This window comes from Sphingomonas sp. Leaf21 (genome assembly GCF_916858675.1).
Lineage (GTDB): Bacteria > Pseudomonadota > Alphaproteobacteria > Sphingomonadales > Sphingomonadaceae > Sphingomonas.
In genome coordinates this window covers 1-55,004 of sequence record NZ_CAKASM010000003.1, presented here as the reverse complement: position 1 = coordinate 55,004, position 55,004 = coordinate 1, and the positions used below count along the sequence as shown (strand labels likewise).

Below are 55,004 nucleotides of genomic sequence, written 5' to 3'. Positions count from 1 at the left end.
CGCCGCCAGAACGGCCGGATGCTGCCCGATTGCAGCACCCCACGCCGGAACCACCGGGCACCCAGCGTCACGAAGATCGCCACCCACAGCGCCTGCCACGCCAGGGCCACCGCATGCGGCCAGAGCGAATCGCTCGCCGCCGCGACCCCCGCCATCGCGAAGGGGGACGACAGCGGAAACACCTCGGCGATCACCGCCAGCCAGCTATCGGGCTTGGACAGGCCGCTCAGCGTCAGGGTGAACATCCCGACCTGGACGATGGTGATGGGCAGCGACAGCATCTGGATTTCGCGCATCGTCGTGGCCTGCGCACCGATCGTCAGGAAGACCGATCCGAGCAACAGATAGGCCATGGTGAAATAGGTCACGAACAATAGGGTGAACATCGGCATACCGATGGCAGGCGACAGCTCCCCGACCATGCCGCTGAATGACGGCGGCAGCACGCTCGTCACCTGGCCGAGTACCGTGCCCCAGAAGCCGATGAACAGCACCGCCACGCCGAACATGCCGAGCAGCTTGCCGAGGAACACCGCCTCCAGCGGAACCGCGGCCGCCAGCACCTCGATCACCTTGTTGGATCGTTCCTCCGCCATGGTGCCGACAACCTGCCCCGCGAGGAACAGGGTCAGGAAGAACACCCCGAACACCGCCAGGAACGCGGTCTGGTTCTGCCCGCCCAGGCTGGCACGCTGGCGACTGAACGCGATTCTTTTCACATCGACCTTGGGCAGGGTGCCGCCCAGCCGCTCGGCCGACAGCGCGCTGGCGGCCAGTACGGTGAGATAGTCCGCCGCGCGCGCGCCACGCGGGCCATAGAGGATGGTCGGCCGGTCGAGCGGACCGTAAAGCACCGCCATCGCGTCATAATCCTTGGCCTCGAACGTCTTGCGCGCCTGAACGGCACTCTCCGCCGCCGGGGTGAGCAGGATGAGGGCGGGCGGTTCCTCGTCCCGACGGAAGACGGTACGCGCGCGCCGATCGGCGTCGACGACCGCGCTTGCCAGCGCGTCGGGAACGATCGCGACGATCCTGGCCCGGTCGGAGCCGTGATCGGCCGCCTGTTGCGCGCCCATCGCACCGATGGTGCTGAACGCGACCATGATCAGCGGCGCGAAGAGGAAGAGCAGGAAGATCGGGGTGAAGACGGTCGCGACGAAATCGCGGCGCGCGATCGTCATCGTCTGGCGGATCAGTCGACGCGACGGGCTCATGCCGCCTTCTCCTCTACCGGCTCGCCGACGATGCGGACAAAGGCCTCATGCAGGCTGGGGCGTTCGATCGACAGATTCACGATCCCCGCCCCACCGGCGAGCAGCCGCTCCAGCACCGGCTCTATCCCATCCTCCGGCAGCACGAAGCGCCAATCGGCGCCCTCCCGCGTCGCGTCGGACGGCAGCAATTCGGGGGACACCCGGTCGGGGTCGCGCGGACGGTAGCGGACACGCGCGCTCAACATGCCGCGCGCCTCGTCGACCGTCCCTTCGAACCGCCGCCGCCCGCCCGCGATGATCGCGAGGCGGTCACACAGCCGCTCGGCATGGGCCATGACGTGGGTGGAGAACAATATGGTCGCCCCCCGGTCCCGCTCCCCGAGGATCAACCCTTCGAGCCGTTCCTGGTTGACCGGATCGAGCCCCGAAAAGGGTTCGTCCAGCACCAGCAGCCGGGGCCGGTGCACCACCGAGCCGAGCAGCTGGACCAACTGCGCCATGCCCTTCGACAATTTACGGATCTTGGTATCGGCGGCGTGGCCCAGCCCGGCCTGGTCGAGCAGTTCGATCGCCCGCGCCCGCCCGGTCGCCCAGTCGAGACCACGCAGCGCGCCCATGAACGCGATCGCCTCGCGCGCCTTCATCGCGGGATAGAGGCCGCGCTCCTCGGGCAGATAGCCGACCAGGTCGCTGGCGTCGCGCGGGTGTTCGTGGCCCAGCAGCGTGCGGTGCCCGGCATCGGGCTCGATGATGCCCAGCAGCATCCGCAGCGTCGTCGTCTTGCCCGCGCCATTGGGGCCGAGCACGCCGTACACCGCACCGGTCGGAACCGCGATGTCGACGCCATCGACGACATTGCGCTCACCGAATCGCTTGGCGAGGCCCGAGGCGGTGACCGCCCACTGATTATCCACGCAACTGTTCCTCCCTGAGCCATTGTGGTAGCGGGCGGGCGTGGCGGAAGACAAGCTGGAAACCCGGATCAAGGCGAAGGCGGCCGAACTGGGCTTCGCGGCGGTCGGCATCACCCATGCCGATGCCGCGCCCAGGACCGTCGCGCGGCTGCACCAATGGCTGGCCGAGGGGCGGCACGGCTCGATGATCTGGATGGCCGACCGCGCGCATCAGCGCCAGAGCCCCGCCAGCCTGTGGCCCGAGGTGAAGAGCATCATCTCGCTCGGCGTCAGCTATGCCCCCGCCGAAGACCCGATGCGCCTCGCCGGGCAAAAGCGGATCGGCCGCATCTCGGTCTATGCGCAGGGGGCGGATTATCACGATGTGGTCAAGCGCCAGCTCAAGGCGCTGGGTCGCTGGCTGGCGCAGGAGGCGGCGTGCGACCTGAAGGTGTTCGTCGACACCGCGCCGGTGATGGAAAAGCCGCTGGCCGAGGCGGCGGGGTTGGGGTGGCAGGGCAAACACACCAATCTGGTCAGCCGCGACCATGGGAGCTGGCTGTTCCTCGGCGCGATCTACACGACCCTGGCACTGGAGTCCGATCCCGTCGCAAGGGACACGTGCGGACGCTGCGACGCCTGTCAACGCGCCTGCCCGACCGATGCGTTTCCGGCGCCCTATCAACTGGATGCGCGGCGCTGCATCTCTTATCTGACGATCGAACATGCCGGGCCGATCCCGGAGGAATTCCGAGCCGCGATCGGCAACCGCATCTATGGCTGCGACGATTGCCTGGCGGTGTGCCCGTGGAACAAGTTCGCGGCGGCGGCACAGGCGAACATGGCCTTCCATCCCCGCGCCGAGCTGACCGCGCCGGAGCTGGGAGATATCCTGTCGCTCGACGATGCGGAGTTCCGGCAGGTGTTCGCGGGGTCTCCGATCAAGCGGATCGGGCGCAATCGCATGGTGCGCAACGCCGCGATCGCGGCGGGCAACAGCGGGTCTGCGGCGCTGGTGCCGGTGTTGCGGGGGTTGCTCGGGGATGCCGATCCGGTGGTGGTCGAGGCAGCGGGCTGGGCCTTGGCGCGTCTTGGCGAGGGGATCGCCTAGCCCCTGCCCTCCCCCATCCCCTCCCGCTTGCGGGAGGGGCGTGCCAAGCCCGAAGGGTAAGCGCTTCCGCAGGCGATGATCGTGTTGCGTGTGCCGGATACCAGCCAAGCAACGCACCCCCGCCACTTGCGGGAGGAGCGTGCCAAGCCCGAAGGGTAAGCGCTTCCGCAGGCGATGATCGTGTCGCATGTGCCGGATACCAGCCAAGCAACGCACCCCTCCCGCAGGCGGGAGGGGATGGGGGAGGGCCCGGTGTCTCACCGAGCCCCCCCCCAAAAAAACGATCAATCCACCCAGTCCAACCCGATATCCCGGTAGACCGACCGATCCTCGTCCCAGCCCGGCTTGACCTTGACGTGCAGATACAGATGCACCTTGTGCCCCAGGATCCGCGCCAGCTCCTCGCGCGCTTTCGCCCCGATCTCCTTGATACGGATACCGTTCTTGCCCAGCACGATGGCGCGTTGGGTCGGGCGTTCGACCAGGATCTGCTGGTGGATCTCGACCGATCCGTCCTCGCGCTCCTTATAGGCCTCGGTTTCGACCGCGCTGGCATAGGGGAGTTCAGCGTGGAGCTGGAGATAGATCTGCTCGCGCGTCACCTCGGCGGCGAGCGCGCGCTCGGTGGCGTCGGACACCTGGTCCTCGGGATAATGCCACGGCCCCTCGGGCATCAGCCTGGCGAAATGCGCCTTCAGCTCGGGCAGGCCGTCGCCGGTCTGCGCGGAGACGAACCAGATCTCGTCGAACGTCGCCACCGCGTTGAGCTTCTCGGCATGGTTCAGCAGCCGCGCCTTGTCGGCGATGTCGACCTTGTTGAGGATCAGGTGCTTGGGCTCGGGACGGTGCGCGATCGACTCGGCGATCGCGGTCACCTTGGGGCCGATCCCGCCCTTGCCGTCGACGACCAGCGCCAGGATGTCGGCGCCCTCCGCGCCTTCCCAGGCGGCGGCGACCATCGCGCGGTCGAGGCGGCGCTTGGGCTCGAAGATGCCGGGGGTATCGACCAGCAGGATCTGCGCATCGCCCTCCATCGCGACGCCGAGCAGCTTGGCACGGGTCGTCTGCGCCTTGGGGCTGACGATCGCGACCTTCTGGCCGACCAGCGCATTGACGAGGGTGGATTTGCCGGCATTGGGCGCGCCGACGACGGCAACGAGGCCGCAACGTTGTTCAGTCATGCTCCAGCGGTACAGGTCATGCCCCCTCCCCGGCAAGGGAAAGCCAGCATGGACAGAATGTAATGGGGCCATCACGGAACGGCCACCGCGGTGCGCGCATTTTTCGCCCCACGATTTCAGTGCAAGGAGAGATGCCATGAAGACCCTTCTCACCGCCCTGTCGGCCGCCGCGCTGCTCACCGTCGCCGGTCCCGCTTCGGCCAAGGGCTGCCTCAAGGGCGCTGCCGTGGGCGGCGTCGGCGGACATTTCGTCGGCAAGGGCCATGCGGTTCTGGGTGCGGCGGCGGGCTGCGCGGTCGGTCACCACCACGCCAAGGTCCAGGCGCGGAAGGCGGCTGCGGCGGCCAAGCGTTAAGCCGGGACGGTCGGCCTGGGCGGATGTCGGGGGATTACTCCCCCGCATCCGTCCCCGGCTAGACATCACCGCTTATCCAAACCCCGTTCAGGCTTAGCCAAGTCGGGGCCCACGTCCCCCTCTCACCCGTTCAACTTCGCCAACAACGCCTTCGCGGCCGCCGTCTCCGCCTCTTGCTTGTTGGCCCCCATCGCGCTGGCCTCACCCGAGCGGTTGATCCGCACCGTCACCGTAAAGCGCGGCGCGTGATGCGGGCCCGAGCGGTCCGTCACCACATATTCGGGCGCCTTGCGGTTATGCGCCGCGGCCCATTCCTGCAGCGCCGACTTGGGATGCTGCGGCGCCTTGCCCTGCGCGTGCACCCGGTCCCCCCAGGCCGAACGGACGAAGGCGCGCGCCGCCTCCAGCCCCGCCTCGCGATACCAGGCACCGATCAGCGCCTCCATCACATCGCCCAGCACATTGTCGCTGTCCGAGGCGCCATCGTCGCGCGCCTGCTTGCCAAGCCGCAAATGGTCGCGCACGCCCAGGTCGCGCGCCACGTCCGCGCACACAGCACCCGTCACCAGCGTGTTGAGCCGCCGCGACAATTGCCCCTCGGGCTCGTTCGGGAACTGCTCCCACAGCCATTCGGCCATGATCAGGCCCAAGACCCGGTCGCCCAGAAACTCGAGCCGCTCGTAATTCTCGGCGGCCTGGCTGCCATGGGTCAGTGCGCGCTGGAAAGGACCGGTATCCGTGGGGGCGCGGCCAAGGATCTTCGTCAGCCACTCATCGAAGCCGCTCAAAATCCGCCTCCGACACGGTTCCAGCGTGCGGCCGACACCCAGGTCCAGGGCTTGATCCATTCGGCCGAGCCATCGGTCGAGAAGAACACGATCGCCGCGCGCCCCTCCAGCCGCTCCATCGGGATATAGCCCATGCCCATCGGCGGCGCGAAGCGGCTGTCCGCCGAGTCGTCGCGATTGTCGCCCATCAGGAAGACGCTGCCCGCAGGGACCTTATAGACGACGGTGTCGTCGCGATCGGGGAAATTCCCCTGGTCGAGCACCTCATAGCTCTTGCCGTTGGGCAGCGTTTCGCGGAACCGCGCATAGCGGCAGACCGGCTTGCCCGCGACCGTGTCGAGGAACGGCCCGCATTTGTCGGCATTGAAATTGGGAGTCAGCGGCAGGACGAAATCGGCCAGGCGCTGCTTCGGAATCGGGCGACCGTTCAGGATCACCTGGCCGTTCGTCACCTGGATCGTATCACCGGGCAGCCCGATCACCCGCTTGATGACGTCGTGATCGTCGGGCCCCGGCGAACGGAACACCACCACATCGCCCCGCGCGGGATCGCGGCCCAGGATCCGGCCGGGCAGCAACGGCACGCCGAAGGGCAGCGACCAGCGCGAATAGCCGTAATTCCATTTCGTCACGAAAAGATAGTCGCCGACCAGCAGACGCGGCAGCATCGACTCCGATGGGATGACGAACGACGTCACGATGAAGCTGCGCAGGATGAAGACGAACAGCGCCAGCTTCAGCAGGAAGCGCAGCGTGTCCTTCGTCTCCGATGTCTTGGATGTGTCGGCCATGGTTTGGGGTTCGCGCAACCGCCGCGCGCCGTCAAGCGGCTTCCCCCTTCCGTCACCTGGCGGCACGCGATAGGGGAACCGCCCCTCCCCTCATCGGTACATCCCTGTACGCATGACCGATTTCATCCTGAACCTGATCGCCTGGGGCGGCTATTTCGGCATCTTCCTGCTGATGGCGCTGGAAAATATCGTGCCCCCCATTCCGTCGGAGGTCATCATGGGCCTGGGCGGCATGGCGGTGGCGCGCGGGCGGATGGAGATGATTCCACTGATCCTGTGGGGGACCGCCGGTACGACGGCCGGCAATTATGCCTGGTATGCGGTCGGCCGCCACATCGGCTATGAACGGTTCCGCCCGTTCATCGACAAGCATGGCCGCTGGCTGACGATGGAATGGCGCGATGTCGAGCGGCTGCACCTGTTCTTCGTCCGCCATGGCGGCTGGGTCGTGTTCGTCTTCCGGTTCATGCCCGCCTTCCGCACGCTGATCTCGCTCCCCGCCGGAATCACGAAGATGCCGCTGGGCAAGTTCCTGCTGTGGACCTTTGCGGGTAGTACGATCTGGAACGCGATCCTCGCTTATGCCGGGCTGTGGCTGGGAGCGAATTTCGAGGCGATCAACCGCTATGTCGGCCCCGCCGCGATCGTCATGACGGCCGCCATCGTCATCGGCTATCTCTGGCGGGTCGCCACCTGGAAGCCGCACCGCGATCGCTGACGTCAGGCGCGCGGGTGAGCCGTCCGGTACACGTCGAGCAGATGGGCGGCGTCGACCGCCGTATAGACCTGCGTCGAACTGAGGCTCGCATGGCCGAGCAGTTCCTGAAGCTGGCGCAGATCGGCCCCGCGCCCCAGCAGGTGCGTCGCGAAGCTGTGGCGCAGGGCGTGCGGCGTCGCTCGCGCACCCAGCCCCAACCGGTCTCGCGCCCCCTGCACCGACCGCCGGATGATCGCAGGTGACAGGGGCCCCCCCTTGGCGCCGCGAAACAGCGGCTCGCCCGGCTCGATCACGAATGGCACCATCGCGGCATAGCGCTCGATCGCCTCGCGCAGCTCGGGCAACAGCGGCACGATCCGCGTCTTGCCGCGCTTGCCGGTGACCCGCATCGTCTCGCCGAGCGGGAGGACGCTGGCCGGGAGCATCATCGCCTCCCCGATCCGCAGCCCGGCGCCGTAGAGCAGCAGCAATACCGCCCAATCCCGCGCCGCGATCCAGGGTTGGGCGGCACTTTCGGCCACCTCCTCCGACAGGGCCATGATGTCGGCGGGGGCTTGCGGGCGAGGGATGCTTCGCTTGCGGCGGGGGCCTTTCAGCGCGGGTGGCTCGACGCCCGCCCAGTGCAGGAAGGTGCGGACCGCCGACAATTCCCGCGCGGTCGAGGCAGGGGTCAGTCCCTTTCCCCGGCGATGCGCGAGATAGGCGCGCAGGTCGGCGGCAGTGATGTGCGCAAGCGCCGCACCATCGACCGCCGCGCCCCAATGCTCCGCGAGGAATCCGCATAGCCGCTCAGCGGTCGCGACATAGGCGCGGACCGTGTGGTCGGATCGGCGAAGGTCGACCGTCAGGTGGCGATAATAGTCGGCGATCAGCGCGGTCATGGTTCAAGGTCTAGTGGCGTGGACGGCCCAGCACGAGGGGGTTTCGCGTGCCATCACCAGGTCGGCAGCCCGTGGCCCGCCCCCCACCCCAAACCCCTCCCCCCTGCCGGGAGGAGGGGCTTCAGCGCAGCGCCCGGTTTCGCAGGACCGCCCTCCCCTCCCCCCGCCCCTCCCGCAGGCGGGAGGGGCGGGGGGAGGGCACGGTGTCTCACCGAGACCAACGCCAGCCTAAACAAAAAAAGGGCGCTCCCTCGCGGGAACGCCCCCTTCGCATCGCCAGGCAGGATCAGCGATCCAGCACCGCATCGATCGCCGCACCGACCGCATCCATCGCGCCCATGCCGTCGACCCGCGTCACGATCCCGCGCGCCTCGTAGATGGGCAGGATCGGCGCCGTCTTGGCACGATACTCGGCCATCCGCGTGCGGACCGTCTCGGCATTGTCGTCGGGCCGCCGCTTGAACTCGGTCGCGCCGCAGACATCGCACACGCCCTCGACCCGGGTCGGCTTGAAGCTGTCGTGATAGCCCGTACCGCACGATGCGCAGGTGAAGCGTCCCGTGATCCGCTCGACCAGCGCATCCTCGTCCACCGCCAGCTCGATGACATGATCCAGCGCCTTGCCGCGCTCGGCCAGCAGCACGTCCAGCGCCTCGGCCTGCGCGGCGGTGCGGGGATAGCCGTCGAAGATCGCGCCGCTCTCGGCTTCGGCCTGATCCAGCCGCTCGCCGATCAGCGCCGAGACGATCGCGTCCGACACCAGTTCGCCCGCGTCCATCACCGCCTTGGCCTGAAGCCCGACGGGCGTGCCCGCCTTGACCGCCGCGCGCAGCATGTCGCCGGTCGACAGCTGCACCATGCCGCGATTGGCCACCAGCCGCTGCGCCTGGGTTCCCTTGCCCGCGCCCGGCGGACCCAGCAGGATGATGTTCACGCCCACGTCACTCTCCCCTTTTTCTCGTCAAGCTGCCGCGCGATCAACGCAGGCGGCCGCCCTTCAGCTTCGCCTTCTTGATCAGGTCGCCATATTGATGCGCGAGCAGATGGCTCTGGATCTGCGTCACCGTGTCCATCGTCACGTTCACGACGATCAGCAGGCTGGTGCCGCCCAGATAGAAGGGGATCTGCAATGCCGAGACCAGATATTCGGGCAGCAGACAGATAATCGTCAGATAGGCCGCGCCGATGACCGTGATGCGGGTCAGGACATAGTCCAGATAGGTCTCGGTGTTCTTGCCCGGACGGATGCCGGGGATGAAGCCGCCATAGCGCTTCAGATTGTCCGCCGTCTCTTCCGGGTTGAACACGACCGCGGTGTAGAAGAACGAGAAGAACACGATGCCCGCACCGTAGAGCAGCATATAGACCGGCGAGCCATGCTGCAGATACTGGTTCAGGCTGATGATGAAGTCGCCCCAGCGGCTCTCGCCCGCGACGCGCTGCCCCGCGAACTGCGAGATGGTCAACGGCATCAGCAGCAGCGACGACGCGAAGATCGGAGGGATCACGCCCGCCGTGTTGATCTTCAGCGGCAGGTGGCTGCGATCGGCCTGCATCCCGCGCTGCGTCGCGCGCTTGGGATACTGGATCAGGATGCGGCGCTGCGCACGCTCCATGAAGCAGATGAACAGGACGAGCACGACGACCGCGACGACGATGCCGATCAGACGGACCGGATCGATGCTGCCGGTGCGGCCGCCTTCGAGCAGGTTGACCAGCGTCGTCGGCAGGTGCGCGACGATGCCCGCCATGATGATGAGCGAGACGCCGTTGCCGATGCCCCGGCTGGTGATCTGCTCGCCCAGCCACATCAGGAACATCGTACCGCCGATCAGCGAGATGACCGCCGCGATGCGGAAGGTCATGCCCGGCTCGATCACCGCCTGGATGCCCTGGCTGGCGCCCAGCGTCTCGAGGCCCACGGCGATGAAATAGCCCTGGATCGCCGTCAGTAGCACGGTGCCGTAGCGGGTATATTGGTTCAGCTTCTTGCGGCCGCTCTCGCCTTCCTTCTTGATGGCGGCGAGCTGCGGGCTCAGCGAGGTCGCGAGCTGCACGACGATCGAGGCCGTGATGTACGGCATCACGCCCAGCGCGATCAGCGACATGCGGCTGAGCGAACCGCCAGAGAAGGTGTTGAAGAAGTCGAGCACGCCGCCCGTGGTCTTCTGGCTCAGCAGGCCCAGCGCGGTCGGGTCGACGCCCGGCAGCGGAACATAGCTGAGCAGGCGGAAGACGATCAGCGCACCGATCGTGAACCACAGCCGCTTCTTGAGGTCGGTGGCCTTGGCGAATTTCGCCAGGCTGATGCTTTGCGCCATCTGGTCGGCTGCGGATGCCATAGCTGTTGCGTTATCCTGGAAACGAAAAACGGCGGGATGCGTTTTGAACCGCCCCGCCGCTCATATAGGCGCGATGACGCGCTTGTCTAATCCGGATGGAAAAATCCGCCGCTGTCATGGTGGCGTTGGCCAGCCGACAGCGGCGGATCCTGTCCGGCTCAGGCCTTGGCGGCGAGCTTCGCGGCGCGGGTCTTGCCCTTCTTCGCGGCGGCCTTCTCGGCGGCGGGCACGACATGCGGCACGTCGACCGAACCACCGGCCTTCTCGACCGCTTCGCGCGCCGACGCCGACACGCCCTGCACGACGAACGACAGCTTGGTGGTCAGTTCGCCCTTGCCGAGCAGACGGACGCCGTCCTTGCCGCCACGCGCCAGGCCAGCGGCCTTCAGCGCGGCATGGTCGATCGTGCCGTCGGTCTTCAGCTTGCCCGAGTCGACCGCCTTCTGGATCGCGCCCAGGTTCACCTCGGCATAGTCCTTGCCGAAGATGTTGTTGAAGCCACGCTTCGGCAGACGCATGTGGAGCGGCATCTGACCGCCCTCGAAGCCCGCGATGGACACGCCCTCACGGCTCTTCTGGCCCTTGACGCCGCGACCACCGGTCTTGCCCTTGCCCGAACCGATACCGCGACCGACGCGGATCTTGGACTTGCGGGCACCCTGGTTGTCGAAAAGTTCGTTCAGCTTCATGATTTGCACTCGCTTTCGCTTGTTTCGCGCATGGCCGTCACTCGTCGAGAATCACGGCCGCTGGATAAAAGGAAGGGGGCCGCATAGCCCCCTTCCCCGTGTTTGTCACTGTTCAATGTGACGGATGTGAGACCGGGACTGCCCCCGACCGCCGTTCAGCCTCAGCGAAGTCGAAGGCCAGGGGCCTCCATCTCTACTTCGCTCGATGCGAACGGGGCGGGAGCGATCCCGAAGTGCCTCAGTCCACCACCTGAACCATGTGCTGCACCTTGCGGATCATGCCGCGGACTTCAGGGCTGTCCTGAAGCTCGGAGACCTTGTGCATCTTGTTCAGGCCCAGGCCGACGAGGGTCGCGCGCTGGTCCTTGGTGCGGCGGATCGGCGAACCGGTCTGCTTGATCTTGATGGTTGCCATGGTCGCTTACTCCACGACGGCCGCGGCTTCCGCCTCGGCAGTCTGCTGGGTGGCACCGTGACCGCGACCCAGCAGGTCGGCGATCTTCTTGCCACGACGCTGCGCCACCGACTTGGGCGAGGTCTGCTCGCCAAGCGCTTCGAAGGTGGCGCGGATCATGTTGTACGGGTTCGACGTACCGACCGACTTCGTCACCACGTCGGCAACGCCGAGCGATTCGAAGATCGCGCGCATCGGACCACCGGCGATGATGCCGGTGCCCTGCGGCGCCGAACGCACCGTCACGCGGCCCGCACCGAAATGGCCGTTGCCATCATGATGCAGCGTGCGACCGTCCTTCAGCGGAACGCGGACCATCGCCTTCTTGGCGGCGGCCGTCGCCTTCGAGATGGCTTCCGGCACTTCGCGCGCCTTGCCATGACCGAAGCCCGCACGTCCCTTGCCATCGCCGACCACGACGAGCGCGGCGAAGCCGAAACGCTTACCGCCCTTCACGGTCTTCGAGACGCGGTTGATGTGGACGAGCTTTTCGATCAGCTCTTCGCCCTGGTCTTCGGTGCCACCGCGACGATCGTCGCGACGACCACGGTTGCCGTCACGGCCACCACGGCCGCGGTCACCGCCGCCCGGCCCACGGCCACGGCCGCCCCGGGGACCACGACCCTGGGTCGCGTCCTGCGCGGCGCCTTCGGCACCGGCAACGGCCACGTTGTTCTCGTCAGCCATATTAGAACTCCAATCCCGCTTCGCGTGCCGCCTCGGCCAGCGCCTTGACGCGACCGTGGAACAGGAAGCCGCCACGGTCGAAAACGACCTGCGTGACGCCGGCGGCCTTGGCCAGTTCGGCCACGCGCTTGCCGACTTCGGTCGCCGCTGCGACGTTCGCGCCCGACTGGCCGCGTGCGTCCTTCTCCAGCGTCGAGGCCGAAGCCACGGTACGACCTGCCTCGTCGTCGATCACCTGGGCATAGATATGCTTGCCCGAGCGATGCACCGACAGGCGCGGACGGGTGCCCGCACGCGCACGCAGCGCGGTACGGTTGCGCCGACGGCGCTTCTCGAAAAGAGAGAGACCCTTGGTCATTACTTCTTCTTCCCTTCCTTGCGGAAGATGAACTCGCCGTCGTACTTGATGCCCTTGCCCTTATACGGCTCGGGCTTGCGCCAGCGGCGGATCTCGGCGGCCAGCTGGCCGACCTTCTGCTTGTCCGCACCGCTGATTTCGACGGTGGTGGCGTCCGGCGTCTTCACCTCGATGCCCTCGGGCACCTCGATGTTGACGTCGTGGCTGTAGCCGAGCTGCAGCTTCAGGTTCTTGCCCTGCGCGGCGGCGCGGTAGCCGACGCCGGTGATGACCAGCTTCTTCGAGAAGCCTGCGGTCACGCCGGTCACGAGATTCTGCACCATGGTGCGCTGCATGCCCCAGAACGCGCGGGCGCGCTTCGTGGCGTTGGCAGGCTGCACCGCGATGGCGTCCGACTGGACGTCATAGGTGATCTCGTCGGCGAGCGGCATGGACAGGGTGCCCTTGGGACCCTTCACGCTCAGCACCTTGTCGGCGATGGTCGCGGTGACACCGGCCGGAACCGGGACCGCCTTCTTACCGATGCGGCTCATCAGAACACCTCCGCCAGGACTTCGCCACCGACATTCTGCTCGCGCGCCTCGGCGTCCGACAGAACGCCACGCGGCGTCGACACGATGGTGATGCCCAGGCCGTTGCGAACGCGCGGAAGCTCCTGCGCGCCCGAATAGATACGGCGGCCGGGCTTGGACACGCGCGCGACATGCTTGATCGCGGGCTGGCCTTCGAAATACTTCAGCTCGATGCGGATGCCGGCCGCGGGGCCCATCTGCTCTTCGCTGTAGCCACGGATATAGCCCTCGCGCTGAAGCACGTCGAGCACGCGGGCGCGCAGCTTCGACGCGGGCGTCAGGACGGAGTCCTTGCGCGCGCGCTGGCCGTTGCGGATGCGGGTGAGCAAGTCACCCAGGGGATCGGTCACTGCCATCTCAAATGGTCCTTACCAGCTCGACTTGGTGACGCCGGGGATCTGGCCCTTGTTGGCCAGTTCACGCAGCATGACGCGAGCGAGACGGAACTTGCGGTAATACGCACGCGGACGACCGGTGATCTCGCAACGGTTGCGGATACGGGTCGGGTTGCCGTTGCGGGGGATCTCGGCCATCTTCAGGCGCGCGATCAGACGCTCGGTCTCATCGAGGCTCTGGTCGTTCGCGATCGCCTTGAGCTTCGCGTACTTGCCCGCATACTTCTTGACGAGAGCACGACGCTTCTCGTTCTTATTGATTGAACTCAGTTTCGCCATGGACTTAAGCTCTTTCTGTAAGGACCCCCTCCCCGGCGTGGAGAGGGGGCAGTCCGGTTACGCCGCCTTCTTCTCGTCGGCAGCGTCTTCCTTGGGGAACGGGAAGCCGAAGAGACGCAGCAGCTCGCGCGCTTCGTCGTCGGTCTTCGCCGAGGTGGTCACGATCACATCCATACCGCGCACCTTGTCGATGCGGTCATAGTTGATTTCGGGGAAGATGATCTGTTCCTTGATGCCGCAGGCATAGTTGCCGCGACCGTCGAAGGACTTGGGGTTCAGGCCGCGGAAGTCGCGAACGCGCGGCAGCGCGATCGTGATGAAGCGGTCCAGGAACTCGTACATGCGCTCGCGACGCAGCGTGACCTTCACACCGATCGGCATGCCTTCACGCAGCTTGAACTGCGCGATCGACTTCTTCGCCTTGGTGATGACGGGCTTCTGACCCGCGATCAGCTCCATCTCGGACGCGGCCTGGTCGACGCGCTTCTTGTCCTGCGTCGCTTCGCCCACGCCCATGTTGAGCACGATCTTCTCGATCCGGGGGATCTCGTTGACGTTCTTGTAACCGAACTTGTCGGTCATCGCCTTGACGATGCTATCATCATAGATAGCCTTCATGCGGGGCTTGTAATCAGCCATCGATCTTCTCCCCGGTCTTGACGGCCACGCGGACCTTCTTGCCATCCTGCGTCTCGAAACGGACGCGGGTCGGCTTGCCATCGGCGGTCACGTGCGCAACCTTCGAGATGTGCAGCGGAGCGGCGGTGCGCTCCAGGCCACCCTGCGGGTTCGCCTGGGTCGGCTTGCGGTGACGGGTGGCGATGTTGACGCCGTCCACGACGACCTTGCCGTCCTTCGGCATGGCGAGCGACACGGTGCCGGTCTTGCCCTTGTCCTTGCCGGACAGGACGATGACCTTGTCACCCTTCTTGATGCGTGCAGCGGCCATTACAGAACCTCCGGCGCCAGCGAGATGATCTTCATGTGCTTCTTGCCGCGAAGCTCACGCACGACCGGGCCAAAGATACGGGTGCCGATCGGCTCCTCGTTCTTGTTGACCAGCACGGCGGCGTTACCGTCGAAACGGATCACCGAACCGTCGGCGCGACGGATGTCCTTGGCGGTACGCACGATCACCGCGCGGTGAACGTCGCCCTTCTTCACGCGGCCACGCGGCTGCGCTTCCTTGACGCTGACGACGATGATGTCGCCGACCGATGCGGTACGGCGCTTCGAGCCGCCCAGCACCTTGATGCACTGCACCCGCTTCGCGCCGCTGTTGTCCGCGACGTCGAGATTGGACTGCATCTGGATCATGGATCCGCTTCCTTCTCTCTTCTGGGGAGGATACCGACCCTACCCCGCCTTAAAAAACGACCCCCGGCGCGGGCTACCGCGCCAGGGGGAGAGGCACCTTAGCCACTCCTGGTCCGAAAGGCAAGCACAAGGCCGCCCTCTGGCCAATCCGCTCGTCACCCCCGAAAGGGCGTTTCCTCAGTCCGAACCCCGCTCCTCCCTAACGGAGACGCGGGGCCCGAAATCAGAGAGGTCAGCCCTCGGCCGAAGCCCGCTCGGGCGTCGAGTGGGTGTTGACCCGCTCGATTACCTTCCAGGTCTTCAGCTTGGAGATCGGGGCGGTCTCTTCGATCCGCACCGTCTCACCGGCCTTGTATTCGTTGCCCTCGTCATGGGCATGATACTTCTTCGACCGACGGATGATCTTGCCGTAGAGGGGGTGCTTAACCTTCCGCTCCACATTGACGACGACCGTCTTGTCGGTCTTGTCCGAGACAATCACCCCGGTCAGCACGCGCTTCGGCATGAGTCTCGGTCCTTACTTGGCAGCCGCAGCGGTGCGCTGCGCCTGGATGGTCTTGATCCGCGCGATGTCGCGACGGACTTCCTTGACCCGGCTGGGCTTTTCGAGCTGGCTCGTGGCCGCCTGGAAGCGCAGGTTGAACTGCTCGCGCTTCAGGTTGCCCAGCGCCTCGACGAGCTGGTCGTCGCTCTGGCCGGTATATTCAGTCTTGGCCATTACTCGCCTCCGAGGTGCGAGGTGTCGCCCAGGCGGGCAACGACCTTGGTCTTGATGGGGAGCTTCATCGCGGCGCGCTCGAACGCTTCGGCGGCGATCTTGCCTTCGACGCCGTCGAGTTCGAACAGGATGCGACCCGGCTTCACGCGGGCGGCCCAGAATTCCGGCGAACCCTTGCCCGAGCCCATGCGGACTTCGGCAGGCTTCGACGAGACGGGCACGTCCGGGAAGATGCGGATCCAGAGACGACCCTGGCGCTTGATGTGACGCGTGATCGCGCGGCGAGCCGCCTCGATCTGGCGAGCGGTGATCCGCTCCGGCTCCATGGCCTTCAGGCCATAGGAACCGAAGTTCAGGCTCGTGCCGCCCTTCGCATCGCCGTGGATGCGGCCCTTGAAGGCCTTGCGGAACTTGGTGCGCTTTGGTTGCAGCATGTTCTTTGGTCCTTAGCGGCGATCGTCGCGCGCCGGGCGCACGCCGGAGGTCTGAGCCTCCATCATCAGCCGGTCCTGCGCCATCGGATCATGGCCCAGGATCTCGCCCTTGAAGATCCACACCTTGACGCCGCACACACCGTAAGCGGTGTGGGCCTGTGCCTCGGCATAGTCGACGTTCGCGCGCAGCGTGTGCAGCGGCACGCGACCCTCGCGATACCATTCGGTCCGCGCGATTTCCGCGCCGCCCAGACGGCCACCGCAAGTGATACGGATGCCCTCGGCGCCCAGACGGAGCGCCGACTGCACCGCACGCTTCATGGCGCGACGGAAGGCGATACGACGCTCGAGCTGGTCCGCCACGCCCTGCGCGACGAGCTTGGCGTCGATCTCGGGCTTGCGGATCTCGACGATGTTCAGCGACACTTCGGACGAGGTCATCGAACCCAGCTTCTTGCGAAGCTTTTCGATGTCGGCGCCCTTCTTGCCGATGATCACGCCCGGACGCGCCGCGAAGATCGAGATGCGGCACAGCTTGGCCGGACGCTCGATGACGACCTTCGAGATCGCGGCCTGCGGCAGCGTCTTCATGATGAACTGGCGGATCTTCAGATCTTCCAGCAACAGGCGGCCATAGTCATGGCCCTCGGCGAACCAGCGGCTGTCCCAGGTACGGTTGATCTGGAGACGCAGGCCGATCGGATTGCTCTTCTGACCCATTATGCTTCTTCCTGCTCGCGGACGACGATGCGGAGCCGCGAAAACGGCTTCAGGATGCGGGTCGACTTGCCACGACCGCGCGTCGCGAAACGCTTCATGGTGATCGACTTGCCGACCGACGCCTCGGCGACGACGAGCGCGTCGACGTCGAGGTTGTGGTTGTTCTCGGCATTGGCGATCGCGGAGGCGAGCACCTTGCGCGCGTCGACGGCCATCGCCTTCGTCGAGAAGGCGAGGATGTTCATCGCGTCGCCGACCTTCTTGCCGCGGATCAGGCCCGCGACCAGGTTCAGCTTCTGCGCCGAACCCCGGATCTGCGTGCCGACCGACAGCGCTTCCTTGTCACCGACCTTGCGGGGGGATGCGGGCTTGGACATCAGCGCTTACCCTTCTTGTCGGCAGCGTGGCCGGGGAAGTAGCGCGTGGGCGCGAATTCACCGAGCTTCATGCCGACCATGTCCTCGTTCACCGAGACGGGAACGAACTTGCGACCATTGTAGACGTTGAAGGTGAGACCGACGAACGACGGCAGGATGGTCGAGCGGCGCGACCAGGTCTTGATCGGACCTGCGCGGTTGCCGGCATCCTGAGCCACTTCGGCCTTCTTCAGGAGATGGAGGTCCACGAAAGGACCCTTCCAAACGGAACGAGCCATTGCGTGTTAGCCCTTCTTCTTGGCGTGGCGGCTACGGATGATCATCTTGTCCGTCGCCTTGTTGTGACGAGTGCGCGCACCCTTGGTCGGCTTGCCCCACGGGGTGACCGGATGACGGCCGCCCGAGGTCCGGCCTTCACCACCGCCGTGCGGGTGGTCGACCGGGTTCTTCGCCACACCACGGGTAAGCGGACGATGGCCCTTCCAGCGGTTGCGACCAGCCTTCGCCAGGTTGGTGTTGCCGTTGTCGGGGTTCGACACCGCGCCGACCGTCGCCATGCAGTTCGCATGGATGTAGCGCTGCTCGCCCGAGTTCAGGCGGACGATGACCATGCCCTTGTCGCGGCCCACGACCTGCACATAGGTGCCGGCCGAACGTGCGATCTGACCACCCTTGCCGGGCTTCATCTCGACGTTGTGGACGATCGTGCCGACCGGCATCTGGCCCAGTTCCATCGCGTTGCCCGGCTTCACGTCGGTCTTCTTGCCCGCGATGACCTTGTCACCGACGGCCAGACGCTGCGGCGCGATGATGTAGGCAACGTTGTCCTTGCCCGCCTCGTCGGCGCCGTAGTTGATCAGCGCGATGAAGGCGGTGCGGTTGGGATCATATTCGATCCGCTCCACGGTGCCCTCGACGTCCCACTGACGACGCTTGAAGTCGATGAAGCGGTAACGCTGCTTGTGGCCGCCCGCGATACCGCGGCTGGTCACATGGCCCTTGTTGTTACGGCCGCCGGTCTTGCGCTTGCCTTCGGTAAGCGCCTTGACGGGCGCGCCCTTCCAGAGCGCCGAGCGGTCGACGAGGATCAGGCCACGGCGGGCCGGGCTCGTCGGGTTATAATGCTTGAGTGCCATCGCCTCAGATCCCCGTCGTCACGTCAATGGACTGACCGTCCTTGAGGGTGACGATCGCCTTCTTCATGTCCGAGCGCTGGTACGGAGCGCCCTTCCACTTCTTGGTCTTGCCCTTCTGGACGATCGTGTTCACGCCGGTGACGGTCACGTCGAACAGAGCCTCGACCGCCGCCTTGATCTCGGGCTTGGAAGCACCGGAGGCGACCTTGAACACCACGGCGTTGTGCTCGCTCAGGAGCGTCGCCTTCTCGGTGATGTGCGGCGCAACGATCACGTCGTAATGACGCGGATCGATCGCCTTCTGCTGCTTAGCCATGGAAACGGGCCTCCAGCTTCTCGACAGCCGAGCGGGTCAGCACCAGCGTGTCATGCTTCAGAATGTCGTAGACATTGGCGCCAGCGGCCGGAAGGATGTTGATTTCCTTCAGGTTGCCTGCGGCCAGTGCGAACGACGTCTCGACGGCGTCGCCATCGATGACCAGCGCGGTCTTGCCGAAGCCGAGCTTCACCAGATCGCCCTGCAGCGTCTTCGTCTTGTGACCCTCGACGGCCAGATCGTTCATCACGATCAGCGAACCCGCCTTGGCGTGGCTCGACAGCGCCATCTTCAGACCCAGGGCGCGAACCTTCTTGTTCAGACCGGGGTTGAAGTCGCGGACGCGAGCGCCGTGCGCCTTACCACCGCCGATGAAGACGGGAGCCCGACGATCGCCGTGACGAGCGACACCGCCGCCCTTCTGGCGACCGAGCTTCTTGCCCGAGCGGGCGACATCGGCGCGCTCGCGGGTGCCGCGCGCGGTGGCGCGACGCTTTTCCAGCTGCCAGGTCACAACGCGGTGCAGGATGTCGGCGCGCGGATCGAGGCCGAAGACCTCGTCGTTGAGCTCGATATCCGCCGCATCGGTGCCGGCGAAGGATTGAACCTTGACCTTCACGACTTAGCCCTCCTGGCTCTCGGTGGCTTCCGGAGCAGGCTCGGCAGAAGCGTTATTGTTGGCGGCCGCCTTGATGCTGGCGGGGAACGGGGCGTCCGCGTGGCGCGAAACCTTGACCGCGTCCTTGACGATGAGCCAGCCACCCTTCGAGCCGGGCACCGAGCCCTTGACGAAGATCAGGCCGCGCTCGACGTCGGTCGACACGATTTCCAGATTCTGCTGCGTGCGGTTCTTGTCGCCCATGTGGCCGGCCATCTTCTTGTTCTTGAAGACGCGGCCCGGATCCTGACGGTTACCGGTCGAACCATGCGAACGGTGCGAGACCGAGACGCCGTGGGTCGCGCGCAGACCACCGAAGTTCCAGCGCTTCATCGCACCGGCGAAGCCCTTACCCTGGGTACGACCCTGGATATCGACATACTGCCCGGCGACGAAATGGTCGGCGGAGATTTCCGCGCCGACGTCGAGCAGGCCGTCTTCGTTCACGCGGAACTCGACCAGCACCTGCTTGGGCTCGACTTCGGCCTTGCCGAAGTGGCCACGCTGCGGCTTGGCAACATTCTTGGTCTTGGCGACACCTGCACCAAGCTGGACGGCGGTGTAGCCGTCACGATCCATCTCGCGGCGAGCGACGACCTGTACGCCTTCAAGCGCCAGAACGGTGACCGGCACGTGCCGACCATCGTCCTGGAACAGGCGGGTCATCCCCAGCTTCTTCGCGATCACGCCGGTACGCATGATCCTGTTCCTTCCTCGACAGAGGCCCCCAAGAACCATTCAAGGGGGGCATATCCAGCCCGGATAAAGCGAAACGAGCCCCCGTCCCGGGCTGGTGACCGGCAAGCCGGTCAGACGGGGGACGCTGCCCCGGCACCATCTCGCTTGCGCGAAACCACCGGGAGGTATCCCTTAAGAGTGCCGGATCACGGGAGCGACCTCGGCGCGTTTCCTGGCTACTTCAGAACCGGGAAACGCCAAAATCCCGTGGGACGGAATCGTCGACCACGGGAACGCTGGCCCTCTTACGCCAGCTTGATCTCGACATCAACACCTGCGGCGAGGTCGAGCTTCATCAGCGCATCGACAGTCTGCGGGGTCGGCTGCACGATGTCGAGCATCCGCTTGTAGGTGCGGACCTCGAACTGCTCGCGCGACTTCTTGTCGATGTGCGGACCGCGGTTGACCGTGAACTTCTCGATGCGCGTCGGAAGCGGGATCGGACCGCGGATAAGAGCGCCGGTGCGGCGCGCGGTGTCGGCGATGTCGCCGGTCGCCTGATCGAGCACGCGATGGTCGAACGCCTTCAGACGAATGCGGATATTGCTGTCCATGATCCCTACCGATGCGAAAGAGCGGGCTTTCCGGTTTCCCGTCGGGCGGAGGGAGAGTGCGATCGGCTATCCGACCGGGCACTCGACCATCCGCCGTTAAGGCGACCTTGGGCCGAAACAAACTCTGGGTTACGACAAAGGCGGCGAACCGCCCCTGCCCTCACTAAAAGCAAAAGGCCGACTCCGGTGTTTCCGGTGCCAGCCGATTCCCTCAAGACGCGTGCCTATACGCATATGCCGGTGGCGCCGCAAGGGGGTGGCGAAGGGTTTTTGTTGGAGGGGATGGAACCGGGCGGCGATCGCCCTAAACCCCACCCTCCGTCCAGCCCGAGCGAAGTCGAAGGCCACGCTTTGGCCGGGCCACCGGACGTGCGCTTCGACTTCGCCCAGTGCGACCGGAGGGGGCAATCGGAACACCCTCACCCTTCCCACCCGCCTATGGCGGGCGGGCCCCTTCCCTCTCCCAGCGGGAGAGGAAGGGAGGCGCGTCAGCGCCGGGAGGGTGAGGATGTTATTTTCCCACCCGCAAACGAAAAAGGCCGACCCCGTCGCCGGGGCCGGCCCTTTCCTAAGCAGTGACAGGCTTTCGCCCGAGACTTACTTGTCGATCGCGCTGACGACGCCGGCGCCGACGGTGCGGCCGCCTTCACGGATCGTGAAGCGCTGACCGATGTCCATGGCGATCGGAGCGATCAGCTTCACGCCCAGAGCGACGTTGTCGCCCGGCATGACCATCTCGGTGCCCTCAGGCAGCTCGACGGTGCCGGTGACGTCCGTGGTGCGGAAGTAGAACTGCGGACGATAGTTCGCGAAGAACGGGGTGTGACGGCCGCCTTCTTCCTTCGACAGGACGTACACTTCCGACTTGAAGTCGGTGTGCGGCTTGATCGAACCCGGCTTGCAGAGCACCTGGCCACGCTCGACCTGGTCGCGCGCAACGCCACGGATCAGCGCGCCGATGTTGTCGCCGGCTTCACCCGAATCGAGCAGCTTGCGGAACATTTCGACGCCGGTGACGGTGGTCTTGCGGGTGTCGTTGATGCCGACGATCTCGACTTCCTCGCCAACCTTGACGATGCCGGTCTCGACGCGGCCGGTGACGACCGTACCACGACCCGAGATCGAGAACACGTCTTCGATCGGCATCATGAACGGCTTGTCGAGCGGACGCTCGGGCTGCGGGATGTAGTCGTCGACGGCCTTCATCAGCTCGAGGACGGCTTCCTTGCCGAACTTGTCGTTCGAACCCGACAGAGCGCAGGTCGCCGAACCCTTGATGACGGGGATGTCGTCACCCGGGAATTCATACGAGCTGAGCAGCTCGCGGATTTCCAGCTCGACCAGCTCGAGGATTTCCTCGTCGTCGACCAGATCGACCTTGTTCATGAACACGACCATCGCGGGCACGCCGACCTGACGGGCGAGCAGGATGTGCTCGCGGGTCTGCGGCATCGGGCCGTCGGTCGACGACACGACCAGGATCGCGCCGTCCATCTGCGCCGCGCCGGTGATCATGTTCTTCACATAGTCAGCGTGGCCGGGGCAGTCGACGTGCGCATAGTGGCGGTTCGTCGTCTCATACTCGACGTGCGCGGTCGAGATGGTGATGCCGCGCTCACGCTCTTCCGGAGCCTTGTCGATGTTCGCGAAGTCGACGGCGGTGCCGCCGGTCGTCTCGGCCAGAACCTTGGTGATTGCGGCGGTCAGCGAGGTCTTGCCATGGTCGACGTGACCGATGGTGCCGATGTTGAGGTGCGGCTTGTTCCGCTCGAATTTTGCCTTTGCCATTTTCCTACCTTCTGAATCGAATTCGGTGCCGCATCCGAGGCCACGCGAACGCGGCCCCATAGCGGGTGTTTGAAGCGATTGCCAGCCCCTAGCGTCCTCGCGCCCCCAGTTGCCCCGGGGGCGCGATACACGCCTTTAGGCCAACTTCGCCTTGACCTCGTCCGCAACGTTCTGCGGAACTTCGTCATAGTGCGAGAACTGCATCGAGTACTGCGCACGACCCTGGGTGAACGAGCGGAGCGCGTTCACATAGCCGAACATGTTGGCCAGCGGCACCATCGCCTCGACCGTCTGCGCGTTGCCGCGCGTGTCGGTGCCCTGGATCTGGCCACGACGGCTGTTCATGTCGCCGATGACGTCGCCCAGATAATCTTCCGGGGTCACGACTTCGACCTTCATGACCGGCTCGAGCAGCGTGATGCCCGACTTCTGGGCCGCTTCGCGCATCGCGCCGCGGGCACAGATTTCGAACGCCAGCGCCGACGAGTCGACGTCGTGGTACGCGCCGTCATACAGCAGGACTTCGAAGTCGATGATCGGGAAGCCGACCAGCGAACCGGTTTCCGCGGTTTCACGGAAGCCCTTCTCGATCGCGGGGATATATTCCTTCGGAATGTTACCGCCCTTGATCTCGTCCTTGAAGACGAAGCCCGAACCACGCTCGCCCGGGGTCAGCTTGACCTTGACGCGGCCGAACTGGCCGGTGCCGCCCGACTGCTTCTTGTGCGTGTAGTCGATGTCGACCGGCTTCTTGAGGTATTCGCGATACGCCACCTGCGGCGCACCGACGTTCGCCTCGACTTTGAACTCGCGCTTCATGCGGTCGACCAGGATCTCGAGATGGAGCTCGCCCATGCCCTTGATGATGGTCTGGCCCGACTCGGCGTCCGAGGTCACGCGGAACGAGGGGTCCTCGCGTGCGAGACGATTGAGCGCGACGCCCATCTTCTCCTGGTCGGCCTTGGTCTTGGGCTCCACCGACAGCTCGATCACGGGCTCGGGGAATTCCATGCGCTCCAGGATGATCGGGGCGTTCTGCGCGCAGAGCGTGTCGCCGGTCGTGGTGTCCTTGAGGCCCGCGAGCGCGACGATGTCGCCCGCATAGGCTTCCTGGATGTCCTCACGGCTGTTCGCATGCATGAGCAGCATACGGCCGATCTTTTCCTTCTTGTCCTTCACCGAGTTCAGGACCTGCGACGACGTCTCGAGCTTGCCCGAGTAGATGCGCGCGAAGGTGAGCGAGCCGACGAACGGATCGTTCATGATCTTGAACGCCAGCGCCGAGAAGGGCTCGCTGTCCGACGAAGGACGCTCGTCCGGCGTCTCGCCGTCGAGCTTCACGCCCTTGATGGCCGGAACGTCGAGCGGCGACGGCAGATAGTCGATGACCGCGTCGAGCAGGGGCTGGACGCCCTTGTTCTTGAACGCCGAGCCGCAGACCACGGGGACGAACGCCATTTCCAGCGTGCCCTTGCGGATCAGCTTCTTCAGCTCCTCGACCGAAGGCTCGTTGCCCTCCAGGTACGATTCCATCGCGGCATCGTCCTGCTCGACGGCCATTTCGATCAGGTCGCTGCGATACTTGGCGGCCTTTTCCTTCAGGTCATCGGGGATGTCCTGATATTCGAACTTGGCGCCCAGCGACTCTTCGAGCCAGATGATCGCGCGGTTCTCGACCAGGTCGACGAGACCCTTGAAGCCACCCTCGATGCCGATCGGCAGATACAGGACCGCCGGACGCGCGCCGAGGCGCTCGATGATCGAGTTCACGCAGAAGTAGAAGTCGGCGCCGGTACGGTCGAGCTTGTTGACGAAGCACATGCGCGGCACGCCGTACTTGTCGGCCTGACGCCACACGGTTTCCGACTGCGGCTCAACGCCCGCCACGCCGTCGAAGCAGGCGACCGCGCCGTCGAGCACGCGGAGCGAACGCTCCACCTCGATGGTGAAGTCGACGTGCCCGGGGGTGTCGATGATGTTGATGCGATTGTCGTTCCAGAAACAGGTCGTCGCGGCCGACGTGATGGTGATGCCGCGCTCCTGCTCCTGCTCCATCCAGTCCATGGTGGCGGTGCCTTCGTGCACTTCGCCGATCTTGTAGGACTTGCCGGTGTAATAAAGAATGCGCTCGGTCGTGGTCGTCTTGCCGGCATCGATGTGCGCCATGATGCCGATGTTGCGATACTTCTCGAGCGGATGGCTGCGGGCCATGATCGATCTTCCTCAAGCGTAGGGGGGAGCCGGTTGGCACGGCTCCCCCTTATATAGGCTGTTTGCGTGACCAGCGGAAGACCGCCGGCACCGCGCTCCGAAAAGGTTGCGGCAGGGCGGAAATAAATCCGGTCCCGCCGCAGGCCTTTACCAGCGGTAGTGCGAGAAGGCGCGATTCGCTTCCGCCATGCGGTGCGTATCTTCGCGCTTCTTGACCGCGTTGCCGCGATTGTTCGCGGCGTCCATCAGCTCGCCCGACAGACGCGCGGCCATGGTGTTCTCCGAGCGGGCACGCGACGCGCCGATCAGCCAACGGATGGCCAGCGCCTGCGCACGCTCCGGACGGACTTCGACCGGAACCTGGTACGTCGCACCGCCGACGCGGCGCGAACGGACTTCGATGCCCGGCTTGATGTTGTTCAGCGCGTCGTGGAACACGCCGATCGGATCGCGCTTGGCGCGCGTCTCGACGGTTTCCAGAGCACCATAGACGATGGATTCGGCGACGGACTTCTTACCGTCCAGCATGACCGAATTCATGAACTTCGACAGGACCACATCTCCGAACTTGGGGTCCGGCAGGATTTCCCGCTTTTCGGGACGACGACGACGAGCCATTCTCGTATTTCCTTACAAAACTTCAGCCTTGGATGGTCGAGGAGCCTGCGGACAGGCCCGACCGGCTTACTTCGGACGCTTGGCGCCGTACTTCGAGCGGGACTGCTTGCGATCCTTCACGCCCTGCGTGTCGAGGACGCCGCGCAGCACGTGGTAGCGCACGCCGGGAAGGTCGCGCACACGGCCGCCGCGGATGAGCACCACCGAGTGCTCCTGCAGGTTGTGGCCTTCGCCCGGGATGTACGAGATGACTTCGCGGCTGTTGGTCAGACGGACCTTGGCCACCTTGCGAAGCGCCGAGTTCGGCTTCTTCGGGGTCGTCGTGTAGACACGGGTGCAAACGCCGCGCTTCTGCGGGTTCTGCTCCATTGCAGGGACCTTGGACTTGGCCTTCTGCAGTTCGCGGCCCTTGCGGACCAGCTGGTTGATCGTCGGCATTGAAGCCTTCACCTTTCCATGAGGTTACTTTGCTGGAGCCATCACAGCACTTCGGAATACAAAAAGGGGCCATCGCGGCTTTCGCCCGGCCCTATTCGCATCCAGCAATGTTCAAGCTTGCCCGACGGATAAGTCCCGAATCCCGAGAAATTCCCTTCGTGCAGCGGCGGGCTATACGCATATCGGCCCGGTCGGTCAACGACCCCTGCCCTTCATGGACAGGCGACGTCGATCGAATATGCGAAAATCGCATAACAGCCTATTGCCCTGCCCGATCAGCCGGGCTAATGGCGGCCGCCTCGCAGGAGTGTAGCTCAGTTGGTAGAGCATCGGTCTCCAAAACCGAGGGCCCACGGTTCGAGTCCGTGCACTCCTGCCACTTTTTCCTGACATCGTCGGATCGGTCGCGCCGCGGGTTGCGGCTGCCTCATCGAATATCCCCGTGCCGGGGAGGATCGATCAATTCACCGGTCGAGGCCCGACGCCCGGTGGAGTCGCGGGGTCGACCTCGTCGATCTCGTCGCCGCGATTGCCGCCACCGGCCCCCGCCCCGCTGCCATGCACTTCCCCCGTCCTGGGATCGACCCAGGCGCGCTCGCCGTTATCCTCGGGAAGGCTGGTAGCCGCATTGCCGTCACGCGGCTTGGAAACAGTCGTCGTGACGCTGCCCGCCGGTTCGGCGCGGCCCATCGCGTCCTCGTCGGCGCGATGATAGCCCTGCCCCGAATAGCCGCTGTCGCGATCGAAGGGCTGGGGCGAACGCTTGTCGGTGTCGGCCATGGAAATCTCCTCTGCCCCGTCCCAACGGGACAGGAGGGCCGCCGTTCCCCAAAACGCGAAAGGGGCGCCCGGCCTTTCGGCGGACGCCCCTTTCGTGTCGGCAGAAGCCCGATCAGCTACGGAACAGCGAGTGCGGATCGATGACGTCGTCGCCATGACCGATCGAATCGGTGTCGCGGCTCGCCTGTTCGCGCTCGGCGCGCAGCGAGGCGAGCAGTGCTTCGCGGTCACCCTCCAGCCGGGTGTCGGTGGGCTGCGCGTCGGCATTGCCGCCGGTCGACTTCGCCGCCTTCGCCACCGCCGAGTCGAGCTCGCGCTGGGTGGTCAGGCCCAACGTGACCGGATCCTTCGGCGTGATGTTGGCGATGTTCCAGTGGCTGCGGTCGCGGATCGCCGCGATCGTCGTGCGGGTGGTGCCGATCAGGTTCGAAATCGCACCGTCCGAGATTTCCGGATGGTTGCGGATGATCCAGGCGATGCCGTCCGGCTTGTCCTGCCGCTTGCTGACCGGCGTGTAGCGCGGGCCCTTGGTACGGCGGACCTGCTCGGGCCCCTTGATCATCTTCATGCGATAATCGGAATCGGCCTGCGCCTTCTCGATCTCGCTCTGCGCCAGTTCGTGCGCGCGAACCGGGTCGCGGCCGGTCAGCTTGGTCGCGGCGGTGTCGTCGGCGATCGCCTGCACCTCCAGGATGTGGAGACCGCAGAAATCCGCGATCTGCTCGAACGAGAGCGATGTATTGTCGACCAGCCAGGAAGCGGTCGCATGGGGCATGAGCGGCTGGGCCACGAAGATCACTCCAGTCGGAAAATAAAAGGGCCGCCCCTCATCGGAGCGGCCGTAGCGGCGTCAAATCTAGAGAAAGCCGCTCCGAAGAGCAAGGTGCGCCCGTATAAACAGCCTATCGCGAACCGACAAGCGCGTGACTGCCCATGGATCGGCGGCGCGGCCGCCCGTCAATCGTCGTCGAATCGCCCGAACGGCAGCAGCTGCGACGAAAGGCGACGGACGGTCCGCATATCGCCGGTCCGCAGCGGGACGAGCACCTGCCCGGCTCCCCGTTGAAGGATGCGATCGAGCGCTGTCGGCGTCGCCGCACGGGTCGCCTGTTCGGCCAGGGTCCGGCCGCGCGGGTCGCCCGGTTCGAGTTCCAGCCGCAACAGCGCGGCGAGCCCCGGATAGAGCGCACGATCACCGCCCAGCGCCACCGCCTTGTCGAGCGCCGCGAGACCGACGCCGCGCTGCGCCCCCACCGCCGCGCGCCCGACGAACATCCCCAGCTTCTTGACCGCTCCGACATGCCACGCCCCGAGCGCGAGCTGCGCCTCGGCATCGCGCGGGTTCTGCGTGGTCAGCGCCTCGAGCTGGCGGCGCGCGGACACGGCGTCGGTGCGGTTGCCGGTCAGCTTGGCGCGGTAGCCGAGCGCGGTCGCGCGCATCAGCAGCGCCTCATGATCCTCCGGCGCGCGGCGCAACGCGGCGACCGCGGCCGCATAGGCGTTCGAGACGCGCTTGAGCGCGCTGGCCTCATCGGTATCGACGAACGAAGCCTGGATCAGGATGTCGCGCGCCGTTTCCGCGCGCGCCGGTGCGCCGACCGCGACCACCGCGATGCCGATCGCCATGGCCAGCCCCGCCCGCCGACCGCCGCCCTGCACCATCCCATATCCTCTCGCCATCGGTATACGAAACCATCTTAAGGCCCGTGCGGAGCGTTGCAATCTTTTGCAACGAGAGAGGTCCGGCGATCAGTCGGAAAGCGTCAGGACGATCTTGCCCATATGGTCGCCCGCTTCCATCCGCCGATGCGCCTCGGCCGCCTCGGCCAGCGGAAAGCTGCGGTCCATGACCGGGCGCAACCGCCCTTCCTCGACATGCGGCCAGACGATGCGCGCGATCTCGTCGGCGACCATCGCCTTGAACTCGCGGTCGCGCCCACGCAGGGTCGAGCCGGTCAGCGTCAGGCGACGGCGCATCACCTCCCAGATGGGAATCTCCGCCTTGGCGCCGCGTTGCACCGCGATCGAGACGTGGCGCCCGTCCTCGGCCAGACATTGGAGGTTGCGCGGCAGATAGTCCCCGCCGACCATGTCGAGCACGATGTCGACGCCGCGTCCGTCGGTGGCGTCCTTGATCGCCTGGACGAAGTCGGCCGACTTGTAGTTGATCGCCTTGGCCGCGCCCAATCGCTCGGCGGCGGCGCACTTGTCGTCCGACCCGGCGGTCACGAAGACGGTCAGCCCGAAGATCTTGCCCAGCGCGATCGCCATCGTTCCGATACCGCTGGTCCCGCCATGCACCAGCAGCGATTCGCCCTGTCGGGCATAGGCGCGCTCGAACACGTTGGTCCACACGGTGAACAGCGTCTCGGGCAGCGCCGCCGCCTGCGCCATCGACAGGCCGTGCGGCACCGGCAGGCAATGTTCGGCGACCGCGACCGCATATTGGGCATAGCCGCCGCCGCCGATCAGCGCGCAGACCGGCTGGCCCAGCATCTCGAAGCCGACGCCCTCGCCCACCGCGGCGATGTGCCCGGCAATCTCCAGTCCGGGGATCGACGGCGCGCCGGGCGGCGGCGGATAGAGTCCCTGGCGCTGCATCACGTCGGGCCGGTTGACCCCGGCCGCGGCGACACGGATCAGCACCTCGCCCTCGCCGGGCTCGGGCGTCGGGCATTGCGCCGGAACCAGCACCTCGGGCCCGCCCGCCACCTGCGGATCGATCGCGGTCATCATCGCGGGGACTTCGGGGGTCCCCGTCTTCTCGCCGTCAGCTTGCACCGATCACCGCCCCTTCGCCCAATCACCGTCCCCGCCGTTATTGACATCGGCGGCCACCGGGTCAACGCTGCATCCCGTGATGGAACAGGATGATTCCCCCCTTCGCACGAACGACGCCCTGACCGCGCTGGTCCAGGCGGATCTCGACCCGCTCTCGCTCGCCGAGCTGGAGGCGCGGATCGCCGTGCTTCAGGGCGAGATCGATCGAACGCGTCGGCATATGGAGCGCGCCTCGCTCCACCGCGCCAGCGCCGACGCGCTGTTCAAGCGGTGACGCGCGCGGGATCGGCCGAGCGGTTCCACGCGCTTCGCCGGTCTGTCCGATCGTCATCGTCCGGACGACGCGCTGTGTCGCCCGGTTTGTTGCACGCCCGTGCGTTACCCCCGCTTGATGCCGGGGCTCCCCATCCCGACATTGGTCGAAACGAAGCGCCAGTCCCAAGTGCTTCGCCAGGAGTATCATAGATGCCATCTTTCGCCCCCGCGCTCGAGACCACGCTTCACAAGGCGCTGGAAGCCGCGACCGTGCGGCGCCACGAATATGCCACGCTGGAGCACCTCCTCCTCGCGCTGATCGACGACGAACATGCCTCCAAGGTGATGGAGGCATGCCATGTCGACCTGGGCGAGCTGAAGGCGACGGTTGCCCAGTATCTCGACACCGAACTGGATGCACTGAAGGTCGAGGCGGCGACCGACCCCTCGCCCACCAGCGGGTTCCAGCGCGTGGTCCAGCGCGCGATCCTGCACGTCCAGTCCTCGGGCCGCGACGAAGTGACCGGCGCGAACGTGCTGGTCGCGCTGTTCTCCGAACGCGAATCCTACGCCGTCTATTTCCTGCAGCAGCAGGACATGAGCCGTCTGGATGCCGTCAGCTTCATCAGCCACGGCGTCGGCAAGGGCGGCGCGACCAGCGAATCGACCCCGCCCAAGGGCGCGGAGGAGGAAAAGCCCGCCAAGCCCGCCGACAAGGCCAAGGGTGAGAGCGCGCTCAAGCAGTTCACCGTCGACCTCAACGAAAAGGCCAAGGCGGGCAAGGTCGATCCGCTGATCGGGCGCGGGCCCGAGGTGGATCGCACCGTCCAGATCCTGTGCCGCCGGTCGAAGAACAATCCGCTCTATGTGGGCGATCCCGGCGTCGGCAAGACCGCCATCGCCGAGGGGCTGGCGCGCAAGATCATCGAGGGCGACGTGCCCGAGGTGCTCAAGAACGCCGTCATCTACTCGCTCGACATGGGCGCGCTGCTCGCGGGCACCCGCTATCGCGGCGACTTCGAGGAGCGGCTGAAGGCGGTCGTCAACGAACTGGAGAAGCTTCCGCACGCGGTGCTCTTCATCGATGAGATCCACACCGTCATCGGCGCTGGCGCGACCAGCGGCGGGGCGATGGACGCGTCGAACCTGCTCAAGCCCGCGCTGTCGGGCGGGACGATCCGCTGCATCGGCTCGACGACGTACAAGGAGTTCCGCAACCACTTCGAGAAGGATCGCGCGCTGCTCCGCCGGTTCCAGAAGATCGACGTGAACGAGCCGACCATCGAGGACACGATCAAGATCCTCGCCGGGCTTCGCACCGCGTTCGAGGAACATCACCAGGTCCGCTACACCCCCGACGCGATCAAGTCGGCGGTGGAGCTGTCGGCGCGCTACATCAACGACCGCAAGTTGCCCGACAAGGCGATCGACGTGATCGACGAGGTCGGCGCGATGCAGATGCTGGTGACGGTCAGCAAGCGCAAGAAGACGATCACGCCCAAGGAGATCGAGGCCGTGATCGCCACCATGGCGCGCATTCCGCCGAAGAGCGTGTCGACCGACGATCGCCAGCAGCTCGAAACGCTGGAAACCGACCTGAAGCGCGTGGTGTTCGGCCAGAATGCCGCGATCGAGAACCTGTCCTCGGCGATCAAGCTGAGCCGGGCGGGTCTTCGCGACCCCGACAAGCCGATCGGCAACTACCTCTTCACCGGCCCCACCGGCGTCGGCAAGACCGAGGTGGCGCGCCAGCTCGCGACGATCCTGGGCATCCCGCTCCAGCGGTTCGACATGTCCGAATATATGGAGCGTCACTCGGTCAGCCGGTTGATCGGCGCCCCTCCGGGCTATGTCGGTTACGACCAGGGCGGCTTGCTGACCGACGCGGTCGACCAGAATCCGCATTCCGTGCTGTTGCTCGACGAGATCGAGAAGGCGCATCCCGACCTGTTCAACATCCTGTTGCAGGTGATGGACAACGGCAAGCTGACCGATCATCACGGCAAGACGGTCGATTTCCGCAACACGATCATCATCATGACGACCAATGCGGGCGCCGCCGACATGGCGCGCGAGACGGTCGGCTTCGGCAACCTCACCCGCGAGGGCGAGGATGAGCAGGCCGTGCAGAAGATGTTCACGCCGGAATTCCGCAACCGCCTGGATGCGATCGTGCCCTTCGGCTACCTCCCGCCCGAAGTCGTGGCGCGGGTGGTCGACAAGTTCATCCTACAGCTCGAACTCCAGCTCGCCGACCGTCACGTCCATATCAGCCTGGACGAGGCGGCGAAGAGCTGGCTCACCGAGAAGGGCTATGACCGCCTCTACGGTGCGCGTCCGATGGGCCGCCTGATCCAGGAGAAGATCAAGCAGCCGCTGGCCGAGGAACTGCTGTTCGGCAAGCTGGTCCATGGCGGCGAGGTCACGGTGCGGATGAAGGACGGCGCGCTGTCCTTCGCCATCGAACCCGCCGCCCCCAAAAAGCCGCGCAAGAAGGGCGGCAAGCCCGCCTCGGTCGACGCGGGCTGATCGGGCACTGCCAGGATGCATAGGAAGAGGCCGGGTGGCGACGCCCGGCCTTTTTCATTCCTCCCTCGCCCGTTGTTGCGGAAGGGGAGTTGCGCTGGGCTCGCTCGCCCCAGCCCTATGTGCGCTAGCGCCTGGTTCCTCCCGTTCCAATCAGGCGTCATCCCGATGTATGGCTGGCAAGCGTCCCCAACCCACTCATATTCCCCCGCGCAACCACGAACGGAGCATTCGCGGACAAATCCCCGCACAAGGGGAATGAGACGGATTCGGTCAATTTAACCCGATCTTTAACCGTATTTTTGGTCTTTTACCGGCAGATGGCGCGCCATGGACGGCATGGGTCGGATCAGGATCTTGGCGCTCGTGCTCGCGCTGCTGACGGTCATCTGGCCGATGGCTTCCGCACATGCGCAGATCGGCGAGGCCGTCGCCACCTGCATTCGCCCGATCCAGCCGGGCCAGACCGCGCCCGCGATGCTCGCGCAGCCGCAAGGGTTCGATTGCCGCGATGACCAGTCCGCATATGGCGCGGGCGATTTCTGGGTGTTGTCTCAACCGCTTCGCCCCGTGGCGGGCGATCCGCGCGAGCGGCTGAGCATCGCGTTCGCCAGCACGTGGCAGGATGCGACGACGCTTCACATCCTCTACTCCGACGGACAGATCCGGCGCATCGCCTTCACCAGCGCCACGACCTCGCGCTATCTGCTGCTCGGCCCCGTCATCGCGGTCCCCCTGCCCCGCACCACGGCACGCCCCGTCCGTATCCTCTGGGAAGCGCGCGGCGCCGCCAACATGCGCGGCGTCGTTCGCGGCGCAAGGCTCGAGCATCACGGCGACGCACTGGCGGTCGAGGCGCAACTCAGCCTGTTATACGGCATCCTCATGGGAATGGTCGTCGCGCTCGCGCTCTACAACCTCGTCCTGTGGCCGGCGCTGCGCCAGCCCTTGCAGCCGGTCTATTGCCTGCTCCTGTTCTTCATCACCGGCTATGCCCTTTGTTCGTCGGGGCTCATCGGACAATGGCTCCCCTGGCTCGACAATAACGAGCGGCACCGGTGGAACGCGATCATGCTGGGCGGTGTCGCGCTGACCATCGTGATCTTCGCGCGCTTCTTCTTCGAACGCGCGGTGTTCCGGGGCTGGCTGGACCGCGCGGCGGTGCTGGTCTTCGTGCTGATCGCCGTCCCCAATCTGGCCTTCGCGCTCCTCGCGCCGCTGTGGATCCGCACACTCGACGCGATGGTCGTCGCGGGCTTCGCGATCCTGCTCGCCTTCCTGATCGCGGTGCTGGTCCAGGCCTGGCGACGGCGGAGCAACTTCCTCTGGGCCTTCGCGATCGGCTGGAGCATCCCGATCGTCCTGGCGATGTTCCGCGTGCTCAACGCCGCGCATCTGATCGCCTGGCGCCCGTGGATCGACCAGTCGACCGTCTTGTCGATGGGGGCCGAGGCTTTGTGCGCCAGCCTGGGCGTCGCCTATCGAATCTATCTGCTCAGCCGGGAACGCGATGTGGCGCGCGCCGACGAGCGGGTCGCGCGGCGGCTGGCGGACACCGATCCGCTGACCGGCCTCTTCAACCGCCGCGCCTTCCTCGACCAGGCGATCGGGCGCAGCGGGCCGCAGACGCTGATCCTGGCCGATATCGATCATTTCAAGCGGATCAACGACACGCTGGGCCATGACGGCGGCGACGAGGTGCTGCGCATCTTCGCCAAGGCCCTGGCCGATTCGCTCGGCCCCGACATGCTGGTCGCGCGGATCGGCGGCGAGGAATTCGCGCTGCTCGCCGATGCCGCGCGGGCACCCCATGCCGAGTTGCTGCTCGCCCGACTGCGCGGCGCGACCTATCCGACCGGCGCGAAGGTCACGGCGAGCCTGGGTCTGTGCACCGGTCCGATGGAGAGCGAGGAGGACTGGCGCCACGTCTATCGCGAGGCCGACCAGGCGCTGTTCGCCGCCAAGAACGGCGGCCGCGACCGTGCCTGCTGGGGCGTGTCCCCGCCCGGTGCCCAGCCGCCCTCCGGCAACGCCGTCGACCGCTCCGCCGCCCCCTTGCCCAGCGCCCCCTTGCCCATCGACCGCACCCGGCCTAGACATCGCGTTGGGGAGAAGGGCATTTGCGCGAGCGGCGGATCATGATCGGCATGGCGGTACTGGCGCTCGTCGCGTTGGCCTATCGCCATCCCACGGCCGATATCCGCCTGATCACCCATGACATCGCCGATCGTTCGCCGCGCCGGGTCCAGGCCGCGGTCGATCTGGGCCTGTTCGGCGTCTCGATTCTCTACACCTGGACGGTCCACCGCCTGCGATAAGCCGCGTCGCGATCGTGCGAGCGTCCTTGCGCCCGCCGGGCCCGTGTCGCATAGCGGCCCCATGGATACGCCCATCGAAGAACTCACGTTCGAGGACGCCCTCAAGGAATTGGAGAGGATCGTCGGCCGACTGGAAAGCGGCGAAGCGACGCTCGACGAATCGATCCGCCTCTATGAGCGCGGCGACCGTCTGCGTCAGCGTTGCGCCGAGCGGCTTGACGCGGCGCAGGCCCGGATCGAGGCGATCCGCCTGGATGCCGAGGGCAAGCCCAGCGGCACCCGCCCCTTTCAGGCGGGCTGAGGCGTGACGCTCACCAACACCGATCTGCGCGGCGCGCTGGCCGAAGTCGCCGAGGATATCGACGCACGCTTCGCCGAACTGCTCGCCGATCCGGGCGACCCGCGCGCCTCGCTCTACGCCGCGATGCGCCATGCCGCGATCGGCGGCGGCAAGCGGCTGCGTCCGCTGCTGGTGTTCGCGACGTCGCACCTGTTCGCGGTCGATCGCGACTGCGCGGGCTGGGTCGCGACCGCGCTGGAGGCGATCCACGTCTATTCGCTGATCCATGACGATCTGCCCGCGATGGACGACGACGATATGCGCCGTGGCAAGCCCACGGTGCACAAGGCGTTCGACGAGGCGACCGCGATCCTGGCGGGCGACTGCCTCCATGCGCTGGCCTTCGAGATCCTGGCCGATCCGGCGACGCATCCCGATCCCTTCGTCCGCTCCGAACTGATCCTCGACCTCGCGCGGGCGTCGGGGCCCAGCGGCATGGCGGGCGGTCAGCAGATGGATCTGGAGGCGGAGCGGCAGGTCTTCGATCTCGCCACCGTCACCCGGCTTCAGCAGATGAAGACCGGCGCGCTGATTTGCGCGGCGGTCGAGGCGGGCGCGATCCTCGGCCGTGTCGCGCCGGAGGGGCGCACGCATCTGCGCGGCTACGCGCACGACCTTGGCCTCGCCTTCCAGATCGCCGACGACCTGCTCGACGCCGAGGGTGACGAGGCGGCGGCCGGCAAGAAGCTGCGCAAGGACGAGGATGCGGGCAAGGCCACCTTCCTCAGCCTGCTCGGCGTCGAGCGTGCGCGCGAACAATGCCGGATGCTGGTCGACCAGGCGGTCGCGCACCTGCGCGATTATGGACCCGAAGCCGATCTGCTCCGCGCCATCGCCGCCTATGTGGTGGAGCGCGACCGGTGACGCGGATCGGCGTCTATCCCGGCACCTTCGATCCCGTGACGCTGGGCCATATGGATATCATCCGGCGCGGCGCGAAGCTGGTCGACCGGCTGGTCATCGGCGTCACCACCAACCCGTCCAAGTCGCCGATGTTCACGCTGCATGAGCGGATGGCCATGGTCCGGCGCGAAGTCGCGGACGTGGCGGGCGAGATCCATGTCGTCGCGTTCGATTCGCTGCTGATGGATTTCGCCGAGCGCGAGGGGGCCAAGGTCATCGTCCGGGGTCTGCGCGCGGTCGCCGACTTCGAATATGAGTATCAGATGGCGGGGATGAATCAGCAGATCAATCCGCGCGTCGAGACGGTCTTCCTGATGGCCGACGTCGCGCTGCAGCCGATCGCCAGTCGGCTGGTCAAGGAAATCGCGATCTATGGCGGCAACATCGCCAAATTCGTCACCCCCGCCGTGGCGACCGACGTCGCCCAGCGGGTCGAGGCGATCGGGCGCAAGGGCAGCTAGGCCCGATCGACATTCAACTATGCCTGGCCTTCCCTCGCCCCTCGTAGAGGGGAGGGGGGAGAATAAGCTGAATGTCGATCCGGCCTGATATCCTCCCCGCTCGCGGGGAGGATTTTTTCCTCGATAAGGTTCAGATTGGCGCAAGGGGCGATTTGCTCTACAGCCACCCCATTCCTTCCCTTGTCGTAGAGATATGATGCGCGTTCTCGCCGCTCTTGCCATGATGATGGCCAGCCTGATCGCCGTTCCGGCGCAGGCGCAGAAACAGTCCGAAGTCCAGCCCAAGTTCAGCACCCCCGCCAAGGCGGCGCAGGTGCTGGAGGCCAATGTCACCGGCCGCGCGACCCCGCCGCCGGTCACCGACAAGGAGAATCTCTGGCTGCTCGACCTGTCGACCGGCGGGCGGGTGACGATCTGGCTGCGTCCCGACGTCGCGCCCAAGATGGTGGAGCGGATCAAGACGCTGACCCGCCGCCATTTCTATGACGGCCTGACCTTCCACCGCGTGATCGACGGCTTCATGGCGCAGGGTGGCGATCCCAAGGGCGACGGCACCGGCGGCTCGGACCTGCCCAACATACCGTCCGAGTTCAACTATCTGCCGCATGTGCGCGGATCGGTCGCGGCGGCCCGCGCCGACGATCCGAACAGCGCCAACAGCCAGTTCTACATCGTCTTCCAGCCGCGCTTCTCGCTCGACAAGAAATATACGGTGTTCGGCCGGGTGATCGACGGCATGCAATATGTCGACGGGATCGAGCGGGGCGAGCCGCCCGCGAACCCGAGCAAGATCGTCCATGCCTATATCGCCGCCGACAATCCCCCGGCCTATGTCCCCCTCGCCCCCGTTGCGGCGCCCAATCTCGGCGCACCGGTGACGTTGCCGGGTGCCGCGCCCGCCAAGCCCGCGATGACGATCCGTCGCCCCGCCCCCAAGGCGGCCCCGGCCAAGAAGGCGGCAACGGCCACCAAGTGAACGTAGATCTCTTCGACTTCACGCTCCCGCCCGAGCGGATCGCGCTCCATCCGGCATCCCCGCGCGACTCGGCGCGGATGCTGGTCCTCGAAGGCGACGCGACCCGCGACGAGCGGGTCGGCGACCTGCCGACCTGCCTGCGCCCCGGCGACCTGCTGGTGTTCAACGACACCCGCGTCATTCCCGCGCAGCTCGAGGGGGTACGGGGCGAAGCGCGGATCGGCGCGACGCTCCACAAGCGTGAGGGCAGCCGTCGCTGGCGCGCCTTCATCCGCAATGCCAAGCGGCTGCGCGACGGCGACGTGATCGACTTCGGCGCGGGCGTCTCGGCGACCGCGCGCGACCGGGCGGAGGATGGCAGCTTCGCGCTCGACTTCGCGGGCGACGAACCCGTCGAACTGCTTCTGGAGCGGGCGGGCACCATGCCCCTGCCCCCTTACATCGCGCAGAAGCGCGGCGTGACCGAGCAGGACGCCGACGACTATCAGACGATGTTCGCGAACGAGCCCGGCGCGGTCGCGGCACCCACCGCCGCGCTGCACTTCACGCCGGAGCTGCTCGCGTCGCTCGAGGCGGCCGGGGTCGGACATGCCACGCTGACCCTCCATGTCGGTGCGGGCACCTTCCTGCCGGTCAAGGCCGACGATACGATCGATCACAAGATGCACGCCGAATGGGGGCGGATCGATGCCGCCACCGCCGAGCGGCTCAACGCGGTCAGGGCCAGGGGCGGCCGGGTCATCGCGGTCGGCACCACCTCGCTTCGCCTGATCGAGAGCGCGGCGGGCGAGGACGGCCTGATCCGCCCGTTCGAGGGGGACACGGCGATCTTCATCACCCCCGGCTATCGCTTTCGCGGGATCGATGGGCTGATGACCAATTTCCATCTTCCCCGTTCGACCCTCTTCATGCTGGTCTCCGCGCTGATGGGACTGGATCGGATGCAGGCGGCCTATGCCCATGCGATCGCGAACGGCTATCGCTTCTACAGCTATGGCGACGCCTCGCTGCTGCTGCCGGAACGCGCGACATGATCCTCCTGGCGCTGCTGCTCCAGGCGGCGACGCCGGGGAGCAACGAGACGGTGACGGTCACCGCCCGCCCCACGCCCTTCGCGCAGACGCCCGCGACGATGGTGGTCGAGCCGGTGGCGATGATGATCGCCGCGTTCGACAGCGATGGCGACGGCAAGACCAGCCGCGAGGAGATGGAAGCGGGGGTCAAGCGCTCCTACGACCTGATCGACACCGCGCATCAGGGATCGATCGGCTATCTCCAGTTCGCCGACTGGGCCGAGCGCTGGCTGGGCGACCGCAACGCGCTGCCCAGCCCGTTCGACGTCGACCGCAACAGCGACAACCGGATCACCCTGGCCGAGTTGCAGGCGCATTTCTCCCGCCTGTTCTCGCGCTTCGACCGCGACCATGACGGCGCGATCAGCCGCGCGGAGGCTTTGACCATCCGTACCATTCCGGCCGATGCCAACGGCCCAACCGGCCCGCTCGCGCCCCGAGGCAGAAGACCATGACCGCCCGTTTTTCTTTCGCGATCCACGCCACCGATGGCCGCGCCCGCACCGGCACGATCAGCATGAAGCGCGGCGAAATCCGCACCCCCGCCTTCATGCCGGTCGGCACCGCCGCCACCGTCAAGGCGATGAAGCCGGGCGACGTGCGCGCGAGCGGCGCGGACATCATCCTGGGCAATACCTACCACCTGATGCTGCGCCCCGGTGCGGAGCGGGTGGCCCGGCTGGGGGGGCTGCACGGCTTCATGGGCTGGGACCGGCCGATCCTGACCGACTCGGGCGGCTATCAGGTGATGAGCCTGGCCGAGCTGACCAAGCGCTCGGAGGACGGGGTGGCGTTCAAGAGCCATCTCGACGGGACGCGCCACCTGCTCAGCCCCGAACGATCGATCGAAATCCAGCGTCTGCTCGGCTCCAACATCGTCATGGCGTTCGACGAACTGGTCCCGACGACCTCCACGCGCGAGGTGCAGGCCAGCGCGATGGAACGCTCGATGCGCTGGGCCCGCCGCAGCCGCGATGCCTTCGACGCAGGCGGCCAACATGCCGAGGACAATGCGATCTTCGGCATCCAGCAGGGCGCGCTGGACGAAGGCTTTCGCAAAAGCTCCGCCGACGCGCTGATCGATATCGGCTTCGATGGCTATGCGATCGGTGGCCTCGCGGTCGGTGAGGGGCAGGAGGCGATGTTCGGCTGCCTCGACTTCGCGCCGGGCCAGCTTCCCGCCGACAAACCCCGTTACCTCATGGGCGTCGGCAAGCCGACCGACATCGTCGGCGCGGTCGAGCGCGGGGTCGACATGTTCGACTGCGTGCTGCCGACCCGCTCGGGCCGAACGGGGCAGGCCTTTACGCGACAGGGCCCGATCAATATCCGCAACGCCCGCTTCGCCGAGGATCAGGGGCCGCTCGACCCCGCCTGTGGCTGTCCGGTCTGTTCGACCTGGAGCCGGGCCTATCTCCATCATCTGGTCCGTGCGGGCGAGATCCTCGGCGCGATGCTGATGACCGAGCATAACATCTGGTTCTATCAGCAGATGATGGCCGATCTTCGCGCGGCAATCGGCGAAGGACGGCTGACAGCCTTTGCGGACGACTTCCGGGCGCGCTACGCTGCGGGACAGTAGGAGAGTAACCATGACCGATCGTACCGATGACGCGCCCAACGAGATCCTCGCCGCCGCCAAGGAGGCCAAGGACCATGCCGTCGCGGCCGCCGAAGCGACCGCCGAGTCGATCAAGGAGCGGACGCGCAACTGGCCGCTGGGCAAGATCGGCCTGGGTGTCGGGATCGGTTCGGCCGCGGTCGCGGCGGCGGTGCTCTACGGCACGCGCAACAAGTCCAAGTAACATCTTTCCATAAAGAGGGTCTTCATGCGCCTTTTCCGTGCCGCGCTTCTGCTCGGCGTCGCCGCCCTTCCCTCGCTGGCAGGGGCACAGACCGCTGCACCGTCAGCGCGCACGGAAAGCGTGAAGCCCATCGACTTCACGACGCGCACCCTGCCCAACGGCTTGCGCGTCTACGCCATTCGCGACACCGCGACGCCCAATGTCTCGGTCCAGGTCTGGTACGACGTCGGGTCGAAGGACGATCCCAAGGGCCGTTCGGGCTTCGCGCACATGTTCGAGCATCTGATGTTCAAGGCGACGCGCAATCTGGTCCCCGAACAGATGGATCGCCTGACCGAGGATGTCGGCGGCTATAACAACGCCTCGACCGCCGACGACTATACCAATTACTTCGAGGTGGTCCCCGCCAACCATCTGCAGCGCCTGCTCTTCGCCGAGGCGGACCGCATGGCCTCGCTGGTCGTCGAGCCCAAGAGCTTCGCCAGCGAACGCGACGTGGTGAAGGAGGAACTGCGCCAGCGCACCCTCGCCCAGCCCTATGGCAAGCTGTTCTCCATCTACTATCCCAAGCTGGCGTACAGCGTGCATCCCTATGCGCGCCCCGGCATCGGCAGCCTGGAGGAGCTGGAATCGGCGGGCATCGACGACGTGCGCGCGTTCCACGCCACCTATTACCGGCCGGACAATGCGGTACTGGTCGTATCGGGCAATTTCGATCCCGCACAACTCGACCGCTGGGTCGATCAGTATTTCGCCAACATCCAGCGACCCGGCAACCCGATCCCGCGCGTGACGGTACAGGAGCCGCCGCGTACCGAAGCGGTGTCGCGCACGGTCTACGAGCCCAATACGCCCCTGCCCGCCGTCCTCGTCAGCTATCACATCCCGCCCGACCGGAGCGCCGACACGCCCGCGCTGATGGTCCTGAACGCGATCCTGTCGGCGGGCGAGAGTTCGCGCCTTTACGAGGACCTGGTCTATCGCGACCAGCTGGCACAATCGGCGTCGACCTTCCTCGACACCAAGCAGTCGACGGGCAATCTCGTCCTCTATGCGATGATGGCTAGCGGCAAGCCCGTTGCCGAGGGCGAAGCCGCGCTCAAGAAGGAGGTCGCCCGGCTGCGTGACGCGCCCGTCTCCGCCGCCGAACTGGCCGAGGCGAAGAACGAATTGCTGACCGCCGCGCTCAAGCAGCGCGAGACCGCCGAGGGCAAGGCGAACCTGATCGCCAACAGCGTCATCATCGACGGCGATCCCAGTGCCGCCGATCGCCAGATCGCCGCCGTGCAGAAGGTCACTGCCGCCGATATCCAGCGGGTGGCGCGCGCCTATCTGACGGATCGCCAGGGGGCGACCATCCGCTATATGCCCGACGGCGCGCGCCCGGCGAACGTCCGCGAGATGCCGATCGAGATCGCTCCGACGGTGCAGGTCGCCGCGCTCACGCCGCCCGCGAACATTCCGGTCGTCACCCCCGCGCCCGAGGGGCAACGAATCCTGCCCCCCGCCCCCGGTGCGCCGATCGCCCCGACCCTGCCGCAACCGGTGGTCGCGACGCTGCCCAACGGGTTGCGCGTGGTCACGGTCGAGCGGCATGATTTGCCGCTGGTCACCGCGTCGCTCGTCGCGCTGGGCGGCGCGGCGACCGATCCGGCGGGCAAGGCGGGCGCGAGCAGCCTGTCCGCGGAGGTGATGACCAAGGGCACGCAGACCCGCTCCGCCACCGAGATCGCCCGCGCGGTCGAAAGCCTGGGCGGATCGATCGCCAGCAGCGCGACCGATGACGGCGCCAGCCTCGACCTGACCGTGCCATCGGCGCAGGCGGATACCGCGATGACCATCCTGGCCGATGTCGCCACCCATCCCGCCTTTGCGCAGGCCGAGATCGACCGCGCCCGGACCCAGTCGATCGACAGCCTGAACGTCGCGATGAAGAACCCGGCGCAGCTTTCGGCGATGGTCGCGGACCGGGTGGTCTATGGCACGCGCGCCTATGGGCAACCGCTGTCGGGTACGCCCGACTCGCTCAAGGCGCTGACCCGCGCCGACCTGACCGCCGCCTATGCGCGAAGCTGGAAGCCCGGACAGGCGACCCTGCTGCTGGTCGGCGACGTCACGCCCGCCCAAGCGCAGGCGCTTGCCAAGCGGCATCTGGGCGATTGGCGCGTCACGGGTGGGGCGGCGTCGGCGGCGAAGGCGAGCGAGCCCGCCTTCCCGGCACCGCGCGTCATCGTCGTCGACATGCCGGACGCCGGACAGGCGGGCGTCGTCGTCGCGCGGTCGGGCATCCGCCGCGCGGACGACCGCTATTATCCGCTCGCGGTCGCCAATACCGTGCTCGGCGGCGGCTTCTCGTCGCGGCTCAATCAGGAAATCCGGATCAAGCGCGGCCTAGCCTATGGCGCGGGAAGTTCGGTGGCGACCGGGCGCGATATCGGCCTGATCTCCGCCCGCACCCAGACCAAGAACCCCTCGGCGGCCGAGGTCGGCTCGCTGATCGACGCGGAGATGACCAGGCTCGGCACCACCGCCGTACCGCAGGACGAACTGACGACACGACAGGCGGTGCTGGTCGGCGGCTTCGGCCGGACGATCGAGACCACCGACGGTATCGCAGACATCCTCGCCAGCTATACGCTGCAGGGCGTGCCGCTGGACGAGCTGAGCCGCTACATCCCACGCGTCCAGGCGGTGGATTCGGCGGCGGTCCAGTCCGCTTCCGCCGCGCTGCTCGATCCCAAGGCGGCGAGCATCGTCATCGTCGGCGACGCCAAGCAGTTCCTGCCCGCGCTGCGCCAGACGCATCCCGAGGTCGAGCTGATCCCCGCCGACGCCGTCAATCTCGACACGCCGAAGCTACGCTGATCGCGATCCCCCGGGCCGCGCCCGGGGGATCGCCCCGCATTACGGGATACGCGAAATCCTTAACCCTCTGGGGTATAGGCCGTGCACTGGCATGATCGCGGCTGGAGGATTCCCGACATTGCGGGTGGCGAGGCGGACGGTAAGGCGAATGGTGCAGGTCTGGCTGATATTGCTGGGCCTGATGCTGACGGTCGGCCTGATGCTGGCCGCGCAAGCCGCGTGGCGCGCGCGCCCCCCCCGGACCGCCGCGACGGCGCCCGGTCCCTTCGGCGCTGCGAAGCCCGTCCCCGTGGACGTGCTGCCCGCCATGGACGGCAGTACCGGCACCGTTGCGCTACCCACGCTGCCCATTCCGCCCGGCGCGCGATTGACTGATAACGGGATGACCGCCGCGCGCCCCTTCGCCTGGGGCCCGGCCGACGCCTCCGACCGGGCGCGGGCGATGGAGTGCCTGACCGCCGCCATCTACTATGAGGCCAACGGCGAAAGCATCGATGGCCAGCGCGCGGTGGCGCAGGTCGTGCTCAATCGCGCGCGTCACCCCGCCTTTCCCGCGACGATCTGCGGCGTGGTCTATCAGGGCGTGGAACGGGCGCATTGCCAGTTCAGCTTCGCCTGCGACGGCGCGCTGTCCCATGGACCGTCCGTCGCAGGCTGGTCGCGCGCCGCCCGTATCGCGGCGGCGGCGCTGTCGGGCAGCGTCTTTACGCCGGTCGGGCTCGCCACCCATTACCATACGTTCGCGGTGGCCCCCGCCTGGAACCGAGCGATGGTGATGACCGACATGGTCGGCGCACACCTGTTCCACCGATGGAAGGGCTATTGGGGTACGGCCGCGGCGATGAACCGCGTCTATCGCGGCGGGGAGGCGATGCCCGCGCTGCCCGCCCTGTCATCGGTCGCGGCGGGGGACGTGCCAGCAGCCGCCGCTTTCGCCGTGCCACCGACCCCGATCGCCGCCGCCATGGCCGCCTCGCCATCGCTCTCACGCGATCCGGCCAGTCCGCCGCCAGCCGCCGCTCCGGTCACCCCGGTTCTCAGCGAAAGGCTGAGCCGGTCGGGCGATATCCTCGACAAATGGAAGGATAGCGGCCGCATGATCGAGCGCCCCGAAGGGTCGCGCCAGGCGACGCCCGGCGCGACCCCCGTCGCCGATCAGCGGCGATAGTTGCGGTCGTTCTTCTCGAAGCGGACCTGACGGCTGAGCACGGCATAGCGGCGGTCGAGGTCGTTGCGCTCCGACGCGCTCAACCCGCCGCCCGAACGGCGATACCGATATTCGAGCTGGCTCAGGTCGCGGAGCTGGGTGCGCAGACGAACCGCCTCGCGCCGGTTGAGCGCGCCCGATCGGATGCCCTGGTCGATCCGGCTCTGAAGCTGGCCCTGCCGCTGGGCGATCGGGGTCCAGCGCTGCGCATCGGCGACCGACGGAACGGCAATGGTGGCGAACCCCAGCCCTGCGAGAATCATGGCCTTCATAACGTTACTCCCATAACTAAGCGGGCGATTACTGGCCCGATCCCCAATATGGGGACCGATGATCGCAAAGCTGTCCCAGACACTTAACGAATATGTCACCAAGTGTCGCAACATGTGACGCTTCGTTCATCTTCGCGGTCATCGACGACCAGGGGTTATGCCCTCCCCCTTGCGAGGAAGGGCATGGGCCTTAACGGCAGCGAACGTTGCTCCGCTCGATCGCGCGACCCGCCAGCGCGCCACCGGCGGCGCCGAGCAGCGTGCCCAGCGTCTGCGATCCGCCCGAGCTGATCGCCGCGCCCAGCGCGCCACCCGCGATACCGCCGACGATCAGACCCGTCGTGCCGTCGTTGCGACGGCAGTAATAGCGGCCGTCCTGCCCGACATAGACCCGGTCGTTGTCGCGAAGCCGCCGCTCGCGGTAGCGTGCGTTGTCGACATAATAGCGATCGGCATAATAGCCGCCATAGGCCGGGTCCGGCCGGTTATAGTCATAGGCGTAGCGCGGCCCGCCATAGCCGCCACCGTAACCGCCGCCATAGGTCGAGCAGCCCGACACCAACGTCGCCGCCGCTACCATGCCAAGAGTGAGTGCACGCATCAGATCCTCCCTCATGAGTGATGCGAGGGAATCGTTTCGGGCGCAGAAAAGTTGCGATGGGTCGGGTGGCGCGGTGGGACAGGTCGCACCTGCACTTCGAGTCCGCCCAGTGCGAACGGGGACGATGGCCTGGGCCGGATCGACATTCAGCTTATTCTCCCCTCCCCCGGACAGGGGAAAGGTTAGCGAAGCTTGCCAGCGTGCTGGCTAGCGCAGCTTGGGTGAGGGGTTGAGCGAGCCTCAAGGCTCGCGCGCTCTTCGAGCGCTTCACCCCTCACCCGGCTCCGACTAGGCCTTTGCTTCGCAAAGACCAAGTCTTCGCAACCCTCTCCCCTCTACGAGGGGCGAGGGATGGACAGGCATAGTTGAATGTCGATCGGCCCTAGCCCCCCCTACCCCGTCCAGCCTGAGCGAAGTCGAAGGCCGCGCGGATACCGCGGGCCGATCACTCCGCCGCCTGCGCCTGCCCCTTGTCCAGAAGCGGCTTGAGATACTTCCCCGTGAAGCTGCGCGGTTCCGCCGCGACCACTTCCGGCGTACCGACCGCGACGATCTCGCCACCCTTGACGCCGCCCTCGGGTCCGAGGTCGACGATCCAGTCGGCGGTCTTGATGACGTCGAGATTATGCTCGATCACCACCACCGTATTGCCCTGTTCGACCAGCGCGTGGAGCACCTCGAGCAGCTTGCGGACATCTTCGAAATGCAGTCCCGTGGTCGGCTCGTCGAGGATGTAGAGGGTGTTGCCCGTCGCCCGGCGCGAGAGTTCCTTGGCCAGCTTCACCCGCTGCGCCTCGCCGCCCGACAGGGTCGTCGCCTGCTGGCCGACCTTGACGTAACCCAGCCCCACCTCGACCAGCATCGCCATCTTGTCGCGGATCGGCGGCACCGCCTGGAAGAACTCCGCCGCATCCTCGACCGTCATGTCGAGCACGTCGGCGATCGAATGCCCCTTAAACTTCACCTCCAGCGTCTCGCGATTGTAGCGCGCGCCGTGGCATACGTCGCAGGTCACATAGACGTCGGGCAGGAAGTGCATCTCGATCTTGAGCACGCCGTCGCCCTGACACGCCTCGCACCGGCCGCCCTTGACGTTGAAGCTGAACCGGCCGGGCTTGTATCCGCGCGCCTGCGCCTCGGGCAGCCCCGCGAACCAGTCGCGGATCTGGGTGAAGGCGCCGGTATAGGTCGCCGGGTTCGAACGCGGGGTGCGGCCGATCGGCGACTGGTCGATGTCGATCACCTTGTCGAGATGGTCGAGCCCGCTGATCTTCTCATGCTTGCCCGCCAGGATGCGCGCGCCGTTCAGCGTGCGCGCGGCGGCGGCATAGAGGGTGTCGATGGTGAAGCTCGACTTGCCCGATCCCGACACGCCGGTGATGCAGGTGAAGGTGCCGAGCGGGATGCTCGCGGTCACGCCCTGCAGATTGTTGGCGGTGGCCTTGTGCACGGTCAGCTTCTTGCCGGACCCCTTGCGCCGCTTGGCGGGCACGGCGATCTCGCGCGTGCCGTTCAGATAATCGGCCGTCACGCTCGTCTTGGACTTGAGCAGTTGCTTGAGCGTTCCGTGCGCGACGATCTGGCCGCCATGCACGCCCGCGCCCGGCCCCATGTCGATGACATAATCGGCGGTGCGGATCGCATCCTCGTCATGCTCGACCACCAGCACGGTGTTACCCAGGTCGCGCAACCGCCGCAGCGTCGCGAGCAGCATGTCGTTGTCGCGCTGGTGAAGCCCGATCGACGGTTCGTCCAGCACGTACAGCACGCCCGACAGGCCCGATCCGATCTGCGATGCCAGGCGAATCCGCTGGCTCTCACCACCCGACAGCGTACCCGAGGTCCGGTCGAGATTCAGGTAATCCAAGCCGACATTGTTGAGGAAGCCCAGCCGCTCGACAATCTCCTTCAGGATCGGCTGCGCGATGGCGCGTTGCTGGTCGGTCAGATGCTCGGGCAGGCCGGTAAAGAAGGCCAGCGCATCGACCACCGACAGATGCGTGGCGTAGGAAATGTCCTGCATCGCGATCTTGACCGCCAGCGCCTCGGGCTTCAACCGCGCGCCGTGGCAGACTTCGCAGGGCTGGGACGACTGGTAGTTGGCCAGTTCCTCGCGCATCCAGGCGCTCTCGGTCTGGAGCATCCGGCGGTTGAGATTGCCGATCACGCCCTCGAACGGCTTCTTCACGTCATAGGACTTCTTGCCGTCGACGAAGGTCAGCGTGACCGCCTTGCCCTTCGTCCCGTACAGGATCGCGTCGCGGACACTGTCCTCCAGATCCTTCCACGGCGTCTCCAGCGCAAAACCGAACTCGCGCGCCAGGCTGCCCAGCACCTGCATGTAATAGGGGCTGGGCGGATTGGACTTGGCCCAGGGCACGACCGCGCCCTTCTTGATCGACAGTTCGTGATTGGGGACGACGAGATCTTCGTCGAAGATGAGCTTCTCGCCCAGCCCGTCACAGGCCGGGCAAGCCCCCTGCGGCGCGTTGAACGAGAACAGCCGCGGCTCGATCTCGGAAATGGTGAAGCCGCTGATCGGGCAGGCGAACTTCTCGGAAAAGACGATACGGCCATCGGGTGCGTTGTCGCCCAGCACCGCCGATTTGGGCGTGTGCGGCTCGACCGGATCGGCCGGGTCGACATAGGCGAGGCCATCGGCCAGCTTCAGCGCCGTCTCGAAACTGTCGGCCAGGCGGGTGGCGATATCCTCGCGCACGACGAGGCGATCGACCACCACCTCGATATCGTGCTTGAACTTCTTGTCGAGCGCCGGGGCCTCGTCGATCTCGTAGAGCTGGCCGTCGATACGCACGCGGGTGAAGCCCGCCTTCTGCCACTCGGCCATTTCCTTGCGATATTCGCCCTTGCGGCCGCGCACCACGGGGGCGAGCAGGTAGAGACGCGTCCCCTCGGGGAGCGTCATCACCCGGTCGACCATCTGGCTGACCGTCTGCGCCGCGATCGGCTCCCCGGTGGCGGGGCTGTAGGGAATGCCGACCCGCGCCCAGAGCAGGCGCATATAGTCGTAGATCTCGGTGACGGTAGCCACGGTCGAGCGCGGATTGCGGCTGGTCGTCTTCTGCTCGATCGAGATGGCGGGCGACAGCCCCTCGATATGATCGACGTCCGGCTTCTGCATCATCTCCAGAAACTGGCGCGCATAGGCCGACAGCGACTCGACGTAACGCCGCTGCCCCTCGGCATAGATGGTGTCGAAGGCGAGGCTGGACTTGCCCGACCCCGACAGGCCGGTGATGACCGTCAGCGTGTCACGGGGAATGTCGATATCGACATCCTTGAGATTATGCTCGCGCGCGCCGCGGACGGAAATCTTGGTCAGCATGAAGCGGGTTCTACTTCTGTTCCAGGGGAAAGGCCAGAGGTGAGATAGGGTGCGGAGGGGTCGGTTTCGAGGGGCCGGTTTTGGCGGCGACAGGCTTGCGGGAACGCGGAAGTCCGGCGCATGATCCCATCTTACCGCTGTTCGAGGGGGAGTAGTTTCCAACGTGCCGAAGACCTTGCACCTGACCGCCCTGTTGCTGCTGGCCAGCAGCGCCGCCATCGCCCCCTCGCTCGCCGCCGCGCAAAAGGCCGAGAAGACCGAAACCAAGACCACCACCGAAACCAAGGACGACGACAGCAAGCGCCCGCCGCTGCCCGCCGACAAGACGATCAGCCAGAGCGCGCGGATCGGTGGCCGGGTGATCAACTACAGGGCGACGATCGGCAAGATCGCGGTCCGCGACGACAAGGGCAAGGAGATCGGGCAGGTCGTCTACACCGCCTATACCGTACCCGGTGGCGACGTGCGGCGGCCCGTCACCTTCGCGTTCAACGGCGGACCGGGCGCGGCATCGGTCTATCTGAACCTGGGCGCGGTTGGGCCGAAACGCGTCCAGTTCGGGACGCAGGGTGACGCCCCCTCCGATTCGCCGGTCACGACGGACAACGCCAATAGCTGGCTCGACTTCACCGACCTGGTCTTCATCGACCCCATCGGCACCGGATTCAGCCGCAGCCTGGTCGATGAGGCGGAGACCAAGAAGGATTTCTACGCCAACGATCCGGACATCAAATATCTGTCCAAGGTCGTCTATGACTGGCTGGTCAAGGAAGGCCGGTTGCGCTCGCCCAAATATGTCATGGGCGAAAGCTATGGCGGCTACCGCGCGCCGCGCATCGCCTATGAACTCCAGTCGCAGATCGGCGTGGGCGTCAACGGCATCGTGATGGTGTCGCCCTATCTCGACCCCGCCTCGGGCGACGATGCCACCGCGCTGTCGCCGCTGCCCTGGATGATCGACCTGCCCTCGATGGCCGCCGCGCAGCTCGAGCGGCAGGGCAAGCTGACCCCCGAGGCGATGGCGGGGGTCGAGGCCTATGCGCGCGGCGATTATCTGCGCGACCTGATGCGCGGGCGGTCGGACACGCAGGCGGTCGACCGGATGGTGACCCGCGTCACCGAGCTCACCGGGCTGGACCCGGCGCTGGTCCGCAAACTGGGCGGGCGGATCGACACGCGGACCTATCTGCGGGAGATCCATCGCAACGATTCGACGATCGGCAGCATCTACGACTCCAACGTCACCGCCTTCGACCCATTCCCCTGGTCCTCGCAGCAGCGGTCGAACGATCCGCTGCTCGACTCGCTGATCGCACCGACGACCAGCGCGATGGTCGATTTCGTCACCCGCGAGGTGGGCTGGAAAACCGACGCGCGCTTCCACGCGCTGTCCTACGAGGTCAACAGCGCCTGGGATCGCGGCAAGCCCGAGGACACCCCCGTCACCGACCTGCGCAAGGCGATCGCCAATGATCCCAAGATGAAGGTGATGATCGTCCATGGCTGGGACGACCTGTCCTGCCCCTATTTCGCGTCGCGGCTGATCGTCGACCAGATGCCGAGCTACGGCGTGGCACAGCGGGTGCGGCTCAACGTCTATCCCGGCGGGCACATGTTCTACAGCCGCTCGGACAGCGGGGCGGCGTTCCGACGGGATGCGATGGCCATGTATGGGGGATGAGTAGCGATCCCCTATCCGTGCGGGCCGAGCGAAGTCGAATCCCACGGCCCACCGTCAGGTGCGGGCGAACGGAGGGCGGGTATTGCGTTGGACGATCGCCCCGGCCCGCGCTACACGCCCGACCGTATACGAAATGGAGGAAATCGCATGGCGGGCATGATCGGCGGATCGACGGCGGAACGCGAACTGGCGAGCCTGTCGCCCTGGACGAACCCTGCCCCCGTCATCACCGCCGGGGAGCGCGCCCACCGCCTCGACCGGGCGCGCGAGTTGATGGGCCGCATGGGAGCCGACGCGTTGCTGGTCGGCGCGGGGGCGAGCCTGCGCTATTTCACCGGCGTCGCATGGGGTGCGACCGAACGGCTGGTCGCGATGCTGCTGCCGGTCGTGGGCGATCCGATCTTCATCTGCCCCGCCTTCGAACTCGGCTCGTTCGAGGCGAGCCTGGCCGTTCCCGCGGCCGATATCCGCTTGTGGCAGGAAGATGAAAGCCCCTCCGCCCTCGTCGCCGATTCCCTGAAGGGCGCGAAGACGCTGGCGATCGATCCGGCCATGGCGTTCCTGTTCGTCGAACGCATCCGCGCCGCCGCGCCGGGCGTGGCGCTGGTCGATGGCGGGCCAGTCGTCGATGGCTGCCGCCAGATCAAGTCGCCCGCCGAGATCGCGCTGATGCAGCAGGCGATGGACATGACGCTGGAGGTGCACCGCCGCGCCGCGCGTATCCTGCACGAGGGCATTCGCGCGTCCGAGGTGATCCGCTTCATCGACCAGGCGCACCGCGCACTGGGCGCGTCGACCGGCAACACCTTCTGCGCGGTCCAGTTCGGCCGCTCGACCGCCTTCCCGCATGGCCTGCCGCAGGACGACGTGTTGCGTGACGGCGATCTGGTGCTGGTCGATACGGGCACGCTGGTCGACGGCTATCACAGCGACATCACCCGCACCTATGCGTTCGGCGAAGTGGGCGATGAGGTCCGCCGCATCTGGGATATCGAGAAGGAGGCGCAAGGAGCCGCGTTCGCCGCCGTCCGTCCGGGCGAGCCATGCGAGGCGGTGGATTACGCGGCGCGCGCGGTGTTGGAGCGAGCCGGCCTGGGCCCCGATTACCGCCTGCCCGGCCTGCCCCACCGCACCGGGCACGGCATCGGCCTGTCGATCCACGAGCCCGCCTATCTGGTGCGCGGCGACACGACTCCCCTCGCGCCGGGCATGTGCTTTTCCAACGAGCCGATGATCGTGGTGCCGGACCGTTTCGGCGTGCGGCTGGAGGATCACTTTTACGTGACCGAGACGGGCGCTGCCTGGTTTACCCAGCCGCAGCCCGCGATCGACGATCTGGGGTAAAGCTTCGCCCCGGTGAGGGCCGGGGCAGTGGGTTCGCGCGGCTTCGCGCGAACGACCGCTTCACACCACCGTGAACCCGGCCCAGAACGGATCCTCGCGGTCGATCCAGATCGTATTGAACCCGGTCGCGATCGCCGAGCCCTGGATCGAGGGTACGATCGCCACCTGCCCGGCGAGGTCGGTTTGCGCCTCGACCCGGCCGATGAAGCGGCTGCGGATATAGCTTTCGTGGACGAAGCGGTCGCCGACCTTCAACCGTCCCTTGGCCGCCAGATGCGCGAGCCGTGCCGAAGTGCCGGTGCCGCACGGGCTACGGTCGATCGCTCGCTCGCCGTAGAAGACCGCGTTGCGTCCGTCGGCATCCTCGGCGGAGGGCTTGTCCGCCCAGAGCACATGGCTGACCCCCCGGATCGAGGGTTCGAGGGGGTGGACCGGCTCGAACTGCTCGCGCACCAGCTCGCGGATCGTCCGGCTCAGCTCGACCAGCTTCGACGCGCCCAGATCGTCCAGTCCGGTATAGGCCCCCTGCGGCTCGATGATCGCATAGTAATTGCCGCCATAGGCGACATCCAACGTCAGCGGCCCGAAGCCCGGCACGTCGATCCGGATGCCCTCCGCCGCCAGATAGGCGGGGACGTTGCGGATTCGCACGGCGGTAACCTTCGCACCCTCCTTCTCATATTCGATATGGATGGTGCCCGCGGGCACCTCGACCTTCAGCTGGCCGGGCTCGCGCGGGGTAATCAGGCCGTGTTCCAGACCGAAGGTAATCATCCCGATCGTGCCATGCCCGCACATGGGCAGGCAGCCGCTGGTCTCGATGAACAGGATCGCCGCGTCGCTGTCGGGCTCGCAGGGTGGATAGAGGAAGCCGCCCGACATCATGTCATGCCCGCGCGGCTCGAAGCACAGCCCGGTGCGGATCCAGTCGAACCGCTCGAGGAAATCCAGCCGCCGTTCCGCCATGCTGGCCCCGCGCAACAAGGGAGCCCCCCCCGCCACCAGTCGCACGGGATTGCCCGCCGTATGGCCATCGATGCAGAAGAAGGTATGGCGGATCGTGGGTGACGTCATCGGGATTCCCTTGCTAGGAATTCGGTATACGATATGACCGCCCCCATGCCCAAGCCGGAAAATCACGCATCAGCGTCGGATCGTCGCAGCGCCATCGTCATCGGCGGCGGGGTCGTGGGGACGACCACCGCGCTGGCACTTCAGCGCAAGGGGTGGGCGGTAACGCTGGTCGAGGCGGAGGAAAGCCCCCGCGCCGCCTCCTGGGGCAATGCGGGCCATATCGCGACCGAGCAGGCCGAGCCGATCGCGTCGCCCGCAATGGTGCGCGGTTTCGCCAAAAGGCTGTTCTGGCGCGGCGGCGCGCTGGCCCTGCCGCCACGCGAGATCGCGACATGGCTGCCCTTCTCGCTGCGCCTGCTGAGGGCCGCCCGCCCCGTGCGCTACGCGCGTTCGCATCAGGCGTTGGCGGCGCTGCTCGCCCAGGCCATGCCCGCCTGGCAGCGGCACGTCGCCGCGCTGGGCGCGCCCGATCTGCTCCGCGCCCACGGCCATGTCGTGCTATGGGAAACGCCGGAGAGCGCCGCGCGCGGCTTGGCCAACTGGCAAGCGGCGGATACCGGCACCGCACGCTTCCGCCCGCTGACCGAGGCGGAGTTGCAAGACTGGCGCACCCGCGTCCGCAGCCCGATCGCGGGCGGCATCCGGTTCGAGGGCAGCGGACAGATCGCCGATCCGACCCGACTCGCCGATACGGCGACCGCGCGCTTCATCGCCGATGGTGGTACGCGGATCGTCGGCAGGGTCGAGGCAGTCGGCGATGGCGAGGTCCGCCTGACCGACGACCGCCGCCTGTCCGCCGATCAGATCGTGGTGACGGCGGGGGTGGCGAGCGCCGCGCTGCTCCGCCCCTTCGGCCTTAGCGCCCCGATCATCGCCGAGCGCGGCTATCACCTCCAGACGGGGTCGGAGGTCGACTGGCCCGCCGACCTGCCGCCGGTGGTGTTCGAGGACCGCTCGATGATCGTCACCCGCTTCGCCGGTGGCCTGCGCGCCGCCAGCATCGTCGAGTTCGCCCGCGCCGAGGCCCGGCCCGACCCCGCCAAGTGGAACCGCCTGCGCCACCACATCGCCGCGCTCGGCCTGCCGATCGGTGCGGACGCGAAGCCCTGGATGGGCGCGCGGCCGACCCTGCCGGACTACCTGCCCGCGATCGGGCGGGTGCCGGGGACGCGGGGGGTGTCCTATGCGTTCGGGCACAACCATCTGGGGCTGACGCTGGCGCCCGTTACCGGCGAACTGGTCGCGGCGATGTTGGACGGAGAGCCGGCGCCCGTTCCCACCTCGCCGTTCGAATTGCAGCGGTTCGGATAATCCGGGGGAATATCGGGCGGAGGCTAGTCGAAGATACCAACCGCCGCATCAGCCCAGATCACGCACACCGCCGCCAGTGTTCCGATGACGAGCAGGGCACGGACCACCGGCGGCGCCGACAAACGCGGCGCGCATTCGCAGGCGATACCGATCGTCCCGAGCAATATAGCGGCGAATACGAAGTCGATCGCGTCCCAATCGACTTCCCTGGTAAATCGCATGGCCAGCGCTGGCGCGAGCAATAGACAGGCCAACAGCGCCCAGACGACATTCCGCAATGTGCGGGAATGACTCCCCCGCAGGTTGTCGATCAATTGCATAATCACCCCATCTCCCGGACGGCGGGCGGCATCATGCCGTTGTTTGTCGTGTAATGAAAGCGGCCGGAAACGGCGCTTGTCGACCGATCCGGCCAATACCCCCCATGCGCGCGCCCCACGTCCCCATGCGATCCAGGTCGTGGTCGCCTGGGCGTCATCCCAACACTTCCCTCGACAACGCGCGCCCATCCGCTATCGCTTGAGGTCCAACGACGTCGGGGGGCGGCACCGGGTCCGTGCAGATCAAGCGGCTTCGCATTTCGGGTTTCAAGAGCTTCGTCGATCCGGCCGATCTGGTCATCGAGCCGGGGCTGACCGGTGTCGTCGGCCCCAATGGCTGCGGCAAGTCGAACCTGCTCGAAGCGCTGCGCTGGACGATGGGTGAGAACAGCGCGCGGTCGATGCGCGGCGCGGGGATGGAAGACGTCATCTTCGCCGGGACCGCCACCCGCCCCCCGCGCGACTTCGCCGAAGTCACGATCCTGGCCGAACGCGATGGCGACGAGACCGAGATCGTCCGCCGGATCGAGCGCGGGGCCGGGTCCGCCTATCGGATCGACGGGCGCGACGTGCGCGCCAGGGACGTCGCGCTGCTGTTCGCCGATGCGGCGACCGGTGCCCACTCGCCCGCGCTGGTCAGCCAGAACCGGATCAGCGCGGTCATCTCGGCCAAGCCCGCCGAACGCCGCGCGATGCTGGAGGAGGCCGCCGGGATCGCCGGGCTGCACGTCCGCCGCCGCGACGCGGAAGGCAAGCTTCGCGCGACCGAGGCGAACCTCACCCGGCTGGACGAGGCGATCGCCGATCAGGACGCCCGCATCGCCACCCTGCGGCGGCAGGCGCGCGCGGCGGAACGCTATCGCCTCATCTCCGACCAGATCCGCGTCGCCGAAGCGCGGATGATCTTCGCCCGCTGGCGCGACGCGGCCGAAGCGGCGGCCACCGCGCGGACCGAAGCCGATGCCGCCGAACGCCAGGTCGCCGACGCCACCGCCGCCGAACGCACCGCCGCCAAGGCGCAGCAACAGGCCGTC

General features: G+C 66.6%; 63 protein-coding genes and 1 tRNA gene (1 of these 64 running past the window's edge). 22 read left to right on the top strand and 42 right to left on the bottom strand.

Annotated elements, in window-relative coordinates:
* Nucleotides 1-1,214, bottom strand: partial view of an ABC transporter permease gene (locus LRP66_RS04195; protein ID WP_230481252.1) — the 5' portion only. Its footprint begins 13 nt before the window's first position; only the first 1,214 of its 1,227 coding nucleotides appear in the window; it begins with the start codon at nt 1,212-1,214; its stop codon lies off the left edge, out of view.
* Nucleotides 1,211-2,128 (bottom strand): ABC transporter ATP-binding protein, encoded by a 918-nt coding sequence (locus LRP66_RS04190; RefSeq protein ID WP_230481251.1) that lies wholly within the window; start codon nt 2,126-2,128, stop codon nt 1,211-1,213. The genes LRP66_RS04195 and LRP66_RS04190 overlap by 4 nt, the downstream gene beginning before the upstream one ends.
* Before the next feature lie 40 nt (nt 2,129-2,168).
* Between LRP66_RS04190 and queG the strand changes: the two genes are divergently transcribed.
* Complete coding sequence (queG, locus tag LRP66_RS04185) at nt 2,169-3,218, top strand: tRNA epoxyqueuosine(34) reductase QueG (RefSeq protein ID WP_230481250.1); 1,050 nt, start codon at nt 2,169-2,171, stop codon at nt 3,216-3,218.
* 284 nt (nt 3,219-3,502) lie between these two features.
* On the opposite strand, the gene era is transcribed toward queG, so the two are convergent.
* Entirely contained in the window at nt 3,503-4,399 is an 897-nt protein-coding gene (era, locus tag LRP66_RS04180; protein WP_230481249.1) for a GTPase Era, read from the bottom strand.
* A 136-nt stretch (nt 4,400-4,535) separates the two neighbouring features.
* Here era and LRP66_RS04175 point away from each other — a divergent pair, with 136 nt between their 5' ends.
* Nucleotides 4,536-4,754, top strand: a complete 219-nt coding sequence (locus LRP66_RS04175) for a hypothetical protein (protein WP_230481248.1) — start codon at nt 4,536-4,538, stop codon at nt 4,752-4,754.
* A gap of 122 nt (nt 4,755-4,876) precedes the next feature.
* Here LRP66_RS04175 and rnc read toward each other — a convergent pair whose 3' ends face one another.
* Both rnc and lepB read right to left on the bottom strand, forming a co-directional pair.
* Nucleotides 4,877-5,584, bottom strand: a complete 708-nt coding sequence (rnc, locus tag LRP66_RS04170) for a ribonuclease III (protein ID WP_230481452.1) — start codon at nt 5,582-5,584, stop codon at nt 4,877-4,879.
* The gene (gene lepB / locus LRP66_RS04165; RefSeq protein WP_230481247.1) at nt 5,539-6,333 is read right to left on the bottom strand and encodes a signal peptidase I; all 795 of its coding nucleotides are present in this window, start codon (nt 6,331-6,333) and stop codon (nt 5,539-5,541) included. Before lepB ends, rnc begins: the two co-directional genes overlap by 46 nt.
* A gap of 112 nt (nt 6,334-6,445) precedes the next feature.
* On the opposite strand from lepB, the gene LRP66_RS04160 reads away from it, so the two are divergent.
* Nucleotides 6,446-7,051 carry a DedA family protein gene (locus LRP66_RS04160; RefSeq protein ID WP_230481246.1) on the top strand — a complete coding sequence of 202 codons (606 nt, stop codon included), beginning with the start codon at nt 6,446-6,448 and terminating at the stop codon, nt 7,049-7,051.
* A 2-nt stretch (nt 7,052-7,053) separates the two neighbouring features.
* Here the strand turns inward: LRP66_RS04160 and LRP66_RS04155 are convergent, their stop codons facing one another.
* The 28 genes from LRP66_RS04155 to rpsL form a co-directional block, all read right to left on the bottom strand.
* Entirely contained in the window at nt 7,054-7,932 is an 879-nt protein-coding gene (locus LRP66_RS04155) for a tyrosine recombinase XerC (protein WP_230481245.1), read from the bottom strand.
* A 286-nt stretch (nt 7,933-8,218) separates the two neighbouring features.
* Nucleotides 8,219-8,866, bottom strand: a complete 648-nt coding sequence (locus tag LRP66_RS04150; protein WP_230481451.1) for an adenylate kinase — start codon at nt 8,864-8,866, stop codon at nt 8,219-8,221.
* A 43-nt stretch (nt 8,867-8,909) separates the two neighbouring features.
* The gene (secY, locus tag LRP66_RS04145; protein ID WP_230481244.1) at nt 8,910-10,274 is read right to left on the bottom strand and encodes a preprotein translocase subunit SecY; all 1,365 of its coding nucleotides are present in this window, start codon (nt 10,272-10,274) and stop codon (nt 8,910-8,912) included.
* 158 nt (nt 10,275-10,432) lie between these two features.
* A complete protein-coding gene (gene rplO / locus LRP66_RS04140) occupies nt 10,433-10,963 on the bottom strand; it encodes a 50S ribosomal protein L15 (RefSeq protein WP_230481243.1) in 531 nt (176 codons plus the stop codon).
* A gap of 238 nt (nt 10,964-11,201) precedes the next feature.
* Nucleotides 11,202-11,378, bottom strand: coding sequence for a 50S ribosomal protein L30 (rpmD, locus tag LRP66_RS04135; RefSeq protein WP_042491154.1), 177 nt, complete (start codon nt 11,376-11,378; stop codon nt 11,202-11,204).
* 6 nt (nt 11,379-11,384) lie between these two features.
* Nucleotides 11,385-12,104, bottom strand: coding sequence for a 30S ribosomal protein S5 (gene rpsE / locus LRP66_RS04130; RefSeq protein ID WP_230481242.1), 720 nt, complete (start codon nt 12,102-12,104; stop codon nt 11,385-11,387).
* A gap of 1 nt (nt 12,105) precedes the next feature.
* Nucleotides 12,106-12,462 carry a 50S ribosomal protein L18 gene (rplR, locus tag LRP66_RS04125; protein ID WP_230481241.1) on the bottom strand — a complete coding sequence of 119 codons (357 nt, stop codon included), beginning with the start codon at nt 12,460-12,462 and terminating at the stop codon, nt 12,106-12,108.
* Nucleotides 12,462-12,995: a 50S ribosomal protein L6 gene (rplF, locus tag LRP66_RS04120; RefSeq protein WP_230481240.1), complete on the bottom strand. Its 534-nt coding sequence runs from the start codon at nt 12,993-12,995 to the stop codon at nt 12,462-12,464. Before rplF ends, rplR begins: the two co-directional genes overlap by 1 nt.
* Entirely contained in the window at nt 12,995-13,390 is a 396-nt protein-coding gene (gene rpsH / locus LRP66_RS04115; protein WP_037569377.1) for a 30S ribosomal protein S8, read from the bottom strand. The genes rplF and rpsH overlap by 1 nt, the downstream gene beginning before the upstream one ends.
* A 12-nt stretch (nt 13,391-13,402) precedes the next feature.
* A complete protein-coding gene (gene rpsN / locus LRP66_RS04110; protein ID WP_042491166.1) occupies nt 13,403-13,708 on the bottom strand; it encodes a 30S ribosomal protein S14 in 306 nt (101 codons plus the stop codon).
* A gap of 57 nt (nt 13,709-13,765) precedes the next feature.
* The gene (gene rplE, locus LRP66_RS04105; RefSeq protein WP_042491169.1) at nt 13,766-14,347 is read right to left on the bottom strand and encodes a 50S ribosomal protein L5; all 582 of its coding nucleotides are present in this window, start codon (nt 14,345-14,347) and stop codon (nt 13,766-13,768) included.
* Nucleotides 14,340-14,657, bottom strand: a complete 318-nt coding sequence (gene rplX, locus LRP66_RS04100) for a 50S ribosomal protein L24 (RefSeq protein ID WP_007406132.1) — start codon at nt 14,655-14,657, stop codon at nt 14,340-14,342. Before rplX ends, rplE begins: the two co-directional genes overlap by 8 nt.
* Entirely contained in the window at nt 14,657-15,025 is a 369-nt protein-coding gene (gene rplN / locus LRP66_RS04095; protein ID WP_007406105.1) for a 50S ribosomal protein L14, read from the bottom strand. The genes rplX and rplN overlap by 1 nt, the downstream gene beginning before the upstream one ends.
* A gap of 232 nt (nt 15,026-15,257) precedes the next feature.
* Nucleotides 15,258-15,530: a 30S ribosomal protein S17 gene (rpsQ, locus tag LRP66_RS04090; RefSeq protein WP_230481239.1), complete on the bottom strand. Its 273-nt coding sequence runs from the start codon at nt 15,528-15,530 to the stop codon at nt 15,258-15,260.
* Between the two features lie 12 nt (nt 15,531-15,542).
* A complete protein-coding gene (gene rpmC / locus LRP66_RS04085; RefSeq protein WP_007406063.1) occupies nt 15,543-15,743 on the bottom strand; it encodes a 50S ribosomal protein L29 in 201 nt (66 codons plus the stop codon).
* Nucleotides 15,743-16,177, bottom strand: coding sequence for a 50S ribosomal protein L16 (rplP, locus tag LRP66_RS04080; protein WP_230481238.1), 435 nt, complete (start codon nt 16,175-16,177; stop codon nt 15,743-15,745). Before rplP ends, rpmC begins: the two co-directional genes overlap by 1 nt.
* Before the next feature lie 12 nt (nt 16,178-16,189).
* Complete coding sequence (rpsC, locus tag LRP66_RS04075) at nt 16,190-16,897, bottom strand: 30S ribosomal protein S3 (RefSeq protein WP_230481237.1); 708 nt, start codon at nt 16,895-16,897, stop codon at nt 16,190-16,192.
* Nucleotides 16,897-17,274, bottom strand: a complete 378-nt coding sequence (gene rplV, locus LRP66_RS04070) for a 50S ribosomal protein L22 (protein WP_230481236.1) — start codon at nt 17,272-17,274, stop codon at nt 16,897-16,899. Before rplV ends, rpsC begins: the two co-directional genes overlap by 1 nt.
* Nucleotides 17,274-17,552: a 30S ribosomal protein S19 gene (rpsS, locus tag LRP66_RS04065; protein WP_037569384.1), complete on the bottom strand. Its 279-nt coding sequence runs from the start codon at nt 17,550-17,552 to the stop codon at nt 17,274-17,276. Before rpsS ends, rplV begins: the two co-directional genes overlap by 1 nt.
* Nucleotides 17,553-17,558: 6 nt before the next feature.
* On the bottom strand, nt 17,559-18,410 hold the full coding sequence (gene rplB, locus LRP66_RS04060; RefSeq protein WP_230481235.1) for a 50S ribosomal protein L2: 852 nt from the start codon (nt 18,408-18,410) through the stop codon (nt 17,559-17,561).
* Between the two features lie 4 nt (nt 18,411-18,414).
* Entirely contained in the window at nt 18,415-18,726 is a 312-nt protein-coding gene (locus LRP66_RS04055) for a 50S ribosomal protein L23 (protein WP_230481234.1), read from the bottom strand.
* Complete coding sequence (gene rplD / locus LRP66_RS04050; protein ID WP_230481233.1) at nt 18,719-19,345, bottom strand: 50S ribosomal protein L4; 627 nt, start codon at nt 19,343-19,345, stop codon at nt 18,719-18,721. The genes LRP66_RS04055 and rplD overlap by 8 nt, the downstream gene beginning before the upstream one ends.
* 3 nt (nt 19,346-19,348) lie before the next feature.
* A complete protein-coding gene (rplC, locus tag LRP66_RS04045; protein WP_230481232.1) occupies nt 19,349-20,083 on the bottom strand; it encodes a 50S ribosomal protein L3 in 735 nt (244 codons plus the stop codon).
* A 284-nt stretch (nt 20,084-20,367) separates the two neighbouring features.
* Nucleotides 20,368-20,676 carry a 30S ribosomal protein S10 gene (rpsJ, locus tag LRP66_RS04040; RefSeq protein ID WP_007406109.1) on the bottom strand — a complete coding sequence of 103 codons (309 nt, stop codon included), beginning with the start codon at nt 20,674-20,676 and terminating at the stop codon, nt 20,368-20,370.
* Nucleotides 20,677-21,273: 597 nt separating this feature from the next.
* Entirely contained in the window at nt 21,274-22,464 is a 1,191-nt protein-coding gene (gene tuf, locus LRP66_RS04035) for an elongation factor Tu (protein ID WP_230481231.1), read from the bottom strand.
* Between the two features lie 135 nt (nt 22,465-22,599).
* A complete protein-coding gene (gene fusA, locus LRP66_RS04030) occupies nt 22,600-24,675 on the bottom strand; it encodes an elongation factor G (RefSeq protein ID WP_230481230.1) in 2,076 nt (691 codons plus the stop codon).
* Nucleotides 24,676-24,822: 147 nt separating this feature from the next.
* Nucleotides 24,823-25,293: a 30S ribosomal protein S7 gene (rpsG, locus tag LRP66_RS04025; RefSeq protein ID WP_230481229.1), complete on the bottom strand. Its 471-nt coding sequence runs from the start codon at nt 25,291-25,293 to the stop codon at nt 24,823-24,825.
* Between the two features lie 66 nt (nt 25,294-25,359).
* Entirely contained in the window at nt 25,360-25,731 is a 372-nt protein-coding gene (gene rpsL / locus LRP66_RS04020) for a 30S ribosomal protein S12 (RefSeq protein WP_007406072.1), read from the bottom strand.
* A gap of 303 nt (nt 25,732-26,034) precedes the next feature.
* Between rpsL and LRP66_RS04015 the strand changes: the two genes are divergently transcribed.
* Nucleotides 26,035-26,110: transfer RNA gene (locus LRP66_RS04015), tRNA-Trp, on the top strand.
* An 80-nt stretch (nt 26,111-26,190) separates the two neighbouring features.
* Here the strand turns inward: LRP66_RS04015 and LRP66_RS04010 are convergent.
* The 4 genes from LRP66_RS04010 to LRP66_RS03995 all read right to left on the bottom strand — a co-directional run bounded on the left by LRP66_RS04010 (nt 26,191) and on the right by LRP66_RS03995 (nt 29,244).
* The gene (locus LRP66_RS04010; RefSeq protein ID WP_230481228.1) at nt 26,191-26,511 is read right to left on the bottom strand and encodes a hypothetical protein; all 321 of its coding nucleotides are present in this window, start codon (nt 26,509-26,511) and stop codon (nt 26,191-26,193) included.
* 112 nt (nt 26,512-26,623) lie between these two features.
* The gene (locus LRP66_RS04005; protein ID WP_230481227.1) at nt 26,624-27,301 is read right to left on the bottom strand and encodes a DUF1013 domain-containing protein; all 678 of its coding nucleotides are present in this window, start codon (nt 27,299-27,301) and stop codon (nt 26,624-26,626) included.
* A gap of 167 nt (nt 27,302-27,468) precedes the next feature.
* Nucleotides 27,469-28,191, bottom strand: a complete 723-nt coding sequence (locus LRP66_RS04000; RefSeq protein ID WP_230481226.1) for a hypothetical protein — start codon at nt 28,189-28,191, stop codon at nt 27,469-27,471.
* 69 nt (nt 28,192-28,260) lie between these two features.
* Entirely contained in the window at nt 28,261-29,244 is a 984-nt protein-coding gene (locus LRP66_RS03995; protein ID WP_230481450.1) for an NAD(P)H-quinone oxidoreductase, read from the bottom strand.
* Nucleotides 29,245-29,371: 127 nt separating this feature from the next.
* On the opposite strand from LRP66_RS03995, the gene LRP66_RS03990 reads away from it, so the two are divergent.
* From LRP66_RS03990 to LRP66_RS03925, 14 genes are all read left to right on the top strand, one after another.
* Nucleotides 29,372-29,566, top strand: a complete 195-nt coding sequence (locus tag LRP66_RS03990) for a DUF1192 domain-containing protein (protein WP_230481225.1) — start codon at nt 29,372-29,374, stop codon at nt 29,564-29,566.
* 191 nt (nt 29,567-29,757) lie between these two features.
* Nucleotides 29,758-32,076, top strand: coding sequence for an ATP-dependent Clp protease ATP-binding subunit ClpA (gene clpA / locus LRP66_RS03985; protein WP_230481224.1), 2,319 nt, complete (start codon nt 29,758-29,760; stop codon nt 32,074-32,076).
* Nucleotides 32,077-32,439: 363 nt separating this feature from the next.
* Entirely contained in the window at nt 32,440-34,215 is a 1,776-nt protein-coding gene (locus LRP66_RS03980) for a GGDEF domain-containing protein (RefSeq protein WP_230481449.1), read from the top strand.
* A complete protein-coding gene (locus LRP66_RS03975; RefSeq protein WP_230481223.1) occupies nt 34,194-34,391 on the top strand; it encodes a hypothetical protein in 198 nt (65 codons plus the stop codon). Before LRP66_RS03980 ends, LRP66_RS03975 begins: the two co-directional genes overlap by 22 nt.
* A gap of 61 nt (nt 34,392-34,452) precedes the next feature.
* Nucleotides 34,453-34,692, top strand: a complete 240-nt coding sequence (locus tag LRP66_RS03970; RefSeq protein WP_230481222.1) for an exodeoxyribonuclease VII small subunit — start codon at nt 34,453-34,455, stop codon at nt 34,690-34,692.
* 3 nt (nt 34,693-34,695) lie between these two features.
* The gene (locus tag LRP66_RS03965; RefSeq protein ID WP_230481221.1) at nt 34,696-35,595 is read left to right on the top strand and encodes a polyprenyl synthetase family protein; all 900 of its coding nucleotides are present in this window, start codon (nt 34,696-34,698) and stop codon (nt 35,593-35,595) included.
* Nucleotides 35,592-36,095 carry a pantetheine-phosphate adenylyltransferase gene (gene coaD / locus LRP66_RS03960; RefSeq protein WP_268992431.1) on the top strand — a complete coding sequence of 168 codons (504 nt, stop codon included), beginning with the start codon at nt 35,592-35,594 and terminating at the stop codon, nt 36,093-36,095. Before LRP66_RS03965 ends, coaD begins: the two co-directional genes overlap by 4 nt.
* Before the next feature lie 196 nt (nt 36,096-36,291).
* Nucleotides 36,292-37,071, top strand: a complete 780-nt coding sequence (locus LRP66_RS03955; RefSeq protein ID WP_230481220.1) for a peptidylprolyl isomerase — start codon at nt 36,292-36,294, stop codon at nt 37,069-37,071.
* Nucleotides 37,068-38,105, top strand: coding sequence for a tRNA preQ1(34) S-adenosylmethionine ribosyltransferase-isomerase QueA (queA, locus tag LRP66_RS03950; protein ID WP_230481219.1), 1,038 nt, complete (start codon nt 37,068-37,070; stop codon nt 38,103-38,105). The genes LRP66_RS03955 and queA overlap by 4 nt, the downstream gene beginning before the upstream one ends.
* Nucleotides 38,102-38,599 (top strand): EF-hand domain-containing protein, encoded by a 498-nt coding sequence (locus LRP66_RS03945; RefSeq protein WP_230481218.1) that lies wholly within the window; start codon nt 38,102-38,104, stop codon nt 38,597-38,599. The genes queA and LRP66_RS03945 overlap by 4 nt, the downstream gene beginning before the upstream one ends.
* Nucleotides 38,596-39,726, top strand: a complete 1,131-nt coding sequence (gene tgt / locus LRP66_RS03940; RefSeq protein ID WP_230481217.1) for a tRNA guanosine(34) transglycosylase Tgt — start codon at nt 38,596-38,598, stop codon at nt 39,724-39,726. The genes LRP66_RS03945 and tgt overlap by 4 nt, the downstream gene beginning before the upstream one ends.
* 10 nt (nt 39,727-39,736) lie before the next feature.
* Complete coding sequence (locus LRP66_RS03935; protein WP_230481216.1) at nt 39,737-39,949, top strand: hypothetical protein; 213 nt, start codon at nt 39,737-39,739, stop codon at nt 39,947-39,949.
* Nucleotides 39,950-39,973: 24 nt separating this feature from the next.
* Nucleotides 39,974-42,814, top strand: coding sequence for a M16 family metallopeptidase (locus LRP66_RS03930; RefSeq protein WP_230481215.1), 2,841 nt, complete (start codon nt 39,974-39,976; stop codon nt 42,812-42,814).
* A gap of 148 nt (nt 42,815-42,962) precedes the next feature.
* Nucleotides 42,963-43,982 carry a cell wall hydrolase gene (locus LRP66_RS03925; RefSeq protein ID WP_230481214.1) on the top strand — a complete coding sequence of 340 codons (1,020 nt, stop codon included), beginning with the start codon at nt 42,963-42,965 and terminating at the stop codon, nt 43,980-43,982.
* On the opposite strand, the gene LRP66_RS03920 is transcribed toward LRP66_RS03925, so the two are convergent.
* From LRP66_RS03920 to uvrA, 3 genes are all read right to left on the bottom strand, one after another.
* A complete protein-coding gene (locus tag LRP66_RS03920; RefSeq protein WP_230481213.1) occupies nt 43,970-44,293 on the bottom strand; it encodes a hypothetical protein in 324 nt (107 codons plus the stop codon). The two genes, LRP66_RS03925 and LRP66_RS03920, sit on opposite strands and share 13 nt — an antisense overlap.
* Nucleotides 44,294-44,483: 190 nt before the next feature.
* On the bottom strand, nt 44,484-44,894 hold the full coding sequence (locus LRP66_RS03915) for a glycine zipper 2TM domain-containing protein (protein ID WP_230481212.1): 411 nt from the start codon (nt 44,892-44,894) through the stop codon (nt 44,484-44,486).
* Nucleotides 44,895-45,339: 445 nt separating this feature from the next.
* Complete coding sequence (uvrA, locus tag LRP66_RS03910; protein WP_230481211.1) at nt 45,340-48,240, bottom strand: excinuclease ABC subunit UvrA; 2,901 nt, start codon at nt 48,238-48,240, stop codon at nt 45,340-45,342.
* 163 nt (nt 48,241-48,403) lie between these two features.
* On the opposite strand from uvrA, the gene LRP66_RS03905 reads away from it, so the two are divergent.
* Both LRP66_RS03905 and LRP66_RS03900 read left to right on the top strand, forming a co-directional pair.
* Complete coding sequence (locus tag LRP66_RS03905; protein WP_230481210.1) at nt 48,404-49,921, top strand: S10 family peptidase; 1,518 nt, start codon at nt 48,404-48,406, stop codon at nt 49,919-49,921.
* Nucleotides 49,922-50,068: 147 nt separating this feature from the next.
* Nucleotides 50,069-51,265, top strand: coding sequence for a M24 family metallopeptidase (locus LRP66_RS03900; RefSeq protein ID WP_230481209.1), 1,197 nt, complete (start codon nt 50,069-50,071; stop codon nt 51,263-51,265).
* A 60-nt stretch (nt 51,266-51,325) separates the two neighbouring features.
* Here the strand turns inward: LRP66_RS03900 and LRP66_RS03895 are convergent, their stop codons facing one another.
* Complete coding sequence (locus LRP66_RS03895; RefSeq protein WP_230481208.1) at nt 51,326-52,339, bottom strand: 4-hydroxyproline epimerase; 1,014 nt, start codon at nt 52,337-52,339, stop codon at nt 51,326-51,328.
* Between the two features lie 33 nt (nt 52,340-52,372).
* Between LRP66_RS03895 and LRP66_RS03890 the strand changes: the two genes are divergently transcribed.
* Nucleotides 52,373-53,650 carry an NAD(P)/FAD-dependent oxidoreductase gene (locus tag LRP66_RS03890; protein ID WP_230481207.1) on the top strand — a complete coding sequence of 426 codons (1,278 nt, stop codon included), beginning with the start codon at nt 52,373-52,375 and terminating at the stop codon, nt 53,648-53,650.
* Nucleotides 53,651-53,673: 23 nt separating this feature from the next.
* Here the strand turns inward: LRP66_RS03890 and LRP66_RS03885 are convergent, their stop codons facing one another.
* A complete protein-coding gene (locus LRP66_RS03885) occupies nt 53,674-53,970 on the bottom strand; it encodes a hypothetical protein (RefSeq protein WP_230481206.1) in 297 nt (98 codons plus the stop codon).
* 236 nt (nt 53,971-54,206) lie between these two features.
* On the opposite strand from LRP66_RS03885, the gene LRP66_RS03880 reads away from it, so the two are divergent.
* A partial coding sequence (locus LRP66_RS03880) for an AAA family ATPase (protein WP_230481205.1) occupies nt 54,207-55,004 on the top strand: 798 nt, incomplete at its 3' end.

Coding starts and splice junctions, on each gene's coding strand:
- era (WP_230481249.1), bottom strand. CDS start 4,399: ATGACTGAACAACGTTGCGGCCTCGTTGCCGTCGTCGGCGCGCCCAAT.
- LRP66_RS04175 (WP_230481248.1), top strand. CDS start 4,536: ATGAAGACCCTTCTCACCGCCCTGTCGGCCGCCGCGCTGCTCACCGTC.
- lepB (WP_230481247.1), bottom strand. CDS start 6,333: ATGGCCGACACATCCAAGACATCGGAGACGAAGGACACGCTGCGCTTC.
- LRP66_RS04160 (WP_230481246.1), top strand. CDS start 6,446: ATGACCGATTTCATCCTGAACCTGATCGCCTGGGGCGGCTATTTCGGC.
- LRP66_RS04155 (WP_230481245.1), bottom strand. CDS start 7,932: ATGACCGCGCTGATCGCCGACTATTATCGCCACCTGACGGTCGACCTT.
- secY (WP_230481244.1), bottom strand. CDS start 10,274: ATGGCATCCGCAGCCGACCAGATGGCGCAAAGCATCAGCCTGGCGAAA.
- rplO (WP_230481243.1), bottom strand. CDS start 10,963: ATGAAGCTGAACGAACTTTTCGACAACCAGGGTGCCCGCAAGTCCAAG.
- rpmD (WP_042491154.1), bottom strand. CDS start 11,378: ATGGCAACCATCAAGATCAAGCAGACCGGTTCGCCGATCCGCCGCACC.
- rpsE (WP_230481242.1), bottom strand. CDS start 12,104: ATGGCTGACGAGAACAACGTGGCCGTTGCCGGTGCCGAAGGCGCCGCG.
- rplR (WP_230481241.1), bottom strand. CDS start 12,462: ATGACCAAGGGTCTCTCTCTTTTCGAGAAGCGCCGTCGGCGCAACCGT.
- rplF (WP_230481240.1), bottom strand. CDS start 12,995: ATGAGCCGCATCGGTAAGAAGGCGGTCCCGGTTCCGGCCGGTGTCACC.
- rpsH (WP_037569377.1), bottom strand. CDS start 13,390: ATGGCAGTGACCGATCCCCTGGGTGACTTGCTCACCCGCATCCGCAAC.
- rpsN (WP_042491166.1), bottom strand. CDS start 13,708: ATGGCGAAACTGAGTTCAATCAATAAGAACGAGAAGCGTCGTGCTCTC.
- rplE (WP_042491169.1), bottom strand. CDS start 14,347: ATGGCTGATTACAAGCCCCGCATGAAGGCTATCTATGATGATAGCATC.
- rplX (WP_007406132.1), bottom strand. CDS start 14,657: ATGGCCGCTGCACGCATCAAGAAGGGTGACAAGGTCATCGTCCTGTCC.
- rplN (WP_007406105.1), bottom strand. CDS start 15,025: ATGATCCAGATGCAGTCCAATCTCGACGTCGCGGACAACAGCGGCGCG.
- rpsQ (WP_230481239.1), bottom strand. CDS start 15,530: ATGCCGAAGCGCGTGCTGACCGGGGTGATTGTCTCGGACAAGACCGAC.
- rpmC (WP_007406063.1), bottom strand. CDS start 15,743: ATGGCCAAGACTGAATATACCGGCCAGAGCGACGACCAGCTCGTCGAG.
- rplP (WP_230481238.1), bottom strand. CDS start 16,177: ATGCTGCAACCAAAGCGCACCAAGTTCCGCAAGGCCTTCAAGGGCCGC.
- rpsC (WP_230481237.1), bottom strand. CDS start 16,897: ATGGGTCAGAAGAGCAATCCGATCGGCCTGCGTCTCCAGATCAACCGT.
- rplV (WP_230481236.1), bottom strand. CDS start 17,274: ATGTCCAAGCCCGCATCCCCCCGCAAGGTCGGTGACAAGGAAGCGCTG.
- rpsS (WP_037569384.1), bottom strand. CDS start 17,552: ATGGCTCGTTCCGTTTGGAAGGGTCCTTTCGTGGACCTCCATCTCCTG.
- rplB (WP_230481235.1), bottom strand. CDS start 18,410: ATGGCACTCAAGCATTATAACCCGACGAGCCCGGCCCGCCGTGGCCTG.
- LRP66_RS04055 (WP_230481234.1), bottom strand. CDS start 18,726: ATGGCTAAGCAGCAGAAGGCGATCGATCCGCGTCATTACGACGTGATC.
- rplC (WP_230481232.1), bottom strand. CDS start 20,083: ATGCGTACCGGCGTGATCGCGAAGAAGCTGGGGATGACCCGCCTGTTC.
- rpsJ (WP_007406109.1), bottom strand. CDS start 20,676: ATGGACAGCAATATCCGCATTCGTCTGAAGGCGTTCGACCATCGCGTG.
- tuf (WP_230481231.1), bottom strand. CDS start 22,464: ATGGCAAAGGCAAAATTCGAGCGGAACAAGCCGCACCTCAACATCGGC.
- fusA (WP_230481230.1), bottom strand. CDS start 24,675: ATGGCCCGCAGCCATCCGCTCGAGAAGTATCGCAACATCGGCATCATG.
- rpsG (WP_230481229.1), bottom strand. CDS start 25,293: ATGGCTCGTCGTCGTCGTCCCGAAAAGCGGGAAATCCTGCCGGACCCC.
- rpsL (WP_007406072.1), bottom strand. CDS start 25,731: ATGCCGACGATCAACCAGCTGGTCCGCAAGGGCCGCGAACTGCAGAAG.
- LRP66_RS04010 (WP_230481228.1), bottom strand. CDS start 26,511: ATGGCCGACACCGACAAGCGTTCGCCCCAGCCCTTCGATCGCGACAGC.
- LRP66_RS04000 (WP_230481226.1), bottom strand. CDS start 28,191: ATGGCGAGAGGATATGGGATGGTGCAGGGCGGCGGTCGGCGGGCGGGG.
- LRP66_RS03995 (WP_230481450.1), bottom strand. CDS start 29,244: ATGACCGCGATCGATCCGCAGGTGGCGGGCGGGCCCGAGGTGCTGGTT.
- LRP66_RS03990 (WP_230481225.1), top strand. CDS start 29,372: ATGGAACAGGATGATTCCCCCCTTCGCACGAACGACGCCCTGACCGCG.
- clpA (WP_230481224.1), top strand. CDS start 29,758: ATGCCATCTTTCGCCCCCGCGCTCGAGACCACGCTTCACAAGGCGCTG.
- LRP66_RS03970 (WP_230481222.1), top strand. CDS start 34,453: ATGGATACGCCCATCGAAGAACTCACGTTCGAGGACGCCCTCAAGGAA.
- LRP66_RS03955 (WP_230481220.1), top strand. CDS start 36,292: ATGCGCGTTCTCGCCGCTCTTGCCATGATGATGGCCAGCCTGATCGCC.
- LRP66_RS03945 (WP_230481218.1), top strand. CDS start 38,102: ATGATCCTCCTGGCGCTGCTGCTCCAGGCGGCGACGCCGGGGAGCAAC.
- tgt (WP_230481217.1), top strand. CDS start 38,596: ATGACCGCCCGTTTTTCTTTCGCGATCCACGCCACCGATGGCCGCGCC.
- LRP66_RS03935 (WP_230481216.1), top strand. CDS start 39,737: ATGACCGATCGTACCGATGACGCGCCCAACGAGATCCTCGCCGCCGCC.
- LRP66_RS03930 (WP_230481215.1), top strand. CDS start 39,974: ATGCGCCTTTTCCGTGCCGCGCTTCTGCTCGGCGTCGCCGCCCTTCCC.
- LRP66_RS03925 (WP_230481214.1), top strand. CDS start 42,963: ATGGTGCAGGTCTGGCTGATATTGCTGGGCCTGATGCTGACGGTCGGC.
- LRP66_RS03920 (WP_230481213.1), bottom strand. CDS start 44,293: ATGAAGGCCATGATTCTCGCAGGGCTGGGGTTCGCCACCATTGCCGTT.
- LRP66_RS03915 (WP_230481212.1), bottom strand. CDS start 44,894: ATGCGTGCACTCACTCTTGGCATGGTAGCGGCGGCGACGTTGGTGTCG.
- uvrA (WP_230481211.1), bottom strand. CDS start 48,240: ATGCTGACCAAGATTTCCGTCCGCGGCGCGCGCGAGCATAATCTCAAG.
- LRP66_RS03900 (WP_230481209.1), top strand. CDS start 50,069: ATGGCGGGCATGATCGGCGGATCGACGGCGGAACGCGAACTGGCGAGC.
- LRP66_RS03895 (WP_230481208.1), bottom strand. CDS start 52,339: ATGACGTCACCCACGATCCGCCATACCTTCTTCTGCATCGATGGCCAT.
- LRP66_RS03890 (WP_230481207.1), top strand. CDS start 52,373: ATGACCGCCCCCATGCCCAAGCCGGAAAATCACGCATCAGCGTCGGAT.
- LRP66_RS03885 (WP_230481206.1), bottom strand. CDS start 53,970: ATGCAATTGATCGACAACCTGCGGGGGAGTCATTCCCGCACATTGCGG.